This is a genomic window from Citrobacter sp. Cf125, from assembly GCF_030333935.1.
Classification (GTDB): domain Bacteria; phylum Pseudomonadota; class Gammaproteobacteria; order Enterobacterales; family Enterobacteriaceae; genus Citrobacter; species Citrobacter freundii.
Genome location: NZ_JAOWEY010000022.1, coordinates 403,157 through 460,536 on the forward strand (window position 1 = coordinate 403,157; position 57,380 = coordinate 460,536).

General features: G+C 47.5%; 61 protein-coding genes (2 of these 61 running past the window's edge). 22 read left to right on the top strand and 39 right to left on the bottom strand.

Going from position 1 to position 57,380, the window contains the following annotated elements:
• Positions 1-1,171, bottom strand: partial view of a D-amino acid dehydrogenase gene (locus OGV89_RS06065; RefSeq protein WP_003841565.1) — the 5' portion only. Its footprint begins 128 nt before the window's first position; the window shows 1,171 of its 1,299 coding nt (coding positions 1-1,171); its start codon is at positions 1,169-1,171; the stop codon falls past the left edge of the window.
• Between the two features lie 322 nt (positions 1,172-1,493).
• Here OGV89_RS06065 and OGV89_RS06070 point away from each other — a divergent pair, with 322 nt between their 5' ends.
• Positions 1,494-3,026: a SpoVR family protein gene (locus tag OGV89_RS06070; RefSeq protein ID WP_003844058.1), complete on the top strand. Its 1,533-nt coding sequence runs from the start codon at positions 1,494-1,496 to the stop codon at positions 3,024-3,026.
• 102 nt (positions 3,027-3,128) lie between these two features.
• Here OGV89_RS06070 and fadR read toward each other — a convergent pair whose 3' ends face one another.
• Positions 3,129-3,848 (bottom strand): fatty acid metabolism transcriptional regulator FadR, encoded by a 720-nt coding sequence (fadR, locus tag OGV89_RS06075; RefSeq protein ID WP_003020931.1) that lies wholly within the window; start codon positions 3,846-3,848, stop codon positions 3,129-3,131.
• A 236-nt stretch (positions 3,849-4,084) separates the two neighbouring features.
• Between fadR and nhaB the strand changes: the two genes are divergently transcribed.
• From nhaB to OGV89_RS06090, 3 genes are all read left to right on the top strand, one after another.
• The gene (gene nhaB, locus OGV89_RS06080; protein WP_003020934.1) at positions 4,085-5,629 is read left to right on the top strand and encodes a Na(+)/H(+) antiporter NhaB; all 1,545 of its coding nucleotides are present in this window, start codon (positions 4,085-4,087) and stop codon (positions 5,627-5,629) included.
• A 141-nt stretch (positions 5,630-5,770) separates the two neighbouring features.
• Positions 5,771-6,301: a disulfide bond formation protein DsbB gene (dsbB, locus tag OGV89_RS06085; protein ID WP_003020937.1), complete on the top strand. Its 531-nt coding sequence runs from the start codon at positions 5,771-5,773 to the stop codon at positions 6,299-6,301.
• Positions 6,302-6,411: 110 nt separating this feature from the next.
• Complete coding sequence (locus OGV89_RS06090; RefSeq protein WP_003020940.1) at positions 6,412-6,753, top strand: TehB family protein; 342 nt, start codon at positions 6,412-6,414, stop codon at positions 6,751-6,753.
• A gap of 29 nt (positions 6,754-6,782) precedes the next feature.
• Here OGV89_RS06090 and ycgN read toward each other — a convergent pair whose 3' ends face one another.
• From ycgN to OGV89_RS06105, 3 genes are all read right to left on the bottom strand, one after another.
• A complete protein-coding gene (gene ycgN, locus OGV89_RS06095; protein WP_003020944.1) occupies positions 6,783-7,229 on the bottom strand; it encodes a cysteine cluster protein YcgN in 447 nt (148 codons plus the stop codon).
• A 92-nt stretch (positions 7,230-7,321) separates the two neighbouring features.
• Positions 7,322-7,981 carry a fumarylacetoacetate hydrolase family protein gene (locus tag OGV89_RS06100; protein ID WP_048217905.1) on the bottom strand — a complete coding sequence of 220 codons (660 nt, stop codon included), beginning with the start codon at positions 7,979-7,981 and terminating at the stop codon, positions 7,322-7,324.
• 69 nt (positions 7,982-8,050) lie between these two features.
• The gene (locus OGV89_RS06105) at positions 8,051-8,344 is read right to left on the bottom strand and encodes a YcgL domain-containing protein (protein ID WP_003020949.1); all 294 of its coding nucleotides are present in this window, start codon (positions 8,342-8,344) and stop codon (positions 8,051-8,053) included.
• Positions 8,345-8,470: 126 nt separating this feature from the next.
• Between OGV89_RS06105 and minC the strand changes: the two genes are divergently transcribed.
• The 3 genes from minC to minE are packed head-to-tail and all read left to right on the top strand — an operon-like array spanning position 8,471 to position 10,284.
• Positions 8,471-9,178: a septum site-determining protein MinC gene (minC, locus tag OGV89_RS06110; protein WP_003844062.1), complete on the top strand. Its 708-nt coding sequence runs from the start codon at positions 8,471-8,473 to the stop codon at positions 9,176-9,178.
• 23 nt (positions 9,179-9,201) lie between these two features.
• Positions 9,202-10,014: a septum site-determining protein MinD gene (gene minD / locus OGV89_RS06115; RefSeq protein WP_003020956.1), complete on the top strand. Its 813-nt coding sequence runs from the start codon at positions 9,202-9,204 to the stop codon at positions 10,012-10,014.
• A 3-nt stretch (positions 10,015-10,017) separates the two neighbouring features.
• Positions 10,018-10,284, top strand: coding sequence for a cell division topological specificity factor MinE (gene minE / locus OGV89_RS06120; RefSeq protein ID WP_001185666.1), 267 nt, complete (start codon positions 10,018-10,020; stop codon positions 10,282-10,284).
• Between the two features lie 86 nt (positions 10,285-10,370).
• Here the strand turns inward: minE and OGV89_RS06125 are convergent, their stop codons facing one another.
• Positions 10,371-11,288: a LysR family transcriptional regulator gene (locus tag OGV89_RS06125; RefSeq protein ID WP_043016057.1), complete on the bottom strand. Its 918-nt coding sequence runs from the start codon at positions 11,286-11,288 to the stop codon at positions 10,371-10,373.
• 103 nt (positions 11,289-11,391) lie between these two features.
• On the opposite strand from OGV89_RS06125, the gene OGV89_RS06130 reads away from it, so the two are divergent.
• The gene (locus tag OGV89_RS06130; RefSeq protein ID WP_044711053.1) at positions 11,392-12,477 is read left to right on the top strand and encodes a tartrate dehydrogenase; all 1,086 of its coding nucleotides are present in this window, start codon (positions 11,392-11,394) and stop codon (positions 12,475-12,477) included.
• 50 nt (positions 12,478-12,527) lie between these two features.
• On the opposite strand, the gene rnd is transcribed toward OGV89_RS06130, so the two are convergent.
• The 5 genes from rnd to yoaA form a co-directional block, all read right to left on the bottom strand.
• The gene (gene rnd, locus OGV89_RS06135; RefSeq protein WP_286558602.1) at positions 12,528-13,643 is read right to left on the bottom strand and encodes a ribonuclease D; all 1,116 of its coding nucleotides are present in this window, start codon (positions 13,641-13,643) and stop codon (positions 12,528-12,530) included.
• 84 nt (positions 13,644-13,727) lie between these two features.
• Positions 13,728-15,413: a long-chain-fatty-acid--CoA ligase FadD gene (gene fadD / locus OGV89_RS06140; protein WP_141401078.1), complete on the bottom strand. Its 1,686-nt coding sequence runs from the start codon at positions 15,411-15,413 to the stop codon at positions 13,728-13,730.
• A 204-nt stretch (positions 15,414-15,617) separates the two neighbouring features.
• Positions 15,618-16,202, bottom strand: coding sequence for a Slp family lipoprotein (locus OGV89_RS06145; RefSeq protein WP_003020975.1), 585 nt, complete (start codon positions 16,200-16,202; stop codon positions 15,618-15,620).
• 94 nt (positions 16,203-16,296) lie between these two features.
• A complete protein-coding gene (gene tsaB, locus OGV89_RS06150; protein WP_046671124.1) occupies positions 16,297-16,992 on the bottom strand; it encodes a tRNA (adenosine(37)-N6)-threonylcarbamoyltransferase complex dimerization subunit type 1 TsaB in 696 nt (231 codons plus the stop codon).
• Between the two features lie 58 nt (positions 16,993-17,050).
• Positions 17,051-18,961 carry a DNA repair helicase YoaA gene (gene yoaA / locus OGV89_RS06155; RefSeq protein WP_003020980.1) on the bottom strand — a complete coding sequence of 637 codons (1,911 nt, stop codon included), beginning with the start codon at positions 18,959-18,961 and terminating at the stop codon, positions 17,051-17,053.
• Positions 18,962-19,101: 140 nt separating this feature from the next.
• On the opposite strand from yoaA, the gene OGV89_RS06160 reads away from it, so the two are divergent.
• Complete coding sequence (locus tag OGV89_RS06160; RefSeq protein ID WP_003020984.1) at positions 19,102-19,446, top strand: RidA family protein; 345 nt, start codon at positions 19,102-19,104, stop codon at positions 19,444-19,446.
• 6 nt (positions 19,447-19,452) lie between these two features.
• Here OGV89_RS06160 and OGV89_RS06165 read toward each other — a convergent pair whose 3' ends face one another.
• On the bottom strand, positions 19,453-19,632 hold the full coding sequence (locus tag OGV89_RS06165) for a YoaH family protein (RefSeq protein WP_003020986.1): 180 nt from the start codon (positions 19,630-19,632) through the stop codon (positions 19,453-19,455).
• Positions 19,633-19,715: 83 nt separating this feature from the next.
• On the opposite strand from OGV89_RS06165, the gene pabB reads away from it, so the two are divergent.
• The 4 genes from pabB (at position 19,716) to pdeD (ending at position 24,939) form a co-directional block, all read left to right on the top strand.
• Positions 19,716-21,077: an aminodeoxychorismate synthase component 1 gene (gene pabB, locus OGV89_RS06170; protein WP_286558306.1), complete on the top strand. Its 1,362-nt coding sequence runs from the start codon at positions 19,716-19,718 to the stop codon at positions 21,075-21,077.
• 3 nt (positions 21,078-21,080) lie between these two features.
• A complete protein-coding gene (locus tag OGV89_RS06175; RefSeq protein ID WP_003020991.1) occupies positions 21,081-21,659 on the top strand; it encodes a CoA pyrophosphatase in 579 nt (192 codons plus the stop codon).
• Positions 21,660-21,842: 183 nt separating this feature from the next.
• A complete protein-coding gene (gene sdaA, locus OGV89_RS06180; protein ID WP_003020994.1) occupies positions 21,843-23,207 on the top strand; it encodes an L-serine ammonia-lyase in 1,365 nt (454 codons plus the stop codon).
• Positions 23,208-23,337: 130 nt separating this feature from the next.
• Positions 23,338-24,939 (top strand): cyclic di-3',5'-guanosine monophosphate phosphodiesterase PdeD, encoded by a 1,602-nt coding sequence (pdeD, locus tag OGV89_RS06185; protein ID WP_060854770.1) that lies wholly within the window; start codon positions 23,338-23,340, stop codon positions 24,937-24,939.
• 6 nt (positions 24,940-24,945) lie between these two features.
• On the opposite strand, the gene yoaE is transcribed toward pdeD, so the two are convergent.
• Together yoaE and OGV89_RS22990 are read right to left on the bottom strand one after the other, a co-directional pair.
• Entirely contained in the window at positions 24,946-26,505 is a 1,560-nt protein-coding gene (gene yoaE / locus OGV89_RS06190) for a CNNM family cation transport protein YoaE (RefSeq protein WP_003020999.1), read from the bottom strand.
• On the bottom strand, positions 26,493-26,702 hold the full coding sequence (locus tag OGV89_RS22990) for a protein YoaL (RefSeq protein ID WP_008785027.1): 210 nt from the start codon (positions 26,700-26,702) through the stop codon (positions 26,493-26,495). Before OGV89_RS22990 ends, yoaE begins: the two co-directional genes overlap by 13 nt.
• Before the next feature lie 262 nt (positions 26,703-26,964).
• On the opposite strand from OGV89_RS22990, the gene manX reads away from it, so the two are divergent.
• The 5 genes from manX to mntP all read left to right on the top strand — a co-directional run bounded on the left by manX (position 26,965) and on the right by mntP (position 31,168).
• Complete coding sequence (gene manX / locus OGV89_RS06195) at positions 26,965-27,927, top strand: PTS mannose transporter subunit IIAB (protein ID WP_003841624.1); 963 nt, start codon at positions 26,965-26,967, stop codon at positions 27,925-27,927.
• 58 nt (positions 27,928-27,985) lie between these two features.
• The gene (locus OGV89_RS06200) at positions 27,986-28,786 is read left to right on the top strand and encodes a PTS mannose/fructose/sorbose transporter subunit IIC (protein ID WP_003021004.1); all 801 of its coding nucleotides are present in this window, start codon (positions 27,986-27,988) and stop codon (positions 28,784-28,786) included.
• A 12-nt stretch (positions 28,787-28,798) separates the two neighbouring features.
• Complete coding sequence (locus OGV89_RS06205; RefSeq protein ID WP_008322630.1) at positions 28,799-29,650, top strand: PTS mannose transporter subunit IID; 852 nt, start codon at positions 28,799-28,801, stop codon at positions 29,648-29,650.
• 60 nt (positions 29,651-29,710) lie between these two features.
• On the top strand, positions 29,711-30,169 hold the full coding sequence (locus tag OGV89_RS06210; RefSeq protein ID WP_194857666.1) for a DUF986 family protein: 459 nt from the start codon (positions 29,711-29,713) through the stop codon (positions 30,167-30,169).
• A gap of 432 nt (positions 30,170-30,601) precedes the next feature.
• Positions 30,602-31,168 (top strand): manganese efflux pump MntP, encoded by a 567-nt coding sequence (gene mntP, locus OGV89_RS06215; RefSeq protein WP_003021013.1) that lies wholly within the window; start codon positions 30,602-30,604, stop codon positions 31,166-31,168.
• On the opposite strand, the gene rlmA is transcribed toward mntP, so the two are convergent.
• The 6 genes from rlmA to mgrB all read right to left on the bottom strand — a co-directional run bounded on the left by rlmA (position 31,165) and on the right by mgrB (position 35,508).
• Positions 31,165-31,974 (bottom strand): 23S rRNA (guanine(745)-N(1))-methyltransferase, encoded by an 810-nt coding sequence (gene rlmA, locus OGV89_RS06220; protein WP_200003074.1) that lies wholly within the window; start codon positions 31,972-31,974, stop codon positions 31,165-31,167. The genes mntP and rlmA overlap by 4 nt on opposite strands.
• Before the next feature lie 63 nt (positions 31,975-32,037).
• Complete coding sequence (ftsI2, locus tag OGV89_RS06225) at positions 32,038-33,783, bottom strand: peptidoglycan DD-transpeptidase FtsI2/PBP3(PARA) (protein WP_003841630.1); 1,746 nt, start codon at positions 33,781-33,783, stop codon at positions 32,038-32,040.
• A gap of 219 nt (positions 33,784-34,002) precedes the next feature.
• Positions 34,003-34,212, bottom strand: coding sequence for a transcription antiterminator/RNA stability regulator CspE (gene cspE / locus OGV89_RS06230; RefSeq protein ID WP_001062678.1), 210 nt, complete (start codon positions 34,210-34,212; stop codon positions 34,003-34,005).
• Between the two features lie 12 nt (positions 34,213-34,224).
• Positions 34,225-34,368 (bottom strand): DUF2627 domain-containing protein, encoded by a 144-nt coding sequence (locus tag OGV89_RS06235; protein WP_003034983.1) that lies wholly within the window; start codon positions 34,366-34,368, stop codon positions 34,225-34,227.
• A 637-nt stretch (positions 34,369-35,005) separates the two neighbouring features.
• On the bottom strand, positions 35,006-35,290 hold the full coding sequence (locus tag OGV89_RS06240; RefSeq protein ID WP_003841991.1) for a YebO family protein: 285 nt from the start codon (positions 35,288-35,290) through the stop codon (positions 35,006-35,008).
• Positions 35,291-35,364: 74 nt separating this feature from the next.
• Positions 35,365-35,508 (bottom strand): PhoP/PhoQ regulatory lipoprotein MgrB, encoded by a 144-nt coding sequence (mgrB, locus tag OGV89_RS06245; protein ID WP_003034977.1) that lies wholly within the window; start codon positions 35,506-35,508, stop codon positions 35,365-35,367.
• 164 nt (positions 35,509-35,672) lie between these two features.
• Between mgrB and OGV89_RS06250 the strand changes: the two genes are divergently transcribed.
• Positions 35,673-35,912, top strand: a complete 240-nt coding sequence (locus OGV89_RS06250; protein ID WP_003841988.1) for a YobH family protein — start codon at positions 35,673-35,675, stop codon at positions 35,910-35,912.
• A 114-nt stretch (positions 35,913-36,026) separates the two neighbouring features.
• On the opposite strand, the gene kdgR is transcribed toward OGV89_RS06250, so the two are convergent.
• Positions 36,027-36,818 (bottom strand): DNA-binding transcriptional regulator KdgR, encoded by a 792-nt coding sequence (gene kdgR / locus OGV89_RS06255; protein WP_003833778.1) that lies wholly within the window; start codon positions 36,816-36,818, stop codon positions 36,027-36,029.
• Between the two features lie 174 nt (positions 36,819-36,992).
• On the opposite strand from kdgR, the gene OGV89_RS06260 reads away from it, so the two are divergent.
• Entirely contained in the window at positions 36,993-38,360 is a 1,368-nt protein-coding gene (locus tag OGV89_RS06260; protein WP_286558309.1) for an MFS transporter, read from the top strand.
• 64 nt (positions 38,361-38,424) lie between these two features.
• Here OGV89_RS06260 and OGV89_RS06265 read toward each other — a convergent pair whose 3' ends face one another.
• From OGV89_RS06265 to OGV89_RS06350, 18 genes are all read right to left on the bottom strand, one after another.
• A complete protein-coding gene (locus OGV89_RS06265) occupies positions 38,425-38,631 on the bottom strand; it encodes a hypothetical protein (protein WP_003844076.1) in 207 nt (68 codons plus the stop codon).
• Between the two features lie 9 nt (positions 38,632-38,640).
• A complete protein-coding gene (locus tag OGV89_RS06270) occupies positions 38,641-40,860 on the bottom strand; it encodes an IpaD/SipD/SspD family type III secretion system needle tip protein (RefSeq protein WP_233591894.1) in 2,220 nt (739 codons plus the stop codon).
• A gap of 30 nt (positions 40,861-40,890) precedes the next feature.
• The gene (locus OGV89_RS06275; protein ID WP_003844080.1) at positions 40,891-41,571 is read right to left on the bottom strand and encodes a LuxR C-terminal-related transcriptional regulator; all 681 of its coding nucleotides are present in this window, start codon (positions 41,569-41,571) and stop codon (positions 40,891-40,893) included.
• Between the two features lie 138 nt (positions 41,572-41,709).
• On the bottom strand, positions 41,710-42,360 hold the full coding sequence (locus OGV89_RS06280; protein WP_003844081.1) for a lytic transglycosylase domain-containing protein: 651 nt from the start codon (positions 42,358-42,360) through the stop codon (positions 41,710-41,712).
• Positions 42,350-43,486, bottom strand: a complete 1,137-nt coding sequence (locus OGV89_RS06285) for an EscU/YscU/HrcU family type III secretion system export apparatus switch protein (RefSeq protein ID WP_003844083.1) — start codon at positions 43,484-43,486, stop codon at positions 42,350-42,352. Before OGV89_RS06285 ends, OGV89_RS06280 begins: the two co-directional genes overlap by 11 nt.
• Positions 43,487-43,491: 5 nt before the next feature.
• Complete coding sequence (sctT, locus tag OGV89_RS06290; RefSeq protein ID WP_003844085.1) at positions 43,492-44,253, bottom strand: type III secretion system export apparatus subunit SctT; 762 nt, start codon at positions 44,251-44,253, stop codon at positions 43,492-43,494.
• 10 nt (positions 44,254-44,263) lie between these two features.
• Positions 44,264-44,524, bottom strand: coding sequence for a type III secretion system export apparatus subunit SctS (sctS, locus tag OGV89_RS06295; RefSeq protein WP_003844086.1), 261 nt, complete (start codon positions 44,522-44,524; stop codon positions 44,264-44,266).
• 3 nt (positions 44,525-44,527) lie between these two features.
• Positions 44,528-45,217 carry an EscR/YscR/HrcR family type III secretion system export apparatus protein gene (locus tag OGV89_RS06300; RefSeq protein WP_003844087.1) on the bottom strand — a complete coding sequence of 230 codons (690 nt, stop codon included), beginning with the start codon at positions 45,215-45,217 and terminating at the stop codon, positions 44,528-44,530.
• 9 nt (positions 45,218-45,226) lie between these two features.
• Positions 45,227-46,147, bottom strand: a complete 921-nt coding sequence (locus OGV89_RS06305; RefSeq protein WP_003844089.1) for a FliM/FliN family flagellar motor switch protein — start codon at positions 46,145-46,147, stop codon at positions 45,227-45,229.
• Positions 46,144-47,067: a hypothetical protein gene (locus OGV89_RS06310; protein WP_003844090.1), complete on the bottom strand. Its 924-nt coding sequence runs from the start codon at positions 47,065-47,067 to the stop codon at positions 46,144-46,146. Before OGV89_RS06310 ends, OGV89_RS06305 begins: the two co-directional genes overlap by 4 nt.
• Positions 47,055-47,504 carry a hypothetical protein gene (locus OGV89_RS06315; RefSeq protein WP_046671145.1) on the bottom strand — a complete coding sequence of 150 codons (450 nt, stop codon included), beginning with the start codon at positions 47,502-47,504 and terminating at the stop codon, positions 47,055-47,057. The genes OGV89_RS06310 and OGV89_RS06315 overlap by 13 nt, the downstream gene beginning before the upstream one ends.
• On the bottom strand, positions 47,494-48,795 hold the full coding sequence (gene sctN, locus OGV89_RS06320) for a type III secretion system ATPase SctN (protein ID WP_032939141.1): 1,302 nt from the start codon (positions 48,793-48,795) through the stop codon (positions 47,494-47,496). The genes OGV89_RS06315 and sctN overlap by 11 nt, the downstream gene beginning before the upstream one ends.
• Positions 48,795-49,199, bottom strand: a complete 405-nt coding sequence (locus OGV89_RS06325; protein WP_003844095.1) for an InvB/SpaK family type III secretion system chaperone — start codon at positions 49,197-49,199, stop codon at positions 48,795-48,797. Before OGV89_RS06325 ends, sctN begins: the two co-directional genes overlap by 1 nt.
• A gap of 4 nt (positions 49,200-49,203) precedes the next feature.
• A complete protein-coding gene (locus tag OGV89_RS06330) occupies positions 49,204-51,234 on the bottom strand; it encodes an EscV/YscV/HrcV family type III secretion system export apparatus protein (protein ID WP_200003408.1) in 2,031 nt (676 codons plus the stop codon).
• Positions 51,235-51,552: 318 nt separating this feature from the next.
• On the bottom strand, positions 51,553-52,680 hold the full coding sequence (locus OGV89_RS06335) for an HrpJ domain-containing protein (protein ID WP_172724444.1): 1,128 nt from the start codon (positions 52,678-52,680) through the stop codon (positions 51,553-51,555).
• 3 nt (positions 52,681-52,683) lie between these two features.
• Positions 52,684-54,408 (bottom strand): type III secretion system outer membrane ring subunit SctC, encoded by a 1,725-nt coding sequence (gene sctC / locus OGV89_RS06340; protein WP_226988877.1) that lies wholly within the window; start codon positions 54,406-54,408, stop codon positions 52,684-52,686.
• 227 nt (positions 54,409-54,635) lie between these two features.
• Complete coding sequence (locus tag OGV89_RS06345) at positions 54,636-55,418, bottom strand: helix-turn-helix domain-containing protein (protein WP_182317042.1); 783 nt, start codon at positions 55,416-55,418, stop codon at positions 54,636-54,638.
• 15 nt (positions 55,419-55,433) lie between these two features.
• Positions 55,434-55,802: a hypothetical protein gene (locus tag OGV89_RS06350; protein ID WP_003844110.1), complete on the bottom strand. Its 369-nt coding sequence runs from the start codon at positions 55,800-55,802 to the stop codon at positions 55,434-55,436.
• A gap of 231 nt (positions 55,803-56,033) precedes the next feature.
• On the opposite strand from OGV89_RS06350, the gene OGV89_RS06355 reads away from it, so the two are divergent.
• Both OGV89_RS06355 and sctF read left to right on the top strand, forming a co-directional pair.
• Positions 56,034-57,311, top strand: a complete 1,278-nt coding sequence (locus OGV89_RS06355; protein WP_075206734.1) for a PrgH/EprH family type III secretion apparatus protein — start codon at positions 56,034-56,036, stop codon at positions 57,309-57,311.
• A 26-nt stretch (positions 57,312-57,337) separates the two neighbouring features.
• Positions 57,338-57,380, top strand: the 5' portion of a protein-coding gene (gene sctF / locus OGV89_RS06360; RefSeq protein WP_003844113.1) for a type III secretion system needle filament subunit SctF. It continues 245 nt past the right edge of the window; the window shows 43 of its 288 coding nt (coding positions 1-43); its start codon is at positions 57,338-57,340; its stop codon lies off the right edge, out of view.

Sequence of the window (57,380 nt, forward strand, 5' to 3'; positions counted from 1 at the left end):
CGGAACCGCAGGCCATGGTCCAGCCCAGCGTGCCGTGGCCGGTATTGAGCAGCAGATTCTTAAAGCGGGTGCGCCCCACCACCGGCGTACCGTCCGGCGTCATCGGACGCAGTCCAGTCCAGAAGGTTGCCTGCTCCACATGACCGCCGCGCGGGAAGAGATCGCGTACGACCATTTCCAGCGTTTCACGACGAGGTTGTAGCAGCTCTGTATTAAAACCGACAATCTCCGCCATGCCGCCAACCCGAATACGATTGTCAAAGCGGGTAATAGCGATTTTGTAAGTTTCATCAAGGATAGTAGAAACCGGCGCACCGTCGTCTTGCGCTACCGGAATAGTCAACGAATAGCCTTTGAGCGGATAGACCGGGATATCAACGATCCCTTTCAGCATCGCCGTGGAATACGAACCAAACGCCATCACATAGGCATCGGCTTTGATAATCTCTTCGCCGCACTGGACGCCATAAATCTGCTCACCATCGCTCAGCAGCTTATCGACCGGGGTGTTAAAGCGAAACTTAACGCCCGCCTGCTCCGCCATCTGCGCCAGACGCTGGGTAAACAACTGGCAGTCGCCGGTTTCATCATTCGGTAAACGCAGACCGCCGGTCAGTTTGTGCGCCACTTCTGCCAGTGCCGGTTCGACTTCCGCCAGACGATTTGCTTCCAGGAGCTGATATGGCACGCCAGCGTCTTCGAGCACGGCGATGTCGCGAGTGGCGTTCTCATACTGTTGAGCGGTACGGAACAGTTGCAGGGTTCCGCCCTGACGTCCTTCATACTCAATACCGGTAGAGGCGCGCAGCGCTTTCAGACAATCACGGCTGTATTCCGCCAGTCGCACCATGCGTCCTTTATTTTCCATGTAGTGGCTGGTGTCGCAGTTGCGCAGCATCTGCCACATCCATTTCAACTGGAACTGGGTTCCGTCAAGACGAACGGCCAGCGGAGCGTGGCGCTGAAACATCCATTTGATTGCTTTAAGCGGTACGCCTGGTGCCGCCCATGGTGCCGCATAACCTGGAGATATTTGCCCCGCGTTCGCCGCACTGGTTTCCAGTGCCGGACCGGGCTCACGATCAATGACGGTGACATCGTGTCCAGCCTGACTTAAGTACCAGGCGCTGGTCACGCCAACGACACCACTTCCCAGTATGACAACTCGCATAGCCACTCCGTTAACAGTAAAAGAACAATCTTCTAATTACATCTTGATAACTCAGTTGAAAATATTATTCAACATATGGCTTTTTTATGGTGACTTATCTCACATATAGCGGTGATGGCGGGGAACTCTCTGCTTTGGCATCTCCTGCTGTGCGTTATTTTTATCCAGCATAAAATTTTGCGGCAATGCCGTTTTTCAACGCCTCGCTAACGAGAAATCGCAAAGAAAAAATTTCTGCCGCAGCACGTTTTTTAACACCATGATCTATGCTTGAAATGAGGTACTCCAGACAGAGAGTGCCGCCAACAATGAGGGTGCGCGAATGGCTACGATTGATTCCATGAACAAGGACAGCACACGGTTAAGCGATGGACCCGACTGGACGTTTGATCTGCTGGATGTCTATCTGGCAGAGATAGACCGCGTGGCGAAACTCTACAGACTGGATACCTACCCGCACCAAATCGAGGTGATCACCTCCGAACAGATGATGGACGCTTACTCCAGCGTCGGGATGCCGATCAACTATCCTCACTGGTCGTTTGGTAAAAAGTTTATTGAAACCGAGCGCTTGTATAAGCATGGTCAGCAGGGACTGGCCTATGAGATTGTTATCAACTCCAATCCGTGTATCGCGTATCTGATGGAGGAGAACACCATCACCATGCAGGCGCTGGTGATGGCGCATGCCTGCTACGGACACAACTCCTTCTTCAAAAACAACTACCTGTTTCGTAGCTGGACGGATGCCAGTTCCATCGTCGATTACCTAATCTTCGCACGAAACTATATAACCCAGTGTGAAGAACGCTACGGGGTCGATGAAGTCGAAAAGCTCCTCGACTCCTGCCATGCGCTGATGAACTACGGCGTTGACCGTTACAAACGCCCGCAAAAAATCTCCCTACAGGAAGAGAAAGCCCGGCAGAAAAGTCGTGAAGAGTATCTGCAAAGTCAGGTCAATATGTTGTGGCGCACGCTGCCGAAGAAAGAGGAAGAGAAAAGCGTGGCGGAAGCCCGGCGTTATCCCTCTGAGCCACAGGAAAACCTGCTGTACTTCATGGAGAAGAACGCCCCGCTGCTGGAGTCCTGGCAACGTGAAGTGCTACGCATTGTACGCAAGGTCAGCCAGTATTTTTATCCGCAGAAACAGACGCAGGTGATGAACGAGGGCTGGGCCACTTTCTGGCATTACACCATCCTGAACCACCTTTATGATGAAGGTAAAGTCACCGAACGGTTTATGCTGGAGTTTCTGCATAGCCATACCAATGTGGTATTTCAGCCACCCTACAACAGCCCGTGGTATAGCGGGATAAACCCTTATGCCCTGGGGTTTGCCATGTTCCAGGATATCAAACGTATTTGTCAGTCGCCGACCGAGGAGGACAAATACTGGTTCCCGGATATAGCGGGTTCCGACTGGCTGGAAACCCTGCATTTCGCGATGCGCGATTTCAAAGATGAGAGTTTTATCAGCCAGTTCCTGTCACCGAAGGTAATGCGCGATTTCCGCCTGTTCACCGTGCTGGATGACGATCGTCACAACTATCTGGAGATTTCTGCGATTCATAACGAGGAAGGATATCGTGAGATCCGCAACAGGTTGTCGTCGCAATACAACCTGAGCAACCTGGAGCCGAATATTCAAATCTGGAATGTCGATTTGCGTGGCGACCGTTCGCTCACCTTGCGCTATATTCCGCATAACCGCGCACCGTTGGATAAAGGACGCAAAGAAGTGCTCAAGCATGTACACCGGCTTTGGGGTTTTGATGTGATGCTGGAGCAGCAGAATGAAGATGGCAGCGTGGAGCTGTTGGAGCGTTGTCCGCCAAGGATGAACGGTCTGTAAATCTTATTGCCGGAGGCGGTGTAAACACCTTATCCGGCCTACGAAGTGCATGCTTTGTAGGCCGGATAAGACGCTTTGGCGTCGCCATCCGGCTTTGAGCGATTAACGGCCCTGAATCGCCAAATCGCCCGGCAGATTCTTCTGCATACGATGCCAAATCTCGCCACTGTCGTGACCGTAGCGGCGCACCGTTTCATACACCTGCTCATGAGCACCCTGCTCGCAGAGTTCTGACAGCTTGTGGTAGAAGCTCAGCGCCAGCGCGCGCGCTTCCGGGTTGGCAAAATAATGGCGGCCAATGCGGGTATATAATCCTTTCATACCGTTGAGGATCAAACCGTAAATCGGATTGCCGGAGGCAAAGGCCAGACCGCGGAAAATGTTATAGTCCAGATCGGCAAATGCGTCAGCGTGGTCAGCCACCTGATTTGCCGTCGCCAGAACCTCCTGTGCTTTATCAGGATGCTGGCGAAACGCAGTACGAACAAAGATCGTCGAAATATTGGTACGCACAGACAGCAGATTATCAATCAGCTGCGGAACACTCTCGTGATCGAGGCGCGCCAGCGTTTCAAGAATATTCAGCCCGGAAGTTTCCCAGAAGTTATTTACCTTCGTCGGTTTGCCGTGTTGAATGGTCAACCAGCCATCTCGCGCCAGACGCTGCAATACTTCGCGTAGCGTGGTACGTGTCACCCCAATAAGTTCGGAGAGTTCACGTTCAGCGGGCAAAATAGTGCCAGGTGGGAAGCGGTTATTCCAGATACTTTCAATGATGTACTCTTCCGCGAACCCAGCCGGGCTTTGCGCCTTAATGACCATAGTAAAAATTCCATTACACAGCAAAACATAGTTACACACATCATACCAGATGGGTATCTTAGCTGATAGCTGACGCAATGAAGAAAAAGTGGATCAAGGCTTCATTTTCCAAATAACGCTACAGTACAGCCAACCTTGCCAGTCTTGTGAATAGCTTGCCTGTACTCCCTCCTCCCGCTAAGCTTTGCGGTCAAACATAAAAATATGATTTCATTTTTAAAGGTAGGGAAATCACCATGGAGCTATCATGGGGCCGCGCGATGTGGCGCAATTTTTTAGGTCAATCACCAGACTGGTACAAACTTGCACTGCTTGTTTTCTTAGTCGTTAACCCGATTATTTTTTTCATCAACCCTTTTATCGCCGGCTGGTTGCTGGTGGCCGAGTTCATTTTCACGCTGGCGATGGCGTTAAAATGCTACCCACTGCTGCCTGGCGGGCTGTTGGCTATCGAAGCTGTCATTATTGGTATGACCAGCGCAACGCATGTTCGTGAAGAGGTTGCCGCAAACCTTGAGGTGTTATTGCTGCTGATGTTTATGGTGGCAGGCATCTACTTTATGAAGCAGCTGCTACTGTTTATTTTCACGCGTCTGCTACTCACTATTCGCTCCAAAACGCTGCTGTCGCTGGCATTTTGTGTTGCGGCCGCTTTCCTCTCGGCGTTCCTTGATGCGCTGACCGTCGTGGCCGTGGTAATCAGCGTTGCGGTCGGTTTTTATGGCATCTACCATCGCGTTGCCTCTTCCCGCGCGGAAGACAACAACATGCTCGATGACAGCCATATCGATCAGCACAATAAGGTCGTTCTTGAGCAGTTCCGTGGTTTTCTGCGTAGCCTGATGATGCACGCGGGTGTCGGTACGGCGTTAGGCGGCGTGATGACCATGGTGGGCGAGCCACAAAACCTGATTATCGCCAAAGCGGCTGGCTGGCATTTTGGCGACTTCTTCCTGCGCATGTCGCCGGTTACCGTCCCGGTACTAATTTGCGGCCTGTTAACCTGTGTACTGGTCGAGAAATTGCGCTGGTTTGGCTATGGCGAAACGCTGCCGGAGACCGTCCGTGATGTCCTGCAACAGTTTGACGATCAGAGCCGCCAGCAACGTACCCGCCAGGACAAAATCAAACTGATTGTCCAGGCGATTATTGGCGTCTGGCTGGTAGTTGCGTTGGCCCTGCATCTGGCTGAAGTAGGATTGATCGGTTTGTCAGTCATCATTCTGGCAACCTCCTTGACGGGAGTCACCGACGAACATGCGATAGGTAAAGCCTTTACCGAGTCGCTGCCCTTCACCGCCCTGCTGACCGTGTTCTTCTCTGTTGTTGCGGTGATTATCGATCAACAGCTCTTTTCGCCGATCATTCAGTTCGTATTGCAATCCTCAGAACATGCCCAACTGACGCTGTTCTATCTCTTCAATGGCCTGCTGTCTTCTATTTCTGATAACGTATTTGTCGGCACCATTTACATTAACGAGGCCAAAGCCGCGCTGGAACAGGGAACCATCAGCCTCAATCAGTATGAGCTGTTAGCGGTGGCGATCAATACCGGGACCAACCTGCCTTCGGTGGCCACGCCAAACGGCCAGGCTGCATTCCTGTTCCTGCTGACCTCTGCACTGGCGCCGTTAATTCGCCTCTCGTATGGTCGCATGGTGTGGATGGCTCTGCCTTATACTCTCGTCCTGACGCTCGTCGGTCTGCTTTGCGTCGAGTTCACGCTTGTCCCGGTGACCGAGTGGATGACCCAAACGGGCTGGTTAGCTACACTTTCATAACAATTAACCGGGCAAATCACTGCCCGGTTTGACTTTTTGCATGATAATTATCCGATTACGCAAATTTTCAATTCCCGCTAGTGGCGCATAAAGTGAATTGGTTTAAACTGCGGTCTCTACGCATGTTGCAGGGAAATGATTATGTTGCGATTTTTAAACCAGTGCTCCCGAGGTCGTGGGGCATGGTTATTGTTGGCGTTAACCGCCTTTGCGCTGGAGCTCGTTGCGCTGTGGTTCCAGCACGTCATGCTGCTAAAACCTTGCGTGTTGTGTATTTACGAACGTAGCGCATTATTTGGCGTGATGGGTGCAGGGCTGGTGGGTGCTATTGCACCAAAAACACCGCTGCGTTATGTGGCGATGATAATCTGGATTTACAGTGCCTGGCGCGGACTTCAGTTAGCATATGAGCACACCATGATTCAGCTGCACCCATCCCCGTTTATGACCTGTGATTTTGCCGCTCGCTTCCCAAGCTGGCTGCCATTGGACAAATGGCTGCCGCAGGTGTTTTTAGCGTCCGGTGACTGTGCTGAGCGTCAGTGGTCTTTTTTAACCCTGGAAATGCCGCAGTGGCTGTTGGGGATCTTCGCCGCCTACATGGTAGTCGCCGTGCTGGTGGTGATAGCACAGCCGTTCAAACCGAAAAAACGTGACCTCTTCGGTCGCTAACAGAGACGCTCCTTCGGGAGCGTTTTTTTTGGCTTAAATTCATTGCCTGCTGGCATCTATAAGATGTATATTAAATACATCTTATAGATGCCACACCAAGGAGATGTCTTATGTCCCATTTACGCATCCCGGCAAACTGGAAAGTTAAACGCTCTACTCCCTTCTTTACCAAAGACAATGTCCCCGCAGCACTTCTTTCTCACCATAACACTGCAGCAGGCGTTTTTGGCCAGCTTTGTGTGATGGAAGGTACGGTAACGTATTACGGTTTTGCCAATGAAGACGCAAAAGAGCCTGAAGTAAAAGTGGTGATTAATGCCGGTCAGTTCGCGACCAGCCCGCCGCAGTACTGGCATCGCGTTGAATTAAGCGACGACGCCCAATTCAACATCAATTTCTGGGTTGAAGATGACAACCATGGAGATGAGATGTATCAGGCGAAAAAGTCTTAAGCCCTTACGCCTGCTAATCGATGGGCGGCTTAGTCCGCCCATGAAGGTTTGTTCAAAATATGGTCCTGCCAGTCACGCACTTCCGATTCTTTCACCGCAATATGACGTACTGAAATACGCTCGCCGTGCATTGCCGCTTTGGACCCCGTCAGCAGTGGATGCCACTCCGGCAGCCCTTTACCTTCCGCTAACAGACGATACGCACAGGTCATCGGCAGCCATTCAAAGGTAGGCAGATTATCGCGCGTCAGTTTGATACAGTCAGGCTCGTACTCGAATCGGCGTTCGTAATTACGGCATTGACAGGTTTTGATATTGAGCTGCTTACACGCGACGTTGGTAAAATAAATTTCGTCGGTGTCTTCATCCATCAGCTTATGCAGGCAGCATTGACCACACCCGTCACATAATGACTCCCACTCGGCATCGGTCATTTCATCCAGGGTTTTACTTTGCCAGAAAGGTATGTCGCTCATCAGGGTATCCGCTATTGCAATAAAGCTGCACCTTATAACCAGTCTGGCACGCTGATGCAAGTTTTGCCGCCCGAAAAGGCGGCAAAAAGAGATTACAGCACACGTGTCGTCAGCGTTTGACCATGAAAACTGATGGCCAGCTCATCACCGCTGTTTAACGGCCCAACACCTGCTGGCGTCCCCGTCAACACAACATCGCCCGCTTTGAGAGTAAAGAAACGGCTCATATAGGCAATCAAAGGAACGATGTGATGGATCATATCCGCCGTGGAGCCGTGCTGGCGTGTTTCACCGTTGACCGTTAACCCCAGCATCGTATCCTGCGGATCGCCGTTAAACTCGGCCACCGGAATAAAACCCGACAGCGGACAAGAGTTATCAAAACCCTTCGCTTTTTCCCACGGCTGCCCCGCTTTCTTCATTTTGCCCTGAATATCACGCAAGGTCAGATCCAACGCGACGCCATAGCCCGCGATGGCTTTGCGCACATGTTCTTCCGTCGCCTGACGTAGGGTCGCGCCAATCAGTACCGCCAGCTCAACTTCATGATGAACTGAACCCATATCAGATGGGATCACCAGCGGCTGGCGCAAATCGCACAGCGCAGTTTCCGGTTTGATAAACAACACCGGCTCTTCCGGAGGGGTTCCGCCCATCTCTTTAATATGGTTGGCATAGTTACTCCCCACGCAAACCACCTTACTCACCGGATAATCCAGCAGAGCACCATGCCAGTTATGATGTTGATACATTATTTTCCCCTAACGTAGTTATCGATTTCAGGTACTGCATCGATGGGGCGTGCTTCTGCCGGATGCAGTTTAACGTTTAGCGTCTGGTGTATTTTGTTTCGCCGCAGCCAGATGCTGTTTAAGTAAATCTTCTGGCGGTGGTGGTATTTGTAAATAATATCCCTGCTCGGTGAGTGCCTGTTTTACTTTTTCCAGATCGGCATTAACGAGCTTTTTACGGCCATCAAGCGGCAACATCATTGCCAGCGTCGGCTGACCAAATCCTTTCATCAGTTCTTCAGGAACTCGCGAGAAATCGTCTTTTTTTTCGACATATAAATAGGTCTGGTCACGTTTACTGCTTCGGTAGATCACACAAAACATATCTTTTACTCTGAATTCACGGAATGGTGGCTTGCCTCAATATAATACTGACTATAACATGCCTTATAGTCTTCGGAATATCACCCCGCGCTGGGGATGATAAATAGCAAATTGAGTAAGGCCAGGATGTCAAACACGCCAATCGAGCTTAAAGGCAGTAGCTTCACCTTATCAGTGGTTCACTTACATGAAGCAGAACCCGAGGTTATTCGTCAGGCGTTGGAAGACAAAATCGCGCAGGCACCTGCTTTTTTAAAACATGCTCCCGTCGTGGTTAACGTGAGTGGTCTTGAAAGCCCGGTAAACTGGTCAGCGTTGCAGAAAGTTGTCGCGTCTACTGGATTGCGCATTATCGGCGTTAGCGGATGCAAAGACGCCAGACTCAAGGCTGAAATCGACGAAATGGGTCTTCCTTTACTGACTGAAGGTAAAGAAAAAGCTATTCGTCCTGCGCCCGTTGAGGCCCCGGCTCACGTCGCTCCGCCGCAAAACGTTACTCCCATCACAAAAACACGATTAATAAATGTGCCGGTTCGTTCCGGTCAGCGCATTTATGCACCACAATGTGATCTGATTGTTACAAGCCACGTCAGTGCAGGCGCAGAGCTTATCGCTGATGGCAATATTCATGTTTATGGAATGATGAGAGGCCGTGCGTTGGCAGGCGCTAGCGGTGATCGGGAAGCGCAAATTTTTTGTACCCATCTGACGGCAGAACTGGTGTCTATCGCAGGTGTTTATTGGCTGAGTGATAAAATCCCAGCAGAATTTTATGGCAAAGCGGCACGTCTGCAATTAGCAGAGAACGCTTTGACAGTTCAACCGTTGAATTGATCCCTTTTTAACAAGGAATTTCTATGGCACGCATTATTGTTGTTACTTCGGGTAAAGGGGGCGTTGGCAAAACCACCTCCAGCGCGGCCATCGCTACAGGTTTGGCCCAGAAGGGAAAGAAAACTGTCGTTATTGATTTTGATATCGGCCTGCGTAACCTTGATCTGATTATGGGTTGTGAACGCCGCGTCGTTTATGACTTCGTCAACGTTATTCAGGGAGATGCGTCGTTAAATCAGGCGTTAATCAAAGATAAGCGTACCGAAAATCTCTTTATTCTTCCGGCCTCACAGACTCGCGATAAAGACGCGCTGACGCGTGAAGGCGTCGCGAAAGTTCTGGACGATCTGAAAACGATGGAATTCGACTTCATTGTCTGCGACTCTCCGGCGGGTATTGAAACCGGTGCGCTGATGGCCCTGTATTTTGCCGATGAAGCGATAATCACCACTAACCCGGAAGTTTCCTCTGTACGTGACTCTGACCGTATTCTGGGTATTCTGGCGTCGAAATCTCGTCGTGCGGAAAACGGTGAAGATCCGATTAAAGAGCATTTGTTGCTGACGCGCTACAACCCTGGCCGCGTAAATAAAGGTGACATGCTGAGCATGGAAGACGTACTGGAAATTCTGCGAATCAAGCTGGTTGGCGTGATTCCTGAAGATCAGTCAGTCCTGCGCGCGTCTAACCAGGGTGAGCCGGTTATTCTCGACATCAATGCCGATGCCGGTAAAGCCTATGCTGATACCGTAGACCGTCTGTTGGGAGAAGAACGTCCTTTCCGCTTCATTGAAGAAGAGAAGAAAGGTTTCCTCAAACGCCTGTTCGGAGGATAAGTTATGGCATTACTGGATTTTTTTCTCTCGCGGAAAAAGAGCACAGCGAACATCGCTAAAGAGCGACTGCAGATTATTGTTGCGGAACGCCGTCGTAGTGACGCCGAGCCACATTATTTACCGCAGTTGAGGAAAGATATTCTCGAGGTTATCTGCAAGTATGTACAAATTGATCCTGAAATGGTCACCGTACAGCTTGAGCAAAAAGACGGCGATATTTCTATCCTCGAACTTAACGTGACATTACCTGAAGCCGAAGAATCTAAATAACGGCTTTGCTCAGAGAGTCATCGTTACAAAAAAGGCAGATTATTCTGCCTTTTTTATTTTCTGTTTCTTGCCAGGCTGCTGCACCTTTATTCCAAAGTAAACTTTGGATAGTTTTCGGTAAAATAGCGGCGCAAATACTCAACCGTAATACGGATTTTTGCCGACGTCGCCAGCCGGGAAACATAAACCGCCCAAATATTTGCTGGTTGATAATACTCGGGCAATATGTGTATCAGGTTGCCGCTGGCAATGTTGTCGCAAACGTCCCACCATGACCGCAGAGCTATTCCCTGCCCATCAAGGCACCACTGATGTACCACTTCGCCATGATTAGACGACAAAGGCCCCGTAACTTTAATCGAATGCGCGCCCTCTTTATTGCGCATTTGCCAGATACCAAACGGATGGTCGCGCTCTTTGATGACCAGACAAGGAAAAGTGGAGAGATCGTTGAGTTGCTTCGGCGTCCCATGCTGCCTCACAAATTCCGGCGAGGCGCACAGAATACGGTAGTTAGTCGCCAGCTTGCGGGCAATCAGGTTCGGCGCGATATCATCCCCGATACGAATATCAAGATCGACGCCCTCATTCACCATATCCACCAGGCGGTCTTCAACATCGAACCGCAGTTCTAATTGCGGATACTCTTTTGCCAGCGCAGACAGCGCCGGAGCCACCACCCGGCGGCCAAAACCAAAGCTACTAATAATACGTAGCATCCCCTGCGGGATCTGCCTGGCATCTGATAGCTCGTCCATCATCTGATCGACATCCTGCAGGATCCGCTGCGCCCATTCGTAGATCCGCTCCCCCTCTTCCGTGATGGTTACGCGACGCGTTGTCCGGTGCAGCAGCACTACATTCAGCGTTTGCTCCAGCAGGGCAACGCGCTTACTGATAAAAGCCGGTGATACGCCCAGCTCTTCGGCAACGGCGGCAAATCCTGCACGACGGGCAACCAGCATAAAGACGCGTAAATCATTTAGCAGCGGCAGATTATTCATGATCTGTGTTTTATGTTTCACCAGTTAGGGGGATTAACTATTAATCAGTCAATTATAGGATAAGGGGAAAGTCAATTTTGATGGCGCACAAGTGAGAGCTGCTATGAAGAAAACCTGGCGTATCGCCGCTATCCCCGGAGATGGCATTGGTAAAGAAGTCCTGCCTGAGGGCATTCATGTTTTGCAGGCAGCCGCCGAGCGTTGGGGGTTGTCGCTCAGCTTTGAGCAAATGGAATGGGCCAGCTGCGAATACTACGCCCATCACGGCAAAATGATGCCCGATGACTGGCATGAGCAGTTGCAATCCTTCGATGCTATCTATTTTGGCGCGGTTGGCTGGCCGGACACCGTGCCTGACCACATCTCATTATGGGGTTCGCTGCTTAAGTTTCGCCGCGAATTCGACCAGTACGTCAACCTGCGCCCGGTGCGCCTGTTTCCGGGAGTTCCTTGCCCACTGGTTGGCAAGCAGCCTGGCGACATTGATTTCTACGTCGTACGCGAAAACACCGAGGGAGAATACTCTGCCCTCGGCGGACGCGTGAGCGAAGGTACTGAACACGAGATGGTGATCCAAGAGTCGGTCTTCACCCGCCGTGGCGTCGACCGAATTTTGCGTTATGCCTTTGAACTGGCACAAAGTCGACCACGCAAAACGTTGACTTCGGCGACCAAATCCAATGGGCTGGCCATCAGCATGCCCTACTGGGATGAACGCGTCGAAGCGATGGCGTCACACTATCCTGAGATCCGCTGGGATAAACAGCATATTGATATTCTGTGCGCCCGCTTTGTCATGCAGCCTGAGCGATTTGACGTCGTGGTTGCTTCCAACCTGTTTGGTGACATCCTCTCCGATCTCGGTCCAGCCTGTACCGGAACGATTGGCATTGCGCCTTCTGCCAACTTAAATCCGGAACGCACCTTCCCGTCCCTGTTCGAGCCGGTACACGGTTCGGCCCCGGATATCTACGGTCAGAATATCGCCAACCCTATAGCGACTATCTGGGCTGGAGCCATGATGCTCGACTTCCTTGGCAACGGTGATGCCAACTATAAAGCCGCCCACGACGGTATTCTGGCGGCAATTGAGCAGGTCATTGCCAGCGGCCCGAAAACGCCAGATATGAAAGGCTTCGCCACCACCCAACAGGTAGGTGAAGCCATTCGTCAGGCACTGTGTCGCTAACGCGAATCCGATTAAAAACGGGAGCGCCAGCTCCCGTTTTTTTAGGTTTTCTACTGTGGGTATTCTTGCAGCAGCGCGTTGAGTCGTTCTGCCATCAACTCGCCACGCCAACCGGAAATCAGCTCCGGCAGAGTCTGCTGCGGCTTTAATTTCCAGTGCCAGTTGAGCAACTGGTTAATCTGACGACGCGAAGCAAGCAGCTCGACGCTAAGATTATGTTCCGCACTCACTTCAGCAACCAGCGTCTTAATGGCTTTGAACGCCTTGCGATAGCCTGGCATATCCATCAAATTCAGCAGCGGCTGCGGCAGCGACTCTTCCGGTAAGGCCTGTGCCTTTTCTACCAGGGAGATCAGCGTCTTGCCGTGGAAGCGAATTTCACTGCCGGAAAGTCCCAGACTATCCAGCTCACCCATACTGCCCGGCATATAACGAGCGACCGACCACAGGTGTTCTTCACGCACCACAAAGTTCACCGCCAGATCGCGCTCACGAGCTTTACGCAGTCGCCAGTCGGCAAGCAGCTGCAGGCAGGCCAACTGACGGGTACGCAGTTGCCAGGCGTTGGTGATGTCGCGCCATGCGTCTTCAGGCGCCAGAACCTCCTGGCGACGCTGCTGCATTAAGCGACATTCGTCCAGTGCGGCTGGCAGCCAGCCGCTGGCTTCAGTTTCGACCATCAGTTTTGTGGTGATCGGTAATAGATACCAGACATCAGCCGCCGCGTACTCACACTGACGCTCGGTCAGCGGTCTGGCCAGCCAGTCGGTACGCGACTCGCTTTTGTCGAGCGCCACGCCCGTAAACTCTTCCACCATCGCGGCAAAACCCCACGACAGCGGACGACCGCAAAAAGCAGCCAGAATTTGTGTATCAATCAACGGCTGCGGCAGTTCGCCAAAAGTGTTGAGAAACACTTCCAGATCTTCGCTACATGCATGTAGGAATTTGGTGATGGCAGTATCACGCAGAATATCGCGCAGCGGCGACCAGTCGGTGATCCCCTGCGGATCAATCAGAGCAACGTGTTTGCCATCAAACAGCTGGATCAGCCCCAACTGCGGATAATAGGTACGCGTGCGAACAAATTCTGTATCCAGGGCTATCGCCGGAAATTCACGGACGGCTTCGCACAGCGTGGCCAACGCGTCGTCCGTGGTGATCATTTGATAATTCAAATCGTGCTCTCTTAGGTTTGCGCCAAAAAAAACGCCGGATTACCCGGCGTTTTCTGCTGGCTGACTTAACGCTCAGCCTTTATTGTCCACTTTGGCGCGCGCTTCGTCACGTAATTCTCGTCGCAAAATTTTACCGACGTTAGATTTCGGCAACTCATCGCGAAACTCCACCAGCTTCGGTACTTTATAGCCCGTCAGGTGACGACGACAGAAAGTGACCAGCGCTTCATCGGTTAACGAGGCGTCTTTCTTCACCACGAAAATTTTCACCGCTTCACCGCTGCTGCCGGACGGAACACCAACCGCAGCCACTTCGTGCACGCCAGGATGTTGCATAACCACGTCTTCAATTTCGTTCGGATAGACGTTAAAGCCGGACACGAGGATCATGTCCTTCTTACGATCGACAATACGCAGGAAACCTTCATCATCCATCACTGCAATATCGCCGGTGTGCAGCCAGCCGTCTTTGACGATTTCGTCAGTGGCGTCTGGTCGCTGCCAGTAGCCCAGCATCACCTGCGGGCCTTTCACGCAGAGCTCCCCCGGTTCTCCCGGCGGCACTTCGTTGTCGTCGTCGTCCACCAGCTTGACCTCGGTGGAAGGCACCGGTAACCCGATACTGCCGCTGTGGTAGTCGATATCGTGAGGATTGACGCTTACCAACGGCGCGCACTCCGTCAGGCCGTAGCCTTCCAGCAGATACTGACCTGTCAGCTTCACCCAACGTTCAGCTACCGCCTGTTGAACCGGCATTCCGCCGCCTGCCGAGAGGTGGAGTGAAGAGAAATCCAGTTGCTGGAACTCTTTGTTATTCAGCAGCGCGTTAAACAACGTATTGACACCGGTCATCGCGGTAAATGGATACTTCGCCAGCTCTTTTACCAGCCCCGGAATATCACGCGGGTTAGTAATCAGCAGGTTTTGACCACCTAGCTCAATAAACAGCAGGCAGTTCATCGTTAGCGCAAAAATGTGATACAGCGGTAGGGCCGTTACCACCAGTTCTTTACCCGGATGCAGCAACGGGCCATAGGTGGCGTTAACCTGCTCCAGGTTAGCCAGCATGTTGCGGTGTGTAAGCATCGCGCCTTTCGCCACGCCGGTTGTCCCGCCAGTATATTGCAGGAACGCCAAATCTTCCGACACGACTTCGGGCTTCACATACTGCATGCGATAACCGTTTTGCAGCGCACTGCGAAACGAGATGGCATCCGGCAGGTGATATTTCGGCACCAGACGCTTGATATACTTGACGACGAAGTTAACCAGCGTCCCTTTGGCGGTGGACAGCTGATCGCCCATACGCGTCAGGATCACGTGTTGCACAGACGTTTTATCGACTACTTTTTCCAGCGTGTGGGCAAAGTTAGATACGATGACAATCGCCGACGCACCGCTATCGTTGAGCTGATGTTCCAGCTCGCGAGGCGTGTACAGCGGGTTTACGTTCACGACGATCATGCCGGCACGTAAAATCCCAAACAGTGCGACCGGATATTGCAGCAGATTCGGCATCATCAGCGCGACGCGATCGCCCTTTTTCAGCCCGAGCCCCTGTTGCAAATAAGCGGCAAACGCACGGCTACGCTCTTCAAGCTTGCGGAAGGTCATCACCTCCCCCATGTTTACAAACGCGGGCTGATCGGCATACCGTCTTACTGAGTGTTCAAAGAGTTCCACCAGGGATTGATAACGGTCAGGATTGATCTCCGCAGGAACACCAGCGGGATAACGGTTAAGCCAAACCTTTTTCAATACATCACCTCTAAAATGCGTATTCGTCGTCATCACAACCCCAGACAATAAACAAACTATTAACATAATATTAACTCAGCGTACCAGTTTGTTTATTACACAAAGACAAGGTTGCGAAGCACGTCACTATTTATTTTTCTTATATCCACGTTAATGCAGAAACAGCGGACAGGCCGCTGTTTCTTTTACCAATAAAACAAAGAGTTACTCTGTTACTATGGTCTGAACCTGTGCCGGGCCGGGATTGTACCAGCCCCATCCGCCATAGCCACCGTAAGGCCAGCCACGCGCACCGTAGAACCAGGGGTCGATAGGCTGAGGCGGCATGACAATCTGCTGAGTAATATGCCAGCGTTTATAACCGGTTACCTGCATCAGCATGAATTTATACGGCGTATTACCTATTTTTCCGTCCACCGTACCGCTAATCGGGCCGACGACGGTGACCAGTTGCCCGCGAAAGTCCACCGGGTCGAGGAAGCCATTTACGTCAGCATAAATCCGCCCGCGAGAGGCTTCACCCAGCACTGGACGCGCACCACTATCGAGCGGAACGGTAGCAATTTCCAGACGGGATTTTCCCTGCTGGTTCTGAATATCCACCACTTTGCCACCAAAACGCGCTTCCTGTCCGACATACAGCTGCGGCGCATTCATCACCCGCACCAGATCCTGCTGCGGCATCGGGCTCGAACCTTTAATCGCATCCGGGATGGTGACGCAGCCGCTAAGCATTAACGCCAAGGCCCCCGCCAACACACCTTTCAATAACTGCTTTTGCACCGCCATATTGCGACTCCCTTTTCTTAGCTTCTGCCCCGGCCTGTTCACAATACTGTGCACCGACGTCTATGAAAATTAACCGGGGATGTACTACTAAGATTCATTCTTTACCGGGAAGTTTCTTCCACGCCACGGTGTTACGTAAATAAACCGGTTCCGCGTGTTCGACCGCTACGGTCTTACCCGCAGCCAGCATTTGCGTGGCGACAGGCAGCATATCTTCAGCCGCAGGAAGCAGCACGTCACCATCGCTGAACGTCAGACCGCTGTCTTTACCAAGCTCAGGCCAGGCTGGCCATCCCGTCCCAACAGTTACCCACTCGCCAGAAAGCTGCAGTAAACGCTCATGTACCTGCTCGGGGGTTAACACCGCTTCGGTTTCTTCACCGTGCCAGTTGCCGTTGTCATCACGCTGGTATTCGGCCCAGTAGACTTCGCCCATTCGCGCATCAATCGCCGCCAGTACACGAGTCGCGCCCGACTTACGCCAGGCGCCCTGCGCCATGGTCGCCAGGGTGGAGACGCCGATCATCGGTAAGTTTGCGCCTAACGCCAGCCCCTGAGCAATGCCAATACCGATACGTACGCCGGTGAAACTGCCGGGACCGCGACCAAACGCCAGGGCGTCGATATCGGTTAACGTGAGATCGCCAGCGGCCAGGATTTCCTGAACCATCGGTAAAATTCGTTGGGTGTGTTCTCGTGGGCAAAGCTCAAAGTGAGCCTTGATAGTACCGTCATTCCACAGGGCAACAGAGCACGCCTCTGTGGCGGTATCGATAGCCAGAATTCGCATGGGTGTTTGTGATCAGATCAATAAATTTGGCGCGCATCTTACCACACTCCGTAACAAATTACTCAGTCGTTGGTATGGCAAGAAAGCGAACCGCGCGAGCGATGTCACGCGTCCGCGGCGCAGGAGGAAGACTCGCCAGGAAGGTGGCGCCGTATGGCCGCATAACCAGACGATTGTCGCAAATCACCAGCACGCCGCGATCGTCAGCATCACGTATCAGACGCCCTACCCCCTGCTTCAGGGTGATTACCGCATCCGGCAACTGGACGTCTTCAAACGGATCGCCGCCGCGCAGTCGACAATCCTCCATTCGGGCTTTTAACAGCGGGTCGTCCGGCGAGGTAAACGGAAGTTTGTCGATTATCACCAGCGACAGCGTATCACCGCGCACGTCCACGCCTTCCCAGAAGCTGCTGGTGGCAACCAGTAGCGCATTACCTGCGCTGACAAACTGCTGTAACAGTTGCCCTTTACTGGTTTCGCCCTGCAGCAGAACGGGAAGCGTCATGGTGGCGCGGAATTGTTCCGCCAGATCGCGCATCATCGCGTGCGAGGTGCACAGCATAAAGCAGCGACCGTTATTCGCTTCAATAATAGGTCGCAGCATGGATGCTAACTGGCGCGCAGCCCCCGGCTGGTTGGTTTGCGGGAGATTACGCGGCACGCATAGCAGCGCCTGGCGCGTGTAATCAAATGGACTCGGCAATAACATCGACTCGGCATCTTCAATCCCCAACCTCGCGGTGAAATGATGAAGGTCATCGTTTACTGACAGCGTCGCGGAAGTAAAAATCCAGCAGCCCGGCTTTTGCTCCATCACTTCTTTGAATTTATCCGCCACAGTGAGCGGCGTCAGCGCGAGAGTGAAATGGCGAGAGGTGCATTCATACCAGTAGCTGAAGCCTGGCTGGTTGATCTCTTTCAGACGCTTCAGGCGCGCACGGTAAAGTGTGGCGCGTTCAAACGCGGCATCCAGCAATGCCGAACGCCCAAGAGACAGCTTCGCCACGTCATAACATAGCTCCAGCGTGTCATCGAGCAGCAAAAACGCGCGCTGTACGCGCTGGTCGGCCAGCAGTTCCCGCAGGTTTCCGCGATAGCCCGGCTCACCAAGTTGCAAGCGAAAGTCCTGAGCGCTTTGTGCAAGGCGATCGGCGCACTTTTGCAACTGCTGAGTGTCTTTCAGCTCGGTGCGATAGGCAATGGTGATGTCTTTCGCCAGGTCTAACAGCTGGCGACTGGAGAGCGATTGACCAAAGTACTGGCTGGCGATATCCGGTAGCTGATGCGCTTCATCGAAGATCATTACATCAGCTTCCGGGATCAATTCGCCAAACCCGCTTTCTTTTACCACCATATCAGCGAGAAACAGATGGTGGTTAACCACGACGACATCCGCATCCATCGCTTTTTTACGCGCTTTCACGACAAAACACTCTTTATATAGCGGGCAGTCGCTGCCCAGACAGTTGTCATTAGTGCTGGTGACCAACGGCCAGGCCTGAGAGTCCTCCGCCACGCTGACGCAGGTGCTGATGTCCCCATCAAGGGTTTGATTTGACCAGGAGCGCAGCAGGATGACGTCGCTTAACGTTTGTACCGGCAAGTCACCACCCGCCAGCGCCTGCTGTTCGAGACGTTCAAGGCACAGATAGTTTGAACGCCCTTTCAGCAGCGCCAGTTTACCGGTGAACTTTAGTGCCTTAGCGACGGTCGGGAGATCGCGGCTGTATAGCTGATCCTGCAACGCCTTCGAGCCCGTGGAGACAATGACCTTCTTTCCGGCACGCAGCGCTGGGGCAAGATAAGCATAGGTTTTACCCGTCCCGGTTCCGGCTTCTACCACCAACGGTTGTGATTTTTCGATGGCATGACTGACGGCGATGGCCATCTGCCGCTGTGGTTCTCGCGGTTTAAAACCCGGTATTGCTTTAGCCAACTGACCGTCTGCTGCAAAATCGTCCGTCACACTACCCCCTGTTCATTTGAACAGGGATTATGTCAGGCCAGCAGCTCTTTCGCCAGTTGAAGAGGTGACGTGGGCACAACATTATGGCAGTCTTGGCGCAACCCAAAGCCATTTGAAAACACGTAAATGAGGAATGATTTATGACGATTGTGCGCATTGATGCCGAAGCGCGTTGGTCCGACGTGGTTATCCACAACAACACGCTGTATTACACTGGCGTGCCGGAAAATCTGGATGCAGACGCTTTTGAGCAAACGGCAAATACGCTGGCGCAAATTGATGCGGTGCTGGAAAAACAAGGCAGCAACAAGTCACGTATTCTTGATGCCACCCTGTTTTTGGCAGACAAAAACGATTTTGCCGCCATGAACAAAGCCTGGGACGCGTGGGTTGTTGCGGGTCACGCGCCGGTACGTTGTACCGTTCAAGCCGGGTTGATGAACCCGAAATACAAAGTTGAGATTAAGATTATCGCTGCAGTTTAAGCGGAGTTATTCGTCTTCATCTTCAAAACGCGCCACGATCCGCTCGCCGGTATGACTGGCGCGTAACTCTTCAGCAACAAGAGCAATGGCTTGTCCGCTGCTCATCCCCTGCGACATCAGTTCCTGAATACGCTCTACCGCTTTTTGCTGCTGCTCATGACTGAGTGAAGGTAAACCTGCAAACATTGTTAACTCCTGCTAAATTGTCTGCGCTAATTATTTCATGCTACCGGGCAGTTAGCCAGTAGAGTAGCAACGAGTCAGGACTGATGAAGACGTTATCTCCCGCAGTAATCACATTACCCTGGCGTCAGGACGCCGCTGAACGCTATTTTTCGACATTAAGCCATCTGCCCTGGGCGATGCTGCTGCATTCGGGTCAAGCCGACCATCCGCATAACCGCTTTGATATTCTGGTGGCGGATCCCGTCACCACGCTTGTTACGCGAGCTACAGAGACCGTAGTGCAGGACGGGCACGCAACCTCGCGCTCGCTTGATGCTCCCATGACGGTATTACATTCCGCACTAATCGCACACAAGATTCACCCCGAATATCACCCCGACCTGCCGTTTCAGGGCGGTGCGTTAGGTCTGTTTGGCTACGATCTTGGCCGACGCTTCGAATCTCTGCCCACTATTGCAGAGCGCGATATTACGCTGCCGGATATGGCCGTTGGCATTTACGACTGGGCACTGATTGTCGATCACCAGTTGCAGACCGTATCGCTGCTCAGCCATACCGATGTCGAGGCTCGCCTGAAATGGCTCGACGCGCAACAACCGCCAACGCGTGAGCCGTTTACATTAACTTCGGCGTGGCAGTCTAATATGAGCCGTGCTCAGTACGGCGAAAAATTCCGCCAGGTGCAGGATTATCTGCACAGCGGAGACTGTTACCAGGTCAATCTTGCCCAGCGTTTTCAGGCGCATTACCAGGGCGATGAGTGGCAGGCATTTGTCACTCTCAATCACGCCAACCGCGCCCCGTTTAGTGCATTTATTCGTCTTGAGGAAGGTGCAATCCTCAGCCTTTCGCCGGAACGATTTATTCTGCTGGAAAACCAGCACATACAGACGCGTCCGATTAAAGGCACGCTACCGAGGCTTGGAGATACCGATGCCGATCGTGAGCAGGCCCGGCGACTGGCGAATTCGCCGAAGGATCGTGCGGAAAACCTGATGATCGTCGATTTGATGCGTAATGATATTGGCCGCGTTGCCGTACCGGGTTCGGTACAGGTTCCGGAGCTGTTTATCGTCGAACCGTTCCCTGCCGTTCATCATTTGGTCAGCACCATTACCGCACGTCTGCCAGAGTCATTATACGCCACCGATCTGTTACGCGCCGCCTTCCCCGGCGGATCTATTACCGGCGCGCCGAAAGTGCGGGCGATGGAAATTATCGACGAACTTGAGCCGCAAAGACGCAACGCCTGGTGCGGCAGCATTGGTTATCTGAGCTTTTGCGGCAATATGGATACCAGCATTACCATTCGCACGCTGACAGCCACAAACGGACAAATTTATTGCTCCGCAGGCGGTGGTATTGTTGCAGACAGTCAGGAAGACGCTGAATATCAGGAAACATTTGATAAAGTGAATCGCATTTTGCACCAACTGGAGAATTGACACGTGGAATACAGCAGCCTGACGCTTGATGATTTTTTATCGCGCTTTCAACTCCTGCGCCCGCAGGTCAACCATGCCGCGTTAAACCAGCGCCAGGCCGCCGTACTGATCCCCGTCGTGCGTCGCCCACAGCCGGGGTTGCTGTTAACCCAGCGTTCCGTTCACCTGCGCAAGCACGCCGGACAGGTCGCATTCCCCGGTGGGGCAGTGGATAGCAGTGATGCCTCGTTAATTGCCGCCGCCCTTCGCGAAGCGCAGGAGGAGGTGGCGATCCCACCTTCATGCGTAGAAGTGATTGGCGTTCTGCCGCCAGTCGACAGCGTGACCGGTTTCCAGGTCACCCCTGTGGTAGGCATTATCCCGCCTAATCTGCCGTATCGCGCCAGTGAAGATGAAGTTTCCGCAGTGTTCGAAATGCCGCTGGCCCAGGCCCTGCATTTAGGTCGTTACCACCCGTTGGATATTTACCGTCGTGGCGATTCACATCGCGTATGGCTTTCCTGGTATGAGCAATATTTCGTCTGGGGAATGACTGCCGGAATAATTCGTGAGCTGGCGCTGCAAATTGGCGTCAAGCCCTGACTATACTTATCTTTACGCACACAATAGACAACTTGAAACTCAGGTCACAACATTAGTAAAACCGCGGTTATCTATTAGTTTAATTCATGTGAATAGTTAAGCCGATCGCCGCGTTCCCTCTTACACTATGCGCAGTTATAACATCGTTACTGGAAAGCCCAGTCGCCCTGTAGGAGTATTATCGTGATTAGTCTATTCGACATGTTTAAGGTGGGGATTGGTCCCTCATCTTCCCATACCGTAGGGCCTATGAAGGCGGGTAAACAGTTCGTCGATGACCTGGTCGAAAAAGGATTACTGGACAGCGTTACTCGTGTCGCCGTCGACGTGTATGGTTCACTGTCGCTCACGGGTAAAGGTCACCACACCGATATCGCCATTATTATGGGTCTGGCGGGCAATGAGCCTGCTACCGTGGATATTGATAGCATCCCTGGATTTATCCGCGACGTAGAAACGCGTGGACGCCTGCTGCTTGCGCAGGGTCAGCACGAAGTGGATTTCCCGCAGAATGACGGGATGCGTTTTCACAACGGCAACCTGCCGCTGCATGAAAACGGAATGCAGATCCATGCGTACAATGGCGAAACCGTCATTTATAGCAAAACCTACTACTCAATCGGCGGTGGATTCATCGTTGATGAAGAACATTTTGGTCAGGATGCCTCGGGCGAGGTCAGCGTGCCTTATCCGTTCAAATCCGCCACTGAAATGCTGGAATATTGCAACAGCACCGGCCTGTCTCTCTCTGGCATGGCAATGCAGAACGAACTTGCGCTGCACAGTAAGAAAGAGATTGAAGAGTACTTTGGCCACGTCTGGCAAACCATGCAGGCATGTATCGATCGTGGCATGAACACCGAAGGTGTGCTGCCGGGTCCGCTGCGCGTTCCTCGCCGTGCTTCAGCCCTGCGTCGTATGCTGGTTTCCAGCGATAAGCTGTCCAACGATCCAATGAACGTGATCGACTGGGTGAACATGTTTGCGTTGGCCGTTAACGAAGAAAACGCCGCGGGCGGTCGCGTAGTGACAGCGCCAACCAACGGTGCCTGCGGTATCGTACCTGCGGTACTGGCCTATTACGATCATTTCATTGAGTCCGTTAGCCCGGATATCTATACCCGCTATTTCCTGGCGGCCGGTGCGATTGGCGCGTTGTACAAAATGAACGCCTCTATCTCTGGTGCAGAAGTAGGTTGTCAGGGTGAAGTGGGCGTAGCCTGCTCCATGGCTGCCGCGGGTCTGGCTGAACTGTTAGGCGCAAGCCCGGAGCAGGTGTGTGTTGCTGCTGAAATCGGCATGGAACATAACCTCGGTTTAACCTGCGATCCGGTTGCCGGTCAGGTACAGGTTCCGTGCATTGAGCGTAACGCAATTGCTTCAGTGAAGGCGATCAACGCTGCGCGTATGGCAATGCGCCGTACCAGCGCGCCGCGCGTCTCGCTGGATAAAGTCATTGAGACTATGTACGAAACGGGTAAAGACATGAACGCCAAATACCGCGAAACGTCACGCGGTGGCCTGGCGATCAAAGTTCAATGTGACTAATACTTAATTTTCGCCCATCTGCAACGGATGGGCGAATTTGCCCCCTCTCCCTCGTCTACTGTAATTTTCCCCACTACACTTGCTCTGTTGCTGTTGGCTTCTGTGACCAACGGCTTATCGGGCGGCCCGCATGCAAACAGCACAACGGATCATTAAAAATTATCGCCGGAATCGCTTAATCGTCTGCACAGTATGTGCACTACTGACGCTCATCCTCACATTAACTGTCCGATTTATTTCGGAGCGTAATTTAAATCACCGAAATATCGTCACCTTTGCCAACCATGCTGTAGAAGAACTGGATGACGTGCTTTTACCCTTGCAGACCGGACGGGACGTATTGCTGCCGTTGATTGGCCTCCCCTGCTCAGTGGCGCGTTTACCCTTAAGCAAACATGCCGCAAGGTTGCAAACGGTGCGTTCTATTAGTCTGATTCAAAGCGGGATCCTCTATTGCTCCAGCATTTTTGGTTATCGTAATGTTCCCATTAGTCAACTGCAGCCCGAATTACCCAGCAGGGAACCGCAACTGCTGCTGTCTACCGACCATTCGTTGATTAAAGGCAGTCCGATTCTGACTCAGTGGTATCCGTCTTCTGCCGATGGTGAAGATGGCGTACTGGAAATCGTCAATATTGACTTATTGTCGTCTATGTTGCTTGAACCCCAGCCGCCGCAGATCACCGATGCCAGCTTAACCGTTGGTAATCGGCATCTACTGTATGATCAAGGTGTTGTCGATACTCTGCCTAAGCTAAATGATGAAAAACGCTACCAGCTTTCATCTCAACATTTTCCGTTTACCATTAGCGTCACCGGCCCTGGTCCCAGTGAGTTGGCGGTAAAACACCTGCCAACACAGCTGCCGCTGGCGGTGATCCTAAGTTTATTAGTGGGTTATCTGGCATGGCTGGCTACCGCCAGCAGAATGAGTTTCTCATGGGAGATTAATCTGGCCCTTGCTGCTCGGGAATTCGAACTATTTTGCCAGCCGCTGCTTAATGCGCAAACCCAGCAATGCATGGGCGTGGAAATCCTTTTACGCTGGAATAACCCACGCCAGGGTTGGATCTCTCCGGAAGTGTTTATTCCCATCGCTGAGGAGCACAACCTGATTGTACCGCTTACCCGCCATGTCATCGCAGAAACCATTCAGCAACGACACGTTTTCCCGATGAGCAGCCAGTTTCATATTGGGATTAATGTCGCCGCCAGCCATTTTCGTAATGGCACGTTGCTAAAAGATCTTAATCAGTACTGGTTCAGCCAGCACCCAATCCAGCAATTGGTTATCGAACTGACCGAACGCGATGCGTTACTGGATGTAGATTATCGGGTCGTACGCGAATTAAATCGGCTTGGCGTAAAACTGGCGATTGATGATTTCGGTACCGGCAATAGCTCGCTCTCCTGGCTGGAAAAGCTCCGCCCGGATGTGCTGAAGATCGATAAATCATTTACTTCGGCAATAGGAACAGACGCCGTGAACTCAACCGTCACAGACATCATTATCGCTTTGGGGAAAAAATTGAATATAGAACTGGTGGCGGAAGGCGTTGAAACACAGGCGCAAGCTCAGCATTTGCGCCGACACGGCGTACATTTATTGCAAGGTTTTCTGTATGCCAAGCCAATGCCGCTGCGCGATTTTCCAAAATGGCTGGCGGGCAGCACGCCGCCGCCCACCCGGCATAACGGGAGACACAGTATGCCCGTCATGCCGTTTCGCTAAACCCGGTTACTCGTCTTCGTCGTGAGCGGGTTGTTCTTTAACAATGCGAACTAAATCCACACGATAGTCATTCGCTTCGACAATCGTAATGCTCAGCGGTGCGACCTCGATAACATCACCTACACGAGGAATATGGCCGTTAGCCGCAATGACTAAACCTGCCACCGTAGCGATGTCTTCGTCTTCATTCACTAACGTATCCACGTCCAGCGCCTGTTGCAACGCATGCAGATCGGTACCGCCTTTGACCAACCAACCGCCTGCATCAGCTATAATTTCAGGCGTTTCATCGGCATCAGGGAATTCACCGGCGATGGCTTCTAATACATCCAGCGGCGTGACCAGACCCTGTACTACGCCAAACTCGTTAGTGACGATAACGAAGCTACCGCGGGCACGACGCAGAACGCCTAACAGATTGATCGGGTCCAGCGTTTCCGGAACAACAATAGCCGGAGAAGCAGAGGCAATCGCCGCCACATCCACACCGTCTTCCAGCGCCACCAGCAGCTCTTTAGCACGCACGATACCGATGATTTCATCCAGTTCACCACGACATACCGGGAACAGGCTATGAGGTGACGAAAGCAACTGCTCGCGAATTTCCTCCACGCTCAGGTCTGCATCAACCCAACTGATCTCCCCACGAGGCGTCATAATGCCGCGTAATGAACGCGACGCCAAAGAGAGGACGCCGTTGATCATATAGCGTTCTTCTTCTACAAATGCGCCTTCCGGGACGGGAACCGGTACCGGATTGTCGGATTCCATCTGTGCGCTGGCCTGACGTTTACCGCCCATCAGACGGAGAATCGCATCGGCAGTACGCGCACGCAATGGCAGCGTCGACTGGTGGCGAATAAAGTTACGACGGGCAATCTGGTTAAACAGCTCAATGATGATTGAGAAACCAATCGCCGCATACAGATAGCCTTTCGGAATGTGGAAGCCAAACCCTTCGGCGACCAGGCTCAGACCAATCATCAACAGGAAGCTCAAACACAGCACCACCACCGTCGGGTGTTGGTTCACAAAACGTGTCAGCGGCTTAGAAGCCAACAGCATCACGGCCATGGCAATCACTACTGCCGCCATCATCACGGGCAGATGGTTGACCATACCGACCGCCGTAATCACGGCATCCAGCGAGAACACCGCATCGAGGATGACAATCTGCGTTACGACAACCCAAAAGCTCGCATACCCTTTCGTCTGCCCGGTATCATGTTCACGGTTTTCCAGCCGCTCATGCAGCTCTGTCGTAGCCTTGAACAAGAGGAAGATACCCCCCAGCAGCATAATCAGATCGCGCCCCGAGAACGCATAGTCCATTACCGTGAACAGCGGCTTTGTCAGCGTCACCATCCACGAAATCACGGACAACAGGCCCAGACGCATAATCAGTGCCAGTGACAAACCGATTAAACGCGCTTTATCTCGCTGTTTCGGCGGCAGCTTATCAGCCAGGATCGCAATGAAGACCAGGTTATCAATACCCAGAACAATTTCAAGAACGACAAGCGTGAGCAAACCCACCCAAATCTGCGGGTCCATTAATAATTCCATGACAAGCTCCTGCTTAAGGAATGACCAAACTGCGCGCTGAGGATCTCAGGCGTTAAAGCGATATGCAGAGAAAATTTGTGGCAAAAAGTGCCAATCTGACAGGCTTGATACGGCCTGAAGGTGAAATGACGTCGGTGACGATCCATATGGTGGGCTACTGCCCTATACTCCTGAGTAATTAAACAGATGCTAAACATAACAGAGAGAAGCGGTTTTTAGCAAAGATTTACCTTCCTTTGCAATAAGTTGTTTCGGAGATATTTTACCCTTCGAAATTTCTTTAAATCGGAAGTTAAATTACGGATCTTCATCACATAAAATATTTTTTTCGATATCTAAAATAATTCACGAAAATCATAGGTTTTTCTTTGTAACCCTTATCTGAATCGATTCGATTGCGGACGACGATTCAAATACATCTTCACGTTGATGTGTTAACGATAATAAAGGAGGTAGCAAGTGACCATTGCTATTGTAATAGGCACACATGGTTGGGCTGCAGAGCAGTTACTTAAGACGGCAGAAATGCTGTTAGGCGAGCAGGAAAACGTCGGCTGGATCGATTTCGTTCCAGGCGAAAATGCCGAAACGCTGATCGAAAAGTACAACGCTCAGTTGGCAAAACTCGATACCAGTAAAGGCGTGCTGTTTCTCGTTGACACATGGGGAGGCAGCCCGTTTAACGCTGCAAGCCGCATTGTCGTCGATAAAGAGCATTACGAAGTTATCGCCGGTGTGAACATTCCCATGCTGGTTGAAACCTTCATGGCGCGTGATGACAACCCGAGCTTTGATGAATTAGTGGCACTGGCCGTTGAAACCGGTAGCGAAGGCGTGAAAGCGCTGAAAGCCAAACCGGTTGAGAAAGCCGCTCCTGCCCCAGTAGCAGCACCCAAAGCAGCAGCTCCCGCCAAACCGATGGGGCCGAACGATTATATGCAGATCGGCCTGGCGCGTATTGATGACCGTTTAATCCATGGTCAGGTGGCAACTCGCTGGACCAAAGAAACCAACGTAACACGCATTATCGTCGTCAGTGATGAAGTTGCCGCCGATACCGTGCGTAAAACGCTGCTGACTCAGGTAGCACCTCCGGGTGTGACGGCGCATGTGGTTGATGTCGCGAAAATGATCCGCGTCTACAACAACCCTAAATATGCAGGTGAGCGTGTGATGCTGTTGTTCACCAACCCAACCGACGTAGAACGTATCGTTGAAGGTGGTGTGAAAATTACCTCCGTAAACATTGGCGGTATGGCTTTCCGTCAGGGTAAAACGCAGGTAAACAACGCAATTTCTGTCGATGACAAAGACATCGAAGCCTTCAAGAAACTCAACGAACGCGGTATTGAGCTTGAGGCACGTAAGGTTTCTACCGATCAGAAACTGAAAATGATGGATTTGATTGCCAAGGTGAAATAATTTCCTGGCATTTACTTAGTTTTCACACTTAAGTCTGTATAGCAATAGGAGAAGTACAATGGAGATTACCACTCTTCAGATTGTGCTGGTGTTCATCGTCGCATGTATCGCGGGTATGGAGTCGGTACTCGATGAATTTCAGTTCCACCGTCCGTTGGTGGCCTGTACGCTGATTGGTGCCGTTCTCGGGGACATGAAAACCGGTATTATCATCGGTGGTACCCTGGAAATGATCGCCCTGGGCTGGATGAACATCGGTGCTGCGGTTGCACCAGATGCGGCACTGGCCTCAATTATCTCTACCGTTCTGGTTATCGCAGGTCACCAAAGCATTGGTGCCGGTATCGCGCTGGCTATCCCACTGGCAGCTGCAGGCCAGGTACTGACCATTATCGTTCGTACTATCACCGTAGCATTCCAGCACGCAGCGGATAAGGCGGCCGAAAACGGTAACCTGACGGCGCTCTCCTGGCTGCATGTATCCTCTCTGTTCCTGCAGGCTATGCGTATCGCTATCCCAGCGGTAATCGTAGCGATTTCTGTTGGTACCAGTGAAGTTCAGAGCATGCTTAACGCCATTCCGGAAGTCGTGACCGGCGGTCTGAACATCGCAGGCGGTATGATCGTGGTGGTTGGTTATGCGATGGTCATCAACATGATGCGCGCAGGCTACCTGATGCCATTCTTCTACCTCGGCTTCGTCACCGCGGCATTTACTAACTTCAACCTGGTTGCTCTGGGTGTGATTGGCGCAGTAATGGCGATCCTCTACATTCAGCTGAGCCCGAAATATAACCGCGTAGCCGGTGCACCTGCTGCGGCGGCTGGCAATAACGATCTCGATAACGAACTGGACTAGCAGGTGAGCGAAATGGTTGATATGACTAAAACTACCACCGAGAAAAAACTCACTCCGAGTGACATTCGTGGCGTGTTCATTCGTTCTAACCTGTTTCAGGGTTCATGGAACTTCGAACGTATGCAGGCGCTGGGTTTCTGTTTCTCCATGGTGCCGGCTATCCGTCGCTTGTACCCGGAAAACAACGACGCACGTAAGCAAGCGATTAAGCGTCACCTGGAATTCTTTAACACCCATCCGTACGTAGCGGCTCCAGTACTGGGCGTTACGCTGGCGATGGAAGAACAGCGTGCAAACGGCGCAGAGATTGACGATGGTGCCATCAACGGTATCAAAGTTGGTCTGATGGGTCCGCTGGCAGGCGTCGGCGACCCGATTTTCTGGGGTACCGTTCGCCCAGTATTCGCCGCGCTCGGCGCAGGTATCGCGATGAGCGGCAGCCTGCTGGGGCCATTGCTGTTCTTCGTTCTGTTTAACCTGGTTCGTCTGGCAACCCGTTATTACGGTGTGGCATATGGCTACCGTAAAGGTGTCGATATCGTTAAAGATATGGGCGGCGGCTTCCTGCAGAAACTGACTGAGGGGGCGTCAATCCTCGGTCTGTTTGTCATGGGGGCATTGGTTAACAAGTGGACGCACGTAAACATTCCACTGGTGGTTTCTACTATCACCGGTCAGGATGGTCAGACTCGTGTTACCACTGTGCAGACTATCCTTGACCAGCTGATGCCGGGTCTGGTTCCTCTGCTGCTGACATTCGCCTGTATGTGGCTGTTGCGCAAGAAAGTGAACCCGCTGTGGATCATCGTTGGCTTCTTCGTCATCGGTATCGCGGGCTACGCTGTCGGACTGCTCGGCCTGTAAAACTGTTGTACATCACCGGGGGCTTGCCCCCGGTTTTTCTATTTAGAGGGTTGAGGATTCATGACTATCACGGACCTGGTGCTGGTTCTATTTATCTTTTCGCTGCTGGCGTATGCCATTTACGATCAGTTCATCATGCCCCGCCGTAATGGCCCTACTCTGCTTACTGTCGCCCTGCTTCCCCGCAGCAGAGTCGACAGTGTTATCTTCCTTGGCCTGGTAGCTATTCTTATCTACAACAACATCACCAGCCACGGCGCGCAATTTACCACATGGTTATTATGTGCACTGGTATTGATGGGTTTGTATCTGTTCTGGATCCGTACGCCAAAAATCATCTTCAAGCAGAAAGGCTTTTTCTTCGCCAACGTCTGGATTGAATATAACCGCATTAAAGAGATGAATTTATCTGAAGACGGTGTATTGGTGATGCAATTAGAACATCGAAGATTGTTGATTCGCGTACGAAATATAGACAATCTTGAGAGAATATATAAACTATTAATTTCAAATCAATAGCTTATAAATATAGCCTGAACTATGTTTTTATATATCAGTGTAAAAGTAAACATAGCCAAGGCTATATTTTATTGTCCTCAATGTTATTTATTTTAACGTTTTATTTATAAATAAATCTAAATGAAAATCGTTTTCAACTAGAAGTCAAATATTATTTCTGCGTTTCTTGTTTTATATTCTCAAAATATGTTAAGGTTGCGCCCGTCGTTGGGGAGTAGCCGATTTCCAGACTCCGGAAATGTACGTGTCAACATACTCGTTGAAAAACGTGGCGCGTACGGACTGAACTTACAGGTTCAGTCAGGCGAGACCATAGGCACATCAACTGCAATGCATATTTGAATGGCGCTGTATTTACAGTGATTCCAGCCTGTATGCATGGTTACTGGGGGCAGTGATGTGTTTTATGGATACCCCGGTCAGGACGCTGTTATGAATCTCACCGCTACCGTTCTTCTCGCTTTCGGCATGTCGATGGATGCTTTCGCCGCATCAATTGGCAAAGGCGCCACCCTGCATAAACCCAAATTTTCTGAAGCATTGCGCACCGGACTGATATTCGGCGCAGTTGAAACGCTTACGCCACTGATTGGCTGGGGCATGGGGATGCTGGCCAGCAAATTCGTGCTGGAGTGGAACCATTGGATCGCCTTCATTCTGCTGATCTTTTTAGGCGGGCGAATGATAATCGAAGGTTTTCGCGACAACGGCGATGAAGAGGAAGAACCGCAGCGCCGCCACGGTTTCTGGCTGCTGGTTACCACCGCCATTGCCACCAGTCTCGACGCAATGGCCGTCGGGGTGGGTCTGGCTTTCCTGCAGGTCAACATTATTGCCACAGCGCTGGCCATCGGCTGCGCCACATTGATTATGTCCACGCTCGGCATGATGATTGGTCGTTTCATTGGCCCAATGCTGGGCAAACGAGCTGAAATTTTGGGTGGGGTGGTGCTGATTGGTATCGGTGCCCAGATCCTCTGGGCACACTTCCACGGTTAATTCAGACGCTGCCAGACATGAATACTAAAGTCGGTCTGGCAGTCAAACGTCGTTTTCCCCGCTAACGTTTCCCACACTTCCGGCTTTGCCCGCCAGGCGAACGGCGTCATTTGCAGTAACGCAACGGCCTCGCTGCCCTGAAGCTGCATCTGATATCCCAGCGCAATGCTCTGTTGCAGAACAAAACCGTCCAGTTGCTCAGTATGGGGCGCATGCAAACGCACCTCATCATAAATCAGCCCTTTCAGTTCCATTAAATGGCGTGGTCCCGGCGTGGCGGTGATCACCCATCCACCCGGTTTAACCACGCGAGCCAGCTCTTGCGCTTTACAGGGCGCATAGATCCGGATGATAGCATCCATTGACTCGTCTGCGAACGGCAGACGATGGCTGGAGGCAACGCAAAAGATCACCTGCGGATAGCGTCTGGCTGCGGCTTTAATTGCCACTTTGGAGACGTCAAGACCAAAGGTTGTACAGCCCGCCAGCGCGTCGGCAAACGCATGGGTGTAATACCCTTCCCCACAGCCAATATCCAGGATCGCTGCATCTTCTGAATTCGACTTTTCTTTAAGCACATTCACAATCGCATCACGCAACGGTTGATAGTGCCCAGCATCAAGAAATGCCCGTCTGGCTTGCATCATGTCAGCGCTATCACCCGGATCGCGCGACCGCTTATGCTGAACCGGCAGTAAGTTGACATACCCTTCTTTCGCCACGTCAAACTGGTGCCGCCCGGGGCAGACAAAACTGTTATTCGCTTGAGTAAGAGGCTGGTGGCAAAGAGGACAGGAAAACGACATGACAACTCCGGCAGGTGACTTAAGGGCGCAAGTGTAACGCGAATTGCGCCCTGGGAAAATAACTTACAGCGACGGCGAGGATACGTTGCTGCCGTGCATCACCAGCAGATGATCAGAGTCGGCAGGCATACCATCCGGTTTAACGTTCTCCAGACGCAGGACATCACCCATTATCTGGCTGAAGACAGGCGCAGAGACAGCCCCACCATAATAAGCACCGTTTTGCGGATTATTGATGACGACCACCAGTGCAAATTTCGGGTCGCTCGCTGGCGCAACGCCTGCCGTGTAGGCCACGTATTTATCGACATACTTACCGTCATCACCAATTTTCTTTGCCGTTCCTGTTTTAACCGCCACGCGATAATCTCTGACCGCGGCTTTAGTTCCCCCACCACCGGGTAACGCGACGCTTTCCATCATATGTTCAACCTGGTGAACCAGCGCCTCCGGCATCACTCTGGTACCGATTACCGGCGGGTCAATACGGGTAATCGAAAGGGGTCGATAGATACCAAAACTACCAATGGTTGCATATACGTGCGCCAACTGCAGCGGCGTTACCATTAATCCATAGCCGAATGCAAAGGTCGCGCGATCCAAATCGCTCCAGTAGCGGCGTTGAGGCATTAAACCGCTACTTTCACCGGTTAATCCCAGTCCGGTTGGATCGCCAAAACCAAAGCTCTTATAGGTATCCAGCAACTTTTGAACAGGCATAGCCAGTGAAAGGTGCGACACGCCGGTATCGCTCGATTTCTGCAAAATTCCGGTCAACGACAGCTCCGGGTAAAATCCGACGTCGCGAATGCGATGTCCATCAAGGTAAAAAGGATGGGTATCAATCACGCTGTCCGGTTGTACTATCCCCTGCTGGAGCGCAGTCATGATCACCAGCGGTTTAACGGTTGAACCGGGTTCAAACGTATCGCTTATTGCACGGTTACGAAAATCATCCAGTACCGCGCCGTCACGGTTATTGGGGTTGAAGTCAGGAAAGCTCGCCATGGACAGTATTTCACCGGTAGCAATGTTGACCAGCACTGCGGCTCCTGATTCCGCTTTATTCCACGTAACGGCATTGTCCAACGCATCTTCAGTGACCGTCTGCAGGCGCTCATCGATGCTGAGCTGTAATTGGTGTGCAGGAACAGGCGTAACTTCGGTGATATTTTCGATTACATGGCCAAATTTGTCTTTACGTACCAGACGGGAGCCAGGTTTACCCATCAACTGGTTATTAAAGCTTTTTTCCAGCCCTTCAATGCCTTGTCCATCAATGTTGGTAAAACCTATGAGATTCGCCGCTACGTGGCCTGCAGGATAGAACCGGCGGGATTCCTCACGCAGGTTAATGCCCGGGAGATTAAGATCATCGACCCACTCAGCCTGCTGAGGGGAAATTTGTCGTGCCAGGTAAATAAAACGTCCGCCAGGATTACTGTTAACGCGTTCCGCCAGCGTACTCAGTGACAGATGCAGAGCCCTTGCCAGAGCCTGCCACCGTTCGTTATAACCCACGCCTCCCTTGCTGATGATGGTCTTAGGATCGGCCCATACGGCGTTAACCGGAACACTTACCGCCAGCGGGCGCCCTTCTCTGTCGGTAATCATCCCGCGCGGCGAGGCAATAGTTACCTCACGTAATGAACGCATGTCTTCCTGTTTCACCAGACTTGTCGGCGTAACAATTTGCAGCCATGCAACCCGACCCAGCAGCAATCCCAGACTCAATAATATTGCCACACAAAGCAGGGCAAAACGTACGGGAGTAAAATTGCGCGCGTCGCCGTCGTTTTTCTTTTTCACCTGAACTCCAGCAAGATAGTTTTTCAGGTGTCTGATTTAACGAGAAATGTCGTAAGAAAGCGGGGAAAACTATGCTACGAACATCACGCCTTTGCAACAAAGCGCTAATGGGAGGGCATTTAGAAATATTTAGACGTATTTTGAATTAAAAAGCCCCGCATAGGCGAGGCTTTATATCTGAGATGGTTGCGCATATGCGCTTCAAATCAGTGGTGTCGATCAGATAGCTGTTACGTTAACAGCAGCCGGACCTTTCTGGCCGTCCTGAATTTCGAACTCAACGTTCTGGCCTTCAGCCAGAGTTTTGAAGCCGTTACCCTGGATAGCGGAGAAGTGTACGAACACGTCTTTGCTGCCATCAGCCGGAGTAATGAAACCAAAACCTTTAGACTCGTTGAACCACTTAACTTGACCTTTAATCTTTGCCATTTGCAAAATTCCTTAGAGTATTTTCTTCGCCCGCAGGCATAACATAGATAAAACTGAGACATTACTGCTTGAGGCACTAATATAAGGTTCGGCAGAGAAGCGGTATTCAACGTCAACGTGTTTACTCAGGACTTCTTTACTGAAAATGCCACACATAAACAGAACTGTACCTCGTTTAACCCAAAACGTGTTATCACATACAACGTTAATAATGGCAAGCCATTTTTAAACGTGTCTCGATCGGTCGCACAAATCCTGTCGTTCATCAAACAGCAACTGCACAGTTATGCGCCACACTGAGTAGTGTTATATTCCCGCCGCTCGCCCCATCCCCCCGCCAGGCTTGCACCATAGCCGGGACATTTCTACCATAGCTCAATAGCTTCGGTTGTTCCAGATTAGCTGTTACAGGGTGTGCCGAATATCATTTTTTATGCTTAGTAATGCATAAAATGTCACAAGCGTAAAAATGAGATCTGCCTTCTGCTTTTGCACCAAAATAATGAAAGAATGATGACAATGCACAAAAAAAGTAAGAGAAACGTTTCGCTGTTAATAAGACGATCGCTATCACAAAAATGACATAATCATATTTTTATCGTATGGGAAATTATATTTATATCAGACCGGGGATAAGATATTAATTGGCTGGAGCATCTGAAAATACTGAGTTAACACGAGAATCAGAGTGCTAATTACACGACATGTGCAGAAGAAAATAATCTGGCATGTTGGCGACAGGATGAAACATCTGAGAACATAAGCAACAGATCCTCACCCTGTCATACCGTTTTTACCGCTCAGCTACCAGGCGGATGATGTCATCATCTTCGTCTTTCGCTGTGACCACAGCAGGCTCTGCCGCTTTTTCAGGTTCGTTAGCTTCGCAAAGGCGACGGAGCAATGCGTTCTGTCTTTTTTGCTGATCTAACAATGCTTCAAGCAGCTCAATCTGCTCATTAGTACGCGAACTTGCCCTATTGACGAAAAACCACAGTACAAGCCCGACAACCAGAATCACCACCGATACAGCCAAAGACGCCAAACTCAACGCGCCAGAATTCAAAACTTCGTTCATTTCACCACCTCAATGTAGACAGCGTAGTTTACCACTGCCGCACAAGAAGGTAATCAACTGTGGCAAAAATGCGCTTACCAGGGAATAAATTTATTAATGGCACAAATACCGCTGAAAAATTGTACATCCTGATCGCACATGATGTTGAACACTTGCGCCCACATCAGTATGCATACCAGCACGACAACTATCAGCACTACCCAGCGAATTTTTTTCACTCCAGCTCCACTCTTCGAATCAACATCTTATGCCTATAAATTATCATGCGTTACCTAAACCCAGCGTTAACTGTATCGGCATTCAATCTTTTTAGGAATGATTCACTTGTTTCATCCCATGTACAGGCTAATCTAATAATAACGAGAAAAGATAAGAGGTTGTAATGCGTCTGATAATCCGCGCTATTGTGTTGTTAGCTCTGGTTTGGATCGGTTTATTACTGAGCGGCTACGGAATTTTGATTGGAAGTAAGGAGAATGCAGCAGGCCTGGGCTTGCAATGCCAATATCTGACCGCCCGCGGAACCAGCACTGCGCAATACGTCCACACAGACAGCGGTATCATTGGCCTGTCGGATTGCCCCTTGTTAAGAAAAAGCACAGTTATTATTGATAACGGTTAATATAGCAGCAATACATCCGCTACGTTATTTGCACCAACTAACGTTATGACTGTTCATAAAAAACCCCAGATACAAAAATACCTGGGGTTTTTACCTTGACGCTATTTCATCAGATTAGAACGGATAGTCGTTATAACCCATTTGTTCTGAAATTTTACGCGCAGCCGTATGCAGCATCGCCACATACTCGTGCAAACGTTCTTCTGAGAAACGTAGCGTCGGGAATGAAATACTCAAGCCTGCAATCACTACACCGAAACGGTCAAACACCGGTACACCGATGCAGCGCAGACCTTCTTCCTGTTCTTCGTTATCTTCACCGTAGCCCTGCTCGCGTACTTTATCCAGCAATACCAGCAGCTCATCAGTATTGGTAATAGTACGGTCGGTGCTGCGCTTGTACTCAATACCATCCAGAATCTGCTTCACTTCATCGCGGTCACGCCATGCCAGCAGAACTTTACCGATAGCCGTGCTGTACAGCGGATTACGGCGACCTACGCGAGAATACATGCGCAGATTGTACATAGAGTCGATTTTATGGATGTAGACGATGCTGTCTTCATCCAGTGCACCAAGGTGCACTGTCTCTTTGGTCAGGCGCGAAAGTTCGCGCATCTGAATATCAGCGCTACGGATAAGATCGACGTTTTGTAACGCGCGAGCACCCAGCTCGAATAGTTTCAGGGTCAGTGAGTATTTCTCCGACTCCCCTTCTTGTGCCACATAACCCAGCGTTTTCATGGTCTGCAAAAAGCGATAAACGGTGCTTTTTGACATCATGACGCGTTGCGACAACTCGGTAATACCAATTTCGCGCTCTTCACCCAGCGCCTGCAGAATGCCAAAAACCTTCAGCACGGAAGATACAGAATCGGGTTGTTTATCCAGATCTGCGATTGCCATTTATCACCCCTTTCGAGTGTTTTATAAAAATCAGAACCGGTTTTTATTATAATTTCACGTATCAGCCCTCGCAATCGCTCTTTGCTTACTTAGTTACAAATCTGCGACCTAACGCCTGAATATCAATGCTAAAATTATTATTCTCATCATAAATTCCAACAGTATTGACTTCCTATGGAAAAAACTCAGACCGATGGTCTGCCATTGCCCCAGCGATATGGCGCAATTTTAACCATTGTTATTGGCATCTCTATGGCAGTACTCGACGGCGCAATAGCAAACGTTGCCCTCCCCACTATCGCCACCGATCTTCAGGCCTCACCCGCCAGCTCAATCTGGATTGTGAACGCCTACCAAATTGCGATCGTTGTTTCGCTGTTATCGTTCTCTTTTTTAGGTGATATGTTTGGCTACCGACGCATTTATAAGTGTGGTCTGGTCGTGTTTCTGTTGGCATCGCTGTTTTGTGCCTTGTCAGACTCGCTGCATATGCTGACGTTAGCGCGCGTGGCTCAGGGTTTTGGCGGCGCGGCGCTGATGAGCGTTAATACGGCATTGATCCGACTCATTTATCCTCAGCGCCAGCTTGGCCGCGGGATGGGTATTAACTCCTTTATCGTGGCTGTATCCTCGGCAGCGGGTCCGACTATTGCGGCGGCAATTCTTTCTATTGCCTCGTGGAAATGGCTATTTCTGATTAACGTTCCATTGGGGATCATCGCCCTGCTGCTGGCTATGCGTTTTTTGCCACCCAATTCATCACGTAGCAATAAACCGCGCTTTGATCTGCCCAGCGCAATAATGAACGCCTTAACATTCGGTTTTTTGATCACGGCACTCAGCGGATTTGCACAGGGACAGTCACTAAAACTGATTGGTGCTGAACTTGTGGGGCTTCTCGTGGTAGGTTTTTTCTTTATCCGCCGCCAGCTCGCATTGCCAGTACCGTTATTACCGGTTGATCTACTACGCATTCCGCTGTTTTCACTCTCTATTTGCACCTCAATCTGTTCATTCAGCGCACAAATGCTGGCGATGGTTTCCCTGCCCTTTTTTATGCAAACGGTTCTCGGACGCAGCGAAGTTGAAACGGGCCTGCTGCTGACGCCGTGGCCGCTGGCAACCATGGTGATGGCCCCACTGGCGGGATATTTGATTGAACGTGTTCATGCAGGTCTGCTTGGCGCGCTGGGCATGGCAGTAATGGCGTGTGGGCTGTTTTCGCTGGTGTTGCTGCCCGCATCACCTTCCGATTTTAATATCATCTGGCCAATGATTTTGTGTGGTGCGGGTTTTGGCTTGTTCCAGTCACCGAATAATCACACCATCATCACCTCCGCGCCGCGCGATCGTAGCGGGGGCGCGAGCGGTATGCTCGGAACGGCGCGCTTACTGGGTCAAAGTACCGGGGCAGCACTGGTTGCGCTGATGCTAAATCAGTTTGGTGAGAGTGGAACGCACATCTCGCTAATAACCGCTGGCATTCTGGCTTCGCTGGCAGCCATCGTGAGCGGCTTGCGTATTACGCAGGCGCGCGTATAAACGCCATACCCGGCAGTACTTCGCCGGGCTTGACGTCACTATTATTCGCGTAACGGTTCCGATGTCACCACTCCGGTTGGTACATAGGATTAGACGGATCGTCGGTATCTCCCATTATACAATCAGAAAAAAACTCCAGACTAAATCCTGCAGTGGCTAACTGCATCAATTTACGCTGCTCATCCGTTAAATTCGCTGTTGGGTCGAGTTCTTCTGCTGAAACAGCATCATCTGCAGAAACTGGCGTTGTGCTGATGGTCATATCGCTCATGATAAATACCTATTTCAGGAACTCTTTTTGGGTTTCCAGTAGAGCTTCTATCGTCGACGACAATACCTTGGTCAGGTTATTGAAGATGGTATTTGCCTGGCTTAATTTTTCAGACATAACTTGCGACTGGCTTTCTACTGTACTGGACATCGTGTTCATCGAGTTTTCCCACTCGTTAAACATACCGCTGCTGATAGTAGCAAATTCACCCGAGTTGTGTGCCTCAAAATCCCAGGTCGATGCGGGAGAAACATAAATATTCGCTTTATCTCCTCCCGTCCCATTCATGTCATATGCTTTGTCCATAACAATAACACTTTCTGTAACATGTACACTAGCATTACTATCACCAGCTTCAAAATTGGTTTCTGCCGGTTCTAACATTGTCGTTGGGATTAAGACGCAATAATATTCATGCTCTGCCCCATCCTTCTTTGATGATATCAACGTATACCCATCCGGTATATAAAAGTCCCTATTATTCACCTCATTAATAGGCACAATAAACATTTCGGCGTTAGTTGATACAACACTATATGTCTTCTCATTCAAATCATCCCCTGAATATCTTAAATCTTTATAATTCTTATTTAAATAAGGTGGCTCAACCTTCTCTGATGGATAGGCACTTCCTGCATTTTCTCGATAGGTATATGGTGGCGATGCCTGAACGCCATGGGCATCAAAATCCCAATCAGCAACATCACTAACATAGATATTTGCACCCTCCTGCCCTTTAACATTTGGGCCTTTATCCCTAATGTTATAGGATTCAGTCTCAAGAACAATATCTTCCGTGAGATGGCACTTACCTCCCCCATCGGCAATCACCATTGTTGATGGTACCAAAAAGCAATCATATTCGTGATAATCTTTAGTATCCGTTGATGTTATCAACGTATACCCATCCGGATACACAAATCCTTTCGTCTTAATTTTATCCTCTGGCACAACCATCATCTGGCGAGAAGAGGGAATGACAAAATAGGAGTTAGCGTCAATTTCCGAATTACCTTTGTCATCCTGAGCAGCTGAACCTTTGCCATAATCTCGTGTGAAAGGCTGGTTTCCGAAATAATTAGCATCATACCAGGGTACATCCGCATTTGTGGCCGTCTGACCTGCTGGCGTTGTTCCTGCATCTGAGTCATTCCCAATTAAGCTAAACGTTGCGTCTTTGGCATCCCGTACGGGCTGAAGATCTGGGTAAACATAGAGAGTATAAGTGCCATCAGCCTCAGCTACCATATACAGCCGACAATCCGATTCTGGAGGTTCATTAAGATTAGCAACCGAATCAGCCACCGTAATATTATCTATATCATCTCCAGGATTACCCGTATACATTTTCCCATCAGCCCCAGCCTCAATATGTGTTTCGATAGCCAGCTGATCGGATAACTCCAGTTGTGTAGCCCAATAATAGACTCCCTGGGCATCTAATCCGCGGATAGCTACAGGTCCGCGTTCAGGATAGAGGCCGGAAGTCGTTTCAGGGTTAATGGGTGTCAGGTTGATATTACCGTTAGCATCATATATCCCCCACCCATAAATGATGGCATCTAGTTCGTCCATCACACCACCGACATCAATTTTCATGTCATCATCATCAGTGGAGACAAATGTCACCATCTGTGATTTAAAGCTGTTAACATCATTGAGAAATTCAACGCTTTGATTAGCAAGATCCGTATATACATCCATATAATCTGTTTGCAGCCCAACAAGCTCAGTACTAACATCCGCATAGATTTCCCAGTCACTCTCGGGATATTTCACCCCATTGCCATGATCGTTATCATTTGACCAGATATAGGTGCTGAAATCGATATGATCATCAATCTTGCCATCACCGTCCTTATCCATGTTTTTGTCGAAAGTGATGTCCCAGAGTGAGCCACCAACAGCGGAATCCTCTAAAGGTTCTCCCACGCTTTTTTTACTTGAAACACCGGTGTTCATGAACCGAGAGAGAGACGATTTCAATACGCCCTGTGCAGGAGTCGTGTCGATAAGGATCCCTTTGTTGAGAAGCTGATGATACTGTTCAGAATAGACTGCCAGTTTTTCTGTCAACATATCAATCACCTGTTGGCGGCGCGTACCCGTTTCTGCAGTATCGGCAGTTGTAGCAGCTTGTAGCACCTTAGGCGATGAAGAAACTGCATTGGTGGTTGTACATAGTGTTGAAAATGAAATTTGTCCTGCTGTTGTGACACTTGTAGACATCGTATCTTTCCCTGAAAGGTGTGCAACGTTTTAGTTACCAGGCATCTCGGCAAGCGTATCCTGAGATTGCATATATTGAAGCAATTGTATGTTGCTGGTTATTGCAAGTTTCTGCATCGCGTTGTGCTTATGTACCGCAACCGTACAGACTGAACGCTTAAGAAGGTTTGCAATCTCTTTTACCCGCATGCCTCGTGCATACAGACGAATAATTTCGAGTTCTCGCGAGGTTAACTGGGACTGCTGTTGAGCATAATCAGTAGTTATATCCTTCTGTTGGATCCGCGGAGAAGAATAAAAGCGCTTTGTCGCCAAATAAGATAACGCTTTTGGCAGACAGCGTTCTAAATCATCTTTCTTGCTTATTAACGCGTGTACGCCTGACGCCCGGAGACGTCGGAGCGTGGGAGTAAATGTGTAGTTTTCACTTACAAGCGCAATCAGCTTGATTTCCGGTGCTACCTTTTGAATTCTCGAGATATAGTGAGTAGCATCATTATTATTTTCACAGTCAAAAGATACATCAACAATCAGAACTAATTTTTTATCATCGCGTTTACCTGATAACGCATGAATCAATTCATTTCGCGAATGAGTTACAAATGCAATATCCGCATACCCGGCAAGCAGGCTGCGTAATCCTGTAATGACAATCGGTTCATCACTGGCAACTGCAACGGAGAGTCGGGAATGTAGGAATTTATGGGACATATTCGGTTCCTTCTTATGCAAATGCTAATCAATCCTTAATTAGCTAAAAATAAATTATTTAAGATAATTTCATGCAGGACAAGGTAACTCAAATTATTTATTCTAACTTTAGAATTAAAAATACATTAAATCATTTAATCAATGAATGGCATTGTATTCATTGATTACATTTCTAATATATTTATGTGTCTCATTAAACGGGGGGATTTGATTGCTATACTTCGCAACGTTTCCCTCTCCGGCGTTATATGCGGCCAGAACCAGTTCAAGATTACTTCTATAGCGCTTCACCAATTCTGAAAGAAAATAAGTGCCAAGATGAATATTAATCTCAGGATCAGATAATCGATGCTTTTCAAGAGAATACCCCAATGCTGAAGACAGGCGGTTCGCAGTATCAGGCATCAACTGCATTAAACCCACAGCGCCTTTTGCTGAGATAATGTCCGGATTAAATCCGGACTCAACGGCCATAACCGCCTTAACGAGATACGGATCGACACCATACTGTCTGGCATAGTGGCCGATAACATTATCGTAACGACCCTTGGCCATCTGAGTCGAAAACTGACGCCGCGGTGAGGAACGCGACATGCGAATGGCGGAATTGGATTTCGTGGCCTGCCAGCGTTGCACGGCATCATCGTTAGCGATAGCGCAGCGACGCCCCTTGCTTGACGTCCGTTGCTGTTCGACATACATGATTCCCTGAGCATCTTCATAACACCACTGAGCTGCCATCGCAGCAGGCATGTACCAACACAGTAAAAGAAATATACTATGACGCATTTCCCCCCCCTTTCATGTTTGTTTCCGTATTTTCTTTATCGCAGTTAACATCGCCCTCCATCTTTTCTGACTCGTCATTCTGAGGAATATCATCCTTCCATGCTTGTTCCATCTGCTCGAGCCAGGTCAGTAAGCGCATAATTTCATCAATACTGCTGCTATCAATAAAAGTATAAATTTTTGCCGTCTTAAAAATTCGCCGTGCCAGAGAGATATTGCGAATAACAGGGATATTGTTTTTTTCCGCGAAAGCAATAACAGCAACAGCGCGAGAGTTTTTCTCGACGACTGAAATAAAAGGCAAGCCAATTACCGTAGGATTAAAATAAATGCCCAATGCGATATGTGTCGGATTAGCCAACACCATTTTTGAAGTTAATATATTTGCTTTAGTCTGTTCAGAAAGCAATTCACGATGCAACTGCTTACGCGCGCTTTTAATGTGCTGATCACCCTCATTATTCTTATACTCTTGCTTTATTTCCTGCTTGGTCATCATCAAGTCTTTAATATATAAATAAAAATCAACCAAAGCATCAAATGCCATAACAATTAAAAACGGCAACAAGGTATAACAAAAAAGCAATGGCATCAACCCACGCCACACATTAATAAAATGCTGGATGTCCCCAGTCGGTACAGTGAATAAACGACCATGATACTTTATAATAAAAATACTAAAACCAGTGAGTGCCATCCCAAGATACAAAATAGCTTTTATACTGTCTTTCAAACCTCTAACACTGAATATTTCTTTAAATCCTTTTATTGGATTAATGGCATTCAGATCCAATCGAATCGCCTCCGACGCCATTTTAAAACGCGTTTGTATCAATGTCACCAGTGCCGAAGTAAAGACAGAAATCAGGGCAATACCAGAGATAATTTTAAACGCTGTTGTAAATACCAGTCGCGCATATTCTCCCGTTGATAGCATGAAACCACTACTGACGAATAAATCGAAATAAAATGTTAACTCCCTCGCATCGATGCTCATCCATACAAAAGAGGAGACTGCAATTAACGTAAGTAGCCCTACAAAATCTCGGCTAAGAAACATCTGTCCTTTCTTAGCAGAATCTTCTTTCTTTTTATGCGTTGGTTGTTCAGTTTTTTCTTCACTCATTATGCTTAATTCTTCGGTAAAAAATCACTTAGTCGTAATCCTGTCAACTGGGAGATAAGTAATGGTGTTAAATAAATCAGCAGTACGAAAATGGCGATAACGCTCTTTAATGTTAATGCGACAGAAAAAGCATTCAATTGTGATGCGAAGCGTGAAAGTAAACCAAGCGCACATTCTGTGACAAATAAAGCGACGACGATAGGCCCTACCAAAATTAAAGCCTTCAGCATTAACTCATTAACAAGATGAACAACTTGCAGTGCTAATGCTTTGTCAAAGTGAAAGGATTGTGCCACCGGAAATATTTGATAACTTTTTTTTATCGCCTCACAAAGCGTAACCATTCCGCCACTTAGCATAAAAGTCGCGCCGTAGAAATAGTTCATAAAACTGGCGAAAACAGATGTTTCTACCCCTATCCCTGGATTCATAGTACTACTAATAGTTGCTCCGCGTTGGTTGTCAATGACCTCACCTACCACCAAAGCAATCCAGAATGGCACTGACAGGCAAATACCACATAGTAAACCAATAATCGCTTCCCGAACGATAATCACCATTGGTGGTGCCGCTGGCGCCAGTGGAAACTGTACACTCAGCAAGGGCAAAAAACCGAGAAGCATAAAACACGTAATTACATTTTTGGCTAACATGCCCCCTAGCACCTGGCTGTTAAACCAGGGCAAGAAAAATGTTATTGGCAGAAGTCTGGCCATCCCAATAACAATCAACAGGATATATTCATGGTAGAGCACATAAACATTCATAGGCGACTCATTAGGGTATCTGAAATGCCATAACCAATACTTCGGCAGCGAAACTTTTCAGGCTGGAAACAAACCAGGGTGCAGTCATAAAAAGCGCGGCACATACCGCCAGCAATTTTATACCAAATGGCAAGGTCTGTTCCTGGATATGAGTAATTGCCTGAAGAAGGGCCACAACTATCCCCACCACTGTTGCAACAATAACCGGAACTGAAGATAATATTAACACCATATATAGTGCTTTATTGCCTATATAAAAGATATTGTCCATTGTTTATGCCGCCGTTTTCCATAACGCTGCGTACTGCATGACCATTCCGGTCGCAATCTTAGACCAGCCATCAATGGCAACAAAAAGTACCAATTTTATTGGTAATGATATTGTTACAGGACTCATCATCATCATGCCGAGAGCCAACAATACGTTGGAAACTAACAGATCCACTACAATGAAAGGAAGATAAACATAAAAACCTAAAACAAAGGCGCTTTTTATTTCACTCAATGAATAAGCCGCTAACAGCGTAAATAACGAGCTATTATCAACTGTTGGTTTAATCCCAACAACTTGATGATCATCCGTTACGGGATATTGCTGCTGATAGATATTGCTAAAAAATGTAAGGAGTTCTTTATCAGAAAACCGGTATAAATAATTTTTATATCCAGAAAGGCCGTTATCGATGAAACTTTGCACTGACTCAACATTATCGAAAGAGATACCTTCCTGGCAATAATAATCATAACTCTGCAGGGCAACAGGCGACATGACAAAAGCAGTTAAGAGTAGTGATATGCCATTCAAGGTCATATTGGATGGCGCCTGCTGTAAGCCAATGGCGTTGCGTATCAATGAAAAAACAATAGAGAATTTAATAAAGCACGTTCCGCCCGCAATGAAAAATGGCAATAGTGTCGCAAGACTCAGAATCCCTACCAAACCAATGCTATTATAATCCGTCATAATTTCATCTCACAATGTGTTGTAAACTTCCTCTATTTCCACCGCCAAACGATCATTCAGCAAAACAAGTTCTCCCTTTGCCAACGTTCTACCCTGAACCCGGAGTTCAACATCAACTTTGTTGCCTCCCAGACCAATCTGGGAATCTAATACATCGCCGATTTGTATTTTACTAATTTCTGCTAATGTCATGGTTGTTTCACTGAGTACAAACTCAATGTTTAGTTTGAGTCCATCTGTGGACCATAATTTATCAACAAGAGCATTATTTGTTTGAATATCCATAATATCCTCACTTACAGTAAAATGGTGTTGTTCATATTGGACTGCACAATAATCTATGTTTCCGACATAAAGGTAAATCTGAACATTTGTAATCCACAAGGCATCACCAATGGCCAAATTTTCGATATCCCTCACAGGTAACGCTGTGAATCCGAGAGATATTTTGATGGGACAAAGCAAATGCTGGCAATTGTTTACTATTTCCGTAACCTGCACATCTAATGAGGTTAGGGATGTTTTTGGAAACCAAACTAAACCGGCATTGTCACCTGCACTGTAGAATTTTTCATGCAGAGGAATCTGACATTCTGGGTCCTCAATAACAACTTCAGCAATAGGTGCAGAAAACCACTCAGTCCCTAAGGAGAGATTCGATAACAACTCACTATACAGCGAAGAAATAAATTTTTTTCCCATCTGCTGAACTGAAAATCGAGCATCCTCCATGCCATATTTCTGTAAAAGCTTTTCTGCAGAGACAAAAAAAAATACCTCCGTTCCGGCGTGAAGACCACTACAGCGGATGAACGCTCCCTGCATTCGTTTCTGATTTGTTAGCAAAGGGATAGCATTGCGTACGCAGTACTGCATGATCAGGTTTTCTGTGACATCCAGGTGCCGTAAACACGAAAGAATGGTATTCACGTCTCCTCCTCCTCGTCATTTAGAACATTCTGGTTTGCTTCATTCTGCTGCTGCGAATTCTGCTGATTCTGAAGATAGTCATTTGACGTCGACACGGCACCATCTACACGCAATCCGTGCAACGGATGTTGCTGTTGGAAATTTACCAGTTGTTGTTCAGTTTCAATGTCCGATGGCATAATTTGTATTTGCGTATCAGATTTATTCTGAGCGTGTTCTATGCGTACCTGGGCTTTTTGTTGAGTAGGAAAGGTCCAACTAACTTCGGTCACATTCGATTTCGTGTTTACCGCAAGCGTTACATTTTTGGCGGACTTTAATTGCTGCTGGTTAACTGCCTCTTTTCCACGTTCTCCAGATAACAGCTTTTCCGTTACCCATCCGGATTCATCGATAACCTTGTCAGGCACTGGCATAGCAGATAGCACTGTCACCTCTGAAGATTCATTTTTTTTCTTATCAGATCTCTGAGTATTCTCTTGATGTTGCGGGTCCGCTGCGGTAAAAATTGTTGCCGGCCCACTGTGGATTAGGGTTTCTTCCTTTAATCGTCCTACATCAGCACTGGCATGCTGGCTAATAATCACTGTGGAAATACGTGTTGACACATTAGATACTGAATTATTGCCCGTACGAGCCGTTTGTATCTGCGGTACGGATTTGGCCAACAGAGGCGATAATAGTGGTTCCCCAGCTAATATTACCGATGTCGCAATCTGGACAGTTTGCTCGGTGTCCTTGTCTCCTTTTATCTCATCTTTGTTACCGTCAAAGGTCTCAATCTTAGTACTCTTTTTCAACTTGATACCAGTATCATTCAATAATTTCTGAATAATTCCATCAATAGATTGCACGCCGTCACAAGAGCACATGTTTTCTGATAAATGTGTTTTCACTGATGATGCTTTTATATTTTCCATGAAATACATTCCTCTATAGAATATTCTTCCTGAGAAATTCTTTTGACACTACGCAGACGTTTAAATTTTTGTTGGCATAAAGACCACTTTCGTTTTTTACGTTCATAGTTGGCGCGTAATTGCAACAGATGTGATTTTTTATCTTCTTGTTCATGTTGACTTGCAACTAACTCACTTTTTTCGGCATCCAGGCTATATAAAACTGATAGCAGTAATGATTCTTTTCTTTTAATAGCATATATATTGTCTTTAGTTATTTCACTCTCTGTAACTCCATGCCATAAGTTGATGATACATCCATCAGTCTCCTTATGACGCTCAGCATTAACAATCAGCAAGTTTTTTAATCGTTCAATTTCGCGTTCAATACGTGTCACTTTCAGAATAAGACTATCGCAGTACGTTGAATACAGATTTTCCATACTTTTATAAGGCATACAGTAACTCCAACATTTCTGTAAATGATGTTTTATCTTCCATTTTTTGCTGGAGAAAATTCTTTATAATGTCAGTTTTCCCAACAATTAAATCTGTGGCTGGGTTTTCACCCGGTTGGTATTCACCTAATTCAATCATCAGCTTCAATTCGTCCAGTTTTGACAAATTATTTCGAAATAAAGATGCAGCTTCACGTTGTTCATCAGATGATACTGCACGCGTTACACGACTGACGCTACGTAATACATCAATTGCCGGATAATGTCCTGTACCAGCCAGTTTTCTGGAAAGATAAATATGCCCATCTAGAATCGAGCGCACTTCATCCCCGATGGGGTCTACTTCCTCTTCTTCTTCAAGCAATACCGTATAGAACGCTGTAATGCTGCCGAATTGAGTTTTACCACTTCTTTCCAGGATCCGCGGCAAGTTATCAAAAACAGATGATGGGTAACCTCGTCTTGCGGGCATTTCTCCAGCTGAAAGCGCAACGTCACGAAGCGCACGGGCATAGCGTGTCATTGAATCAATCATCAGAACAACATTTTTGCCGGCATCGCGAAAATATTCTGCAATAGTGGTTGCAATAAGCGCTGCATTCCGTCTTTCAACAGCGGGCCTATCAGAAGTAGAATAGACGACTATGGTTTTATCACGCTTATCCTCCGGGATCCCTTCAGCTAAAAACTCGGTAACCTCCCTGCCTCGTTCACCAACAAGCCCAATAACGTAAACATCTGCAGATGAATGGCTGATGATCATCGTCATTAAGGACGTTTTTCCGGCTCCTGCACCAGCAAAGATCCCTACACGTTGACCTATGCCGCAAGTCAATAACCCGTCGATAGCTCTGACACCTGTCGCAAATAAGCTATCGATTGGTCGGCGCTCACTATAATCTGGTGGAGATTGCATAATGGGTCGAAGCATTGATAAAGGAGCATTGTCAGGAACTGGCGACGCAAAACGTTCACAAATCTTGCCTTGTGCATTAATAACTGTACCCAGAGTATCCATCGATACTGAAAGTGAAAAAGCAGTACCATCTGGAACAATAATATTGGAGCATGAAATACCATCTGAACCGCCCAGCAGACACAGCACAGCATTGCCCTGACTAAAACCGATTGTCTCTGCTTGCCCAATAATCCGTGAATCGTTCAGAGAGCGATAAATACAACATCTTTCCCCAATAAAAGTATGGCGCAAAGGGGCAGTAATGATCGTCCCTTGAATCGATGTGATCCTGGCATTACAATCAAAAATATTACTCAGCAAGATTTCCTGCATTATTTTAGCGCCTGGCTAAATGCTTCTACACTATCATAAAACTGGTTCAAAACATCCGCCAGTAACTCACCTTGTTCAATTGTATTTTCACTTAAAAATACTCTTAGAACGAAACTTCCATCATCTTCAACCAGTTGTAACTGGCCTGTCATACTCCAGTCACAAGTTGCTACTAATGATTCGATAAGTTGAGAGGCAGCATTTAATAACGCATGATGATCATATTTTGCAACAGCACTCCAAAGAACCACAACACCGTTAACAGTACTAAACATAATTGATGGTTTTTCACCAAAACTGAGTTCTATTGTGGAATGATGGTCTATATCAGCGACCAACGATGGATCACACCCCATTATCTCAAGCGCCTGTTTTAGAGTATCTGAAATTTTTGAAACATCCATTTAATTAATCCACCATTTTGATTACGTTAACTTTAACACTTTCTGATATTTCGCCAAATGAAATGACATCCAGATCAGTAAATTGCGACATTATCAAACGTTTAGTATAGCGTCTGATATCAACTGCAGTTAAAAATACAACATCCTTTCGTGAAAGATTCAATAAATGATGCTCGAACCTATCAATAACAAACTCATTATCTGCCGGTTCCATATTGATAAATGATCCAGAAGCAGATGTTTTAATTCCCTTTCGGATTTTATTTTCAATCTCAGGTGATAACACCATAACTGATAATACATTTTCAGTGGAAAACTTATCCGAAATATAGCGCGCTAGCGCACTGCGCACATGCTCTACCAACTGGATCGTATCTCTCTCTTTCCCGCCCCACATCGCCAACGCTTCAAGCACTGCTTTCATATTTCTTACTGAAATACGTTCACTTAACAAACGTTGTAAGACTTCAGATACTCGCTGGACAGTACAGTGCCTGTACGTTTCCTTTAATAACTCAGGATACTGGCGTTCAAATTTATCCATGATGTTTTTGGTTTCCTGAATGCCAAACAACTCAGGGATCTGTGCGGTCACCAGCAGCTGAAAAGAGAGCATCATTTCATCTTCTGCCGAACGCAACGTAAATCCCAAAGATGAACATAACTCTTGGTTCTGTTCAGCGACCCAGTATTCTTTTTCATTTCCATATTCAGTGATGATTATATCAATGCCTGGAAAATCAATAATGCCATCAAGATTCAAAAGTTTGAAATATCCAAATTTAATTGGAAATACACCTGCAGTAACTTCATTGATCAGGACAACAACATGGTTTAACTGTACGTTTGGGCTCATTATTACACTGACTTTCGGGAGTTCAATGCCATAGTTAAGATAAAAGTCCTGTGAAAAGCGCATGCCAAAATGTTCAATATCCAGATTGCTAAAATCCTGCTCTGGGAGCATTACCATCAACGGTACAGTTTCAGGTATAATATTTGCTGTGGGCAAAAGTGTATATCCTTCACTACCAGAACTCCCTCCTGGCTCCGTTTTTATACTCCCGAAAGACGTTGCCTTCTTTTTAGCTTTCACAGTACGGTTAAAAAAAACAGCAAGAATGATGCTGGCTATAAGCATAAAAACTATCAATGGAAATCCCGGAAGACAACCAATTAAAATGGCTACAATTGCCGTTACAATCAAAACAAAATCACGTTGGAAAATCTGATCAATGATATTGTTACCCAGATTTTTCCCATCCTCACTAACCCTTGTTACCACAAAGCCGGTACCGATAGAAATAAGTAAAGCGGGAATCTGAGCGACCAAAGCATCGCCAATTGTTAAAATCGTATAGACATCGGTAGCCCCACTAAAGGACATACCATGACGACCCATACCAATAGAAACGCCACCAATGAAATTGACAAAGATAATCACAATGCTGGCAATTGCATCACCTTTGATAAATTTCATTGTACCATCTAATGCACCATACAGTTGGCTCTCCTTTTCCAGCATGGAGCGTCGCCGCTGGGCATCATCAGCATCAATATTTCCCGCTCGCAAGTCTGCATCAATACTCATCTGTTTACCGGGCATGGCGTCCAGAGAAAAGCGCGCACTAACTTCTGCAACACGCTCTGAACCTTTTGTTATAACAATAAATTGAAAAAGTGTAACAATTGAAAAAATGATAAAGCCAACAACAATATCCCCTGCAATAACAAAATTGCCAAATGTTGTAATAATATGTCCTGCATCAGCCTGCACCAGTATCATACGGCTGGTACTGATAGATAACGCAAGACGAAAGAGCGTTGTAATGAGCAAAAGGGAAGGCAATGCAGAAAATTCCAACACTTTCTGTATATAAAACGTGCCAATGAAAATTAAAATAGAAAATGTAATATTAAAAGCTAATAGTACGTCAATAAGCCATGTTGGTAATGGTATAATCAACATTGCTAATATTAATATCATCAATACAACCAAAAATAATTCTGGTTTCTTTGCTATTTTTTGCCACATATGCTTCTCAGACTACGCTATGAATGTTAATTACACTCTGTATACTTTATAAATCTGTCGTATATAAGTGTTATGTCTATTTTTTTCTGCAATACACAATAATAGACTTTATCATGATGCGATAGAACTTGTTCATTGTGGCTAAGCATCTCACTGTTATTATATATCCATGCAGAAAGATCGATCATACCTATAGGCATTTCCACCATTACAAAGTACCATACTCCATATCGGCAACAGCGGAATATATTCCCCTTGAATGTTACAGAAATTTCTTCTCCAGCCAGCAAATTGCTTACATCATCTTCCAGTCCGTTATTAACCATATGTCCTTCCGATATGAGTAAAACGAGCAAACCCGTCGATAATCATTGCAAGAGTATTCTCAACATTCATTTTTATTTTTTCAGCATCGGCCAAATCATCTGCGAAGATCGCAAAAGGAAGTGGCTTAATAGCAGAGTAAATTTGTTGAGCAAAGTTGATTCTATCACTACCTGCATAATATCTCATACAGTTGTTAATCAGTTCAATCGTTAAATTCTTAGCTTCATCAGGTTGCAAAATAATATGAAAGAAGAAATCAAGCAATCTGAAATCTTTTTCATTGGTTGATGGAAGATACTCACCTTCATTCATTTTCGACATAAACATCTGATCTGCAGAACGAAGTATATTCATTCTGAAATTTGCTTCAAGTAAAGTTCCAAATTCAAGTGAACTGCATGAGGGGTCGTAACTATTAATATCACAATGCAGTGCCTGAGAATAGTAATCCAGTACAGCATAGCGATTTTCAATGCCAAATTTTTCAATCGACATCTGGTATATTTCTAGTGGTTCAAGGTTCTGTGTAATAAAACCTTCATAAGCTTTACGCAATGACTTTTCATTTTGTTTTAGTTGCAAACTAAATTTTTTGGTTGTATTTGCACTGTTAATACCTGCTTTTATCTTTTTCCTGTCAGGTCCCTTCATCAGATTTTCAAGTGCTGATTCCAGAATATCCGAAGAAATATCAGGCAACTCATCATCTTCTTTTTTCTTCTTTTTCATTAAAATAAACGCATGAAGAAGTAAAGCAATTTCTGTCGGATCGGCGAATAGCTGATGTAGATAATTTAATAATTGTTTTGCCGTCGTTGCTCCAGCTTTGGCAAAATCATTGATTTTTACTACACAGTTTGGTGTTTTCTCCTTTATTGAGGCTTCGCAGTCTTCAGCAATACTTTCTGGTGATGAAGGTTTTGCCTTCGCCGCACGGTTATTCTGCAGAAAAGAACTCAATAACGCTGACATATCATCGGCCATAGTCATCGCAATTGAAAAAGAACCTTTCTCCACTTTCATCTCAGCATCATCTTGCATCTTTACAAGGGCGGTGCTTAAATCGCCAATCCCTCCCGCACTTCGAACGCGGGCCATTGGCAAAGATTCTAATGCCATGTTCTACCCCTGATGAGTTGGTGTTATAAAAACATCTTGATTAATTTTTTTCGTCATATTCTGATAATTGTTAATGGCATCCCAGCCATCGTTAATGTAACCATCAAGCGCATCTTTGTTGATAAAATCATCTTCTAGTATCCGGGGCTGAATCAAAAAGAGTCTTACTGCCTTTGAAGAATTGTTTGTCTTTGTTTTAAATAAACTACCGATAAATGGAATATCGCCAAGCAATGGGATTTTAGTAACGCCATCAGACAACTGATCGCGTGTATAGCCACCAATTAGAAGATTCTGCCCTGCAGTCACCCGAGCCATGGTACTGATAGCAGTATTCCCCACAACCGGTAACTGATCTACCGTTGCAGTATCACCTTGATCGTCTGAAACAGTATTTCCATCTGTAATGTCAATGTTCATTTCAACGAGATTGTTATCATCTGAAATCATTGGAACAACATTGATGGAGGTACCGTAGGTAACCGTCTGGAGCGAAACTTCTCTTTCCCCCATCAATTTGACATAAAAACTACGCGAATTGTCAAAGATAGCCGGAATATTATCCTGAGCCAGGATAATGGGGCGTGATACAATATTCGCCTTATTCCTCTGACTTAGTGCGTTAACGGTTGCCAAAAACATATCACTTTGCGAGCTTGTTAAGATACTTGTGGCATTGAAAAATGTCTGGATGTTAGAACCGACTTTATATTGCCCTTGCCAATTTACACCTATTTGTTCTAAGTCATCCTTATTAATATCTATAATCCAAAGTGAAAACTCGACTTGCTTACGAGGAACATCAAGGCGTGCAATAATATCTTTTATCATGTTAACTTGATCTTGCGTACCTTTAATAAGCAAACTATTACGACCTGAAAATGGCAATACTTTAATCTCACTTTCAGAAAACATGCCATTATCGTTAAATTCTGCACGCACGCCAAAGTCAGATTCTTCAAGGATCCCTGTTTCGACTGTAGACTCAGGTTTATTTTTCTTTTTCACTGCAACATTACTTTTTCCTTGAATTCCATTATTAGAAAACAAGTTGTTGATTGTGGTAGCAATACCTTGCATTATTTTCGTCTGACCGCGATAGCTATAAGTACGATCATCCACGAAAACATGCCGCAGTTTTACAGTATCAATAACTAATTCACTGTTAGATGATGAATACCCCTCTCCCATAAAGCCGGCTATGCCAACTACGATTTCAATATATTTAGGTGGCCCGGAGATATAGAGTGTATTTGATGGCATATTCATTTTAAGTGGATATCGTGGATCATACATACCATTGCTGTGCAAGAAATCCTCCAGATCTCTGTAGCTTCTGGCTGGAAAATGAATGATTGCAGTTTTAGCTTCTGAGGCTTCATATATATAATATATTGAACCATCAAAGTACCAAATTAACCCTAAGTCATGCGTAATGCGTTCAACCATTTCCATTGGTTTGTTAAGATCAAAACGACCTGTCACCGAATATTTTTTTGCACGGGAACTTACAATAAATGGTTTATTAGTTTGTGATGATATCGCTTTAAAAACAAAATCAACACTCTTATTATTGGCAGTAAATGTGTTAATTTGTTCCGTTAAAGTAACATTGTTACTATGGGTCAATTGGCTAATTCCATTACTTGTTGAAGTATCCTCAACAGCAGAAACCACTCCACTATAGCTTAGTATACCCAATACAATGAGTGTACTTAAATTTTTCATTGCGGTTTCAGTCCTGAAAAACATTGATATATCCATCCATGAAAGACGTGAGAAACTCCATATTCGAGCATTCAAGTGGAAACAAACAAACTCGGCCGTCATTAATACCTATTCTACACGCAAAAAATTGATTCAATTTCATCACTAACATTGAGAGAACCGCATACTTATCAATAAAACATTCGTCGGTTAGCAGGAACAACTCATACTTTTCGGAATGACAGGCGTTATAATTTTTCATTTATCTTCCTCAATGAGGATGGTGTCATGCCAAAAGAGGATAAGATAACCTGATTCAAATGTGACTGTGAGCTAAATCCATTGTTCATTGCTATATGAGTAAGGCTTTCTTTTGTCTCTACAATATCCAGCATTGTTTTTGTCAATCTCCACGCCTGCATTCTATTTTTTGCTGTATCACCGAAATATAATTGTGTTTTCTTTCTGAAATTCGAGTATGACAAACCGTAACGTTTACTTAAGTTAGTAACATTGCCAATATCACTATTGATATAATTTCCTATAAGATAGCTTGCGATCATATAAGACTCTTGCTGTCGTATAAATTTGCATAATGAAACAAAGTCAAAATCATCTATTCTTCTGATGTACCTAATAATAAATAATTGTTCTAGTTCTGAATACCGTAAGCATACATTGCCATTGTGCTTATTTTGAGTACCAGAATTCCTGTACGTATTTTCGTCAGAATAACCCTGATACGCAGCATCAAGAAATGCAAGCAGCTCAGAAAAATACCCTATATTTACAGTGCCCGTTAAAATTCTTGACTGTTGACAATAATCTCTGATCTGGCGACCATAGACTAATTGCTGTGAAAATCTTCCCTGTTCGCCAATCATCCAGATATGATTTTCACACGGCACATTCTGAAGACATTGATTCTTTTTATTTTCAGCGCATAGTGAGACGCATAGTATAAATTTTTCCGATAACTGTCTGCGACTAATTTGATTTCCTGGATACCACTTAATCCCTTTTACTTTCATGGCCTATATCCATATTTATTCAGAGCCCAGGTTGGCAGAAATAGTCATACTTCCGCTATCGTTAACATCAGCCATCATGGCCACGGCGTCCGTTACACAGATATTTAAAAAATGTTCCAGATTTTGGTCAGTGCTATTGATCGTTAAGATTTTTGACTGAAGATTCCAATGAATTTCGGCATCTGGATGTTGAGTCTCTGCAAGATACTGCGTTGCACAGTACACAAGCTGTTGCCTGAATAAACGCGTATGATTAGTAATATGTCCGTCAGGCACCAATGCGATGTCTCTTACTAACGGTTTTTTTACTGTGCAACCGAACAGTACTGTTGATAAAATAATCACAATAAATGACAATGTTCCATTATATGCACTAATATTCATATTTTAGTTCCCTTCCTTGGGATCAATTTTATCTTTTGTTTCGCTTCTGAATAACTTTTTTATCCCAGGAGCCTTAGCTTTCGGCATAGGATAGTGTCTTTCATATAAATATCACATAAATTTTTATTTATTTTTCTTTTTTGTTGAATAAATAAATGTTTATTCTTTTCATTTTCTATATCCCTTAAACTACTTATCAGGATTGTAGCCTTGTCTTTGTACGGGATTTTTATGGAAGAGATTTCGCAGCACGTAGGTATGGATTACCTGCCCCACTATGTCATGAAGGTGCTTTCTGGCTCGATGTATGGAGTAGACATTCCATTACCTCACAGCGAAAACGTGCATGTCCGCTTCATGTCACAGCAACAGTTATTAACTGCGGAACAAAGTGAACAGCAGTCTATTTTTAGCAGCCTCAACACCGTTGTCGTCCCAGCCCCCGAAGAGCAGAGTACCTGCTTTCTGTTGTCGTTCATAACTTCTTCGGGAAGTGATACAGTGGCAGTGTCTTGCAAGTTACTGTCACTCGACGGGGAAGACTCCCTTTCCTCGCAAAATAGCGGAGTGACTTTAGATCGAACTTTAAGCCTAAACAGCCCTGTTAAGATTGGTCCGATAACTATTGCCCTAAAAATCAATGATGAATCCTGGAATCAGGACGTTGTAAACTATTCCAGAGAGCCGTTTTCTGCTCTGCATCAGGATGAAAACATTGCCGATACTTCATTTACTAAAGTATCAACCGATAAATCATATTTTCGTTGCCAACTTTATTGGTTGATTTTTCTCAGCACAGTTATCCTTGTTGTAGCCGCCGCTTCTTTCATCGGTTATTACGCGAAGGTGGATAATAGTGCTTCAGTACTGTCTTTATTGTCTCCTGTTGAACCTGATATCGTTAAACTTAAGGATGGCAGTATTTATGTCATTGTGATGAACGATACCGACGCCGGCTGGGGCTGGCAGGAACTTAATAAAAGTAATATTAATACAGAAAAAATTCATATTGTATCGCTTGAATCGGCTCGCCTTGATCTCTCGGCAATGCTCCACGATCTGAAGATCCCATTCCATAAAATTGAACTTACTGATTATTCAACTTTAGCAATAATATTTAGTACAGAACGTTGTACTGAAGATACGTGTAATAAGCCATTTAACAATCTGATTGGTAAGAATTATCCGTGGATAAAAAATATAATCATTGGTTCATTTGCCGATCAAGAAATTATTGTATCTGCTAAACGTAAACTCAATAAATTAGGATTTCAGTTTACAACAGACATTACACCTTTAAGAGCGAGTTTTATTATTCATGGTGTTATCGAGAGAGAGCAGTATTCTGTTATCCAGAATTTGATAGACAGTTTTAGACAAAATTTTGGTGGTGAATATGTTCAGTTTTATTTTGGATTGGACGAACCTGGGCTACGGCCGTTGACCTATCGGAACGGTGATGACAGTTATGCCATCATGTCTGATTACCACTGGCTTTATCCCTATTGATATTATAGAAATATGAGGAAATTAATATGGTTAGATTTGATAACATATCGCATGATGCAAGCACTGTTG

Excerpts from the sequence above, each read along its gene's own strand:
- minD (WP_003020956.1), top strand. The coding sequence starts at position 9,202 with ATGGCACGCATTATTGTTGTTACTTCGGGTAAAGGGGGCGTTGGCAAA.
- rlmA (WP_200003074.1), bottom strand. The coding sequence starts at position 31,974 with ATGTCGTTTTCCTGTCCTCTTTGCCACCAGCCTCTTACTCAAGCGAAT.
- rnd (WP_286558602.1), bottom strand. The coding sequence starts at position 13,643 with ATGATCACCACGGACGACGCGTTGGCCACGCTGTGCGAAGCCGTCCGT.
- minE (WP_001185666.1), top strand. The coding sequence starts at position 10,018 with ATGGCATTACTGGATTTTTTTCTCTCGCGGAAAAAGAGCACAGCGAAC.
- dsbB (WP_003020937.1), top strand. The coding sequence starts at position 5,771 with ATGTTGCGATTTTTAAACCAGTGCTCCCGAGGTCGTGGGGCATGGTTA.
- yoaE (WP_003020999.1), bottom strand. The coding sequence starts at position 26,505 with ATGGAATTATTAATGGACCCGCAGATTTGGGTGGGTTTGCTCACGCTT.
- OGV89_RS06335 (WP_172724444.1), bottom strand. The coding sequence starts at position 52,680 with ATGGCATTAGAATCTTTGCCAATGGCCCGCGTTCGAAGTGCGGGAGGG.
- sctT (WP_003844085.1), bottom strand. The coding sequence starts at position 44,253 with ATGAATGTTTATGTGCTCTACCATGAATATATCCTGTTGATTGTTATT.
- OGV89_RS06260 (WP_286558309.1), top strand. The coding sequence starts at position 36,993 with ATGGAAAAAACTCAGACCGATGGTCTGCCATTGCCCCAGCGATATGGC.
- OGV89_RS06325 (WP_003844095.1), bottom strand. The coding sequence starts at position 49,199 with ATGGATGTTTCAAAAATTTCAGATACTCTAAAACAGGCGCTTGAGATA.
- OGV89_RS06205 (WP_008322630.1), top strand. The coding sequence starts at position 28,799 with ATGGTTGATATGACTAAAACTACCACCGAGAAAAAACTCACTCCGAGT.
- OGV89_RS06090 (WP_003020940.1), top strand. The coding sequence starts at position 6,412 with ATGTCCCATTTACGCATCCCGGCAAACTGGAAAGTTAAACGCTCTACT.
- OGV89_RS06250 (WP_003841988.1), top strand. The coding sequence starts at position 35,673 with ATGCGTCTGATAATCCGCGCTATTGTGTTGTTAGCTCTGGTTTGGATC.
- OGV89_RS06130 (WP_044711053.1), top strand. The coding sequence starts at position 11,392 with ATGAAGAAAACCTGGCGTATCGCCGCTATCCCCGGAGATGGCATTGGT.
- OGV89_RS06345 (WP_182317042.1), bottom strand. The coding sequence starts at position 55,418 with ATGAAAGTAAAAGGGATTAAGTGGTATCCAGGAAATCAAATTAGTCGC.
- tsaB (WP_046671124.1), bottom strand. The coding sequence starts at position 16,992 with ATGCGAATTCTGGCTATCGATACCGCCACAGAGGCGTGCTCTGTTGCC.
- OGV89_RS06270 (WP_233591894.1), bottom strand. The coding sequence starts at position 40,860 with ATGTCTACAAGTGTCACAACAGCAGGACAAATTTCATTTTCAACACTA.
- OGV89_RS06210 (WP_194857666.1), top strand. The coding sequence starts at position 29,711 with ATGACTATCACGGACCTGGTGCTGGTTCTATTTATCTTTTCGCTGCTG.
- OGV89_RS06125 (WP_043016057.1), bottom strand. The coding sequence starts at position 11,288 with ATGAATAATCTGCCGCTGCTAAATGATTTACGCGTCTTTATGCTGGTT.
- OGV89_RS06145 (WP_003020975.1), bottom strand. The coding sequence starts at position 16,202 with ATGGCGGTGCAAAAGCAGTTATTGAAAGGTGTGTTGGCGGGGGCCTTG.
- OGV89_RS06235 (WP_003034983.1), bottom strand. The coding sequence starts at position 34,368 with ATGTGTGGCATTTTCAGTAAAGAAGTCCTGAGTAAACACGTTGACGTT.
- kdgR (WP_003833778.1), bottom strand. The coding sequence starts at position 36,818 with ATGGCAATCGCAGATCTGGATAAACAACCCGATTCTGTATCTTCCGTG.
- OGV89_RS06350 (WP_003844110.1), bottom strand. The coding sequence starts at position 55,802 with ATGAATATTAGTGCATATAATGGAACATTGTCATTTATTGTGATTATT.
- sctS (WP_003844086.1), bottom strand. The coding sequence starts at position 44,524 with ATGGACAATATCTTTTATATAGGCAATAAAGCACTATATATGGTGTTA.
- sctC (WP_226988877.1), bottom strand. The coding sequence starts at position 54,408 with ATGAAAAATTTAAGTACACTCATTGTATTGGGTATACTAAGCTATAGT.
- OGV89_RS06070 (WP_003844058.1), top strand. The coding sequence starts at position 1,494 with ATGGCTACGATTGATTCCATGAACAAGGACAGCACACGGTTAAGCGAT.
- OGV89_RS06240 (WP_003841991.1), bottom strand. The coding sequence starts at position 35,290 with ATGAACGAAGTTTTGAATTCTGGCGCGTTGAGTTTGGCGTCTTTGGCT.
- pdeD (WP_060854770.1), top strand. The coding sequence starts at position 23,338 with ATGCAAACAGCACAACGGATCATTAAAAATTATCGCCGGAATCGCTTA.
- cspE (WP_001062678.1), bottom strand. The coding sequence starts at position 34,212 with ATGGCAAAGATTAAAGGTCAAGTTAAGTGGTTCAACGAGTCTAAAGGT.
- pabB (WP_286558306.1), top strand. The coding sequence starts at position 19,716 with ATGAAGACGTTATCTCCCGCAGTAATCACATTACCCTGGCGTCAGGAC.
- ycgN (WP_003020944.1), bottom strand. The coding sequence starts at position 7,229 with ATGAGCGACATACCTTTCTGGCAAAGTAAAACCCTGGATGAAATGACC.
- OGV89_RS06265 (WP_003844076.1), bottom strand. The coding sequence starts at position 38,631 with ATGAGCGATATGACCATCAGCACAACGCCAGTTTCTGCAGATGATGCT.
- OGV89_RS06285 (WP_003844083.1), bottom strand. The coding sequence starts at position 43,486 with ATGAGTGAAGAAAAAACTGAACAACCAACGCATAAAAAGAAAGAAGAT.
- OGV89_RS06300 (WP_003844087.1), bottom strand. The coding sequence starts at position 45,217 with ATGACGGATTATAATAGCATTGGTTTGGTAGGGATTCTGAGTCTTGCG.
- fadR (WP_003020931.1), bottom strand. The coding sequence starts at position 3,848 with ATGGTCATTAAGGCGCAAAGCCCGGCTGGGTTCGCGGAAGAGTACATC.
- OGV89_RS06280 (WP_003844081.1), bottom strand. The coding sequence starts at position 42,360 with ATGCGTCATAGTATATTTCTTTTACTGTGTTGGTACATGCCTGCTGCG.
- mntP (WP_003021013.1), top strand. The coding sequence starts at position 30,602 with ATGAATCTCACCGCTACCGTTCTTCTCGCTTTCGGCATGTCGATGGAT.
- OGV89_RS06315 (WP_046671145.1), bottom strand. The coding sequence starts at position 47,504 with ATGCCTTATAAAAGTATGGAAAATCTGTATTCAACGTACTGCGATAGT.
- OGV89_RS06355 (WP_075206734.1), top strand. The coding sequence starts at position 56,034 with ATGGAAGAGATTTCGCAGCACGTAGGTATGGATTACCTGCCCCACTAT.
- OGV89_RS22990 (WP_008785027.1), bottom strand. The coding sequence starts at position 26,702 with ATGTTTAGCATCTGTTTAATTACTCAGGAGTATAGGGCAGTAGCCCAC.
- minC (WP_003844062.1), top strand. The coding sequence starts at position 8,471 with ATGTCAAACACGCCAATCGAGCTTAAAGGCAGTAGCTTCACCTTATCA.
- nhaB (WP_003020934.1), top strand. The coding sequence starts at position 4,085 with ATGGAGCTATCATGGGGCCGCGCGATGTGGCGCAATTTTTTAGGTCAA.
- OGV89_RS06200 (WP_003021004.1), top strand. The coding sequence starts at position 27,986 with ATGGAGATTACCACTCTTCAGATTGTGCTGGTGTTCATCGTCGCATGT.
- sctN (WP_032939141.1), bottom strand. The coding sequence starts at position 48,795 with ATGCAGGAAATCTTGCTGAGTAATATTTTTGATTGTAATGCCAGGATC.
- OGV89_RS06165 (WP_003020986.1), bottom strand. The coding sequence starts at position 19,632 with ATGTTTGCAGGTTTACCTTCACTCAGTCATGAGCAGCAGCAAAAAGCG.
- OGV89_RS06105 (WP_003020949.1), bottom strand. The coding sequence starts at position 8,344 with ATGTTTTGTGTGATCTACCGAAGCAGTAAACGTGACCAGACCTATTTA.
- OGV89_RS06310 (WP_003844090.1), bottom strand. The coding sequence starts at position 47,067 with ATGGAAAATATAAAAGCATCATCAGTGAAAACACATTTATCAGAAAAC.
- OGV89_RS06100 (WP_048217905.1), bottom strand. The coding sequence starts at position 7,981 with ATGTATCAACATCATAACTGGCATGGTGCTCTGCTGGATTATCCGGTG.
- OGV89_RS06275 (WP_003844080.1), bottom strand. The coding sequence starts at position 41,571 with ATGTCCCATAAATTCCTACATTCCCGACTCTCCGTTGCAGTTGCCAGT.
- OGV89_RS06160 (WP_003020984.1), top strand. The coding sequence starts at position 19,102 with ATGACGATTGTGCGCATTGATGCCGAAGCGCGTTGGTCCGACGTGGTT.
- OGV89_RS06330 (WP_200003408.1), bottom strand. The coding sequence starts at position 51,234 with ATGTGGCAAAAAATAGCAAAGAAACCAGAATTATTTTTGGTTGTATTG.